57 protein-coding genes (2 of these 57 only partly in view) are annotated in these 57,095 nt (G+C 55.5%); 41 read left to right on the top strand and 16 right to left on the bottom strand.

Features of this window, described 5'->3' with window-relative positions; genetic code table 11:
• The 3 genes in view from FOY93_RS13900 to FOY93_RS13890 are tightly spaced (at most 13 nt apart) and all read left to right on the top strand, a layout consistent with a single transcriptional unit that may run on beyond the window.
• On the top strand, positions 1–505 hold the 3' portion of the coding sequence (locus tag FOY93_RS13900; RefSeq protein WP_133294706.1) for a YidX family protein. Its footprint begins 200 nt before the window's first position; 505 of the gene's 705 nt are visible here — the last part of the coding sequence; the start codon falls outside the window, past its left edge; it ends in the stop codon at positions 503–505.
• A 13-nt stretch (positions 506–518) separates the two neighbouring features.
• The gene (locus tag FOY93_RS13895) at positions 519–776 is read left to right on the top strand and encodes a PAAR domain-containing protein (protein ID WP_045356826.1); all 258 of its coding nucleotides are present in this window, start codon (positions 519–521) and stop codon (positions 774–776) included.
• Positions 773–2,149 (top strand): hypothetical protein, encoded by a 1,377-nt coding sequence (locus tag FOY93_RS13890; RefSeq protein ID WP_143345270.1) that lies wholly within the window; start codon positions 773–775, stop codon positions 2,147–2,149. The genes FOY93_RS13895 and FOY93_RS13890 overlap by 4 nt, the downstream gene beginning before the upstream one ends.
• A gap of 119 nt (positions 2,150–2,268) precedes the next feature.
• Here FOY93_RS13890 and tyrP read toward each other — a convergent pair whose 3' ends face one another.
• The 3 genes from tyrP to yecR form a co-directional block, all read right to left on the bottom strand.
• Positions 2,269–3,480, bottom strand: coding sequence for a tyrosine transporter TyrP (tyrP, locus tag FOY93_RS13885; protein WP_143345269.1), 1,212 nt, complete (start codon positions 3,478–3,480; stop codon positions 2,269–2,271).
• Positions 3,481–3,730: 250 nt separating this feature from the next.
• On the bottom strand, positions 3,731–4,228 hold the full coding sequence (gene ftnA / locus FOY93_RS13880) for a non-heme ferritin (protein WP_111964846.1): 498 nt from the start codon (positions 4,226–4,228) through the stop codon (positions 3,731–3,733).
• A gap of 204 nt (positions 4,229–4,432) precedes the next feature.
• Positions 4,433–4,771 carry a YecR family lipoprotein gene (gene yecR / locus FOY93_RS13875; RefSeq protein ID WP_023336145.1) on the bottom strand — a complete coding sequence of 113 codons (339 nt, stop codon included), beginning with the start codon at positions 4,769–4,771 and terminating at the stop codon, positions 4,433–4,435.
• 234 nt (positions 4,772–5,005) lie between these two features.
• Here yecR and azuC point away from each other — a divergent pair, with 234 nt between their 5' ends.
• Together azuC and FOY93_RS13865 are read left to right on the top strand one after the other, a co-directional pair.
• Positions 5,006–5,089, top strand: a complete 84-nt coding sequence (azuC, locus tag FOY93_RS13870) for a stress response protein AzuC (protein WP_014884364.1) — start codon at positions 5,006–5,008, stop codon at positions 5,087–5,089.
• A 107-nt stretch (positions 5,090–5,196) separates the two neighbouring features.
• Entirely contained in the window at positions 5,197–5,448 is a 252-nt protein-coding gene (locus FOY93_RS13865) for a DUF2766 family protein (RefSeq protein ID WP_008500405.1), read from the top strand.
• 41 nt (positions 5,449–5,489) lie between these two features.
• Here FOY93_RS13865 and FOY93_RS13860 read toward each other — a convergent pair whose 3' ends face one another.
• Together FOY93_RS13860 and FOY93_RS13855 are read right to left on the bottom strand one after the other, a co-directional pair.
• A complete protein-coding gene (locus FOY93_RS13860; RefSeq protein ID WP_111964843.1) occupies positions 5,490–6,833 on the bottom strand; it encodes an anaerobic C4-dicarboxylate transporter in 1,344 nt (447 codons plus the stop codon).
• Positions 6,834–6,990: 157 nt separating this feature from the next.
• The gene (locus tag FOY93_RS13855; RefSeq protein WP_111964842.1) at positions 6,991–7,494 is read right to left on the bottom strand and encodes a non-heme ferritin-like protein; all 504 of its coding nucleotides are present in this window, start codon (positions 7,492–7,494) and stop codon (positions 6,991–6,993) included.
• Between the two features lie 788 nt (positions 7,495–8,282).
• Here FOY93_RS13855 and araF point away from each other — a divergent pair.
• From araF to otsA, 5 genes are all read left to right on the top strand, one after another.
• Positions 8,283–9,272: an arabinose ABC transporter substrate-binding protein AraF gene (araF, locus tag FOY93_RS13850; RefSeq protein WP_003859687.1), complete on the top strand. Its 990-nt coding sequence runs from the start codon at positions 8,283–8,285 to the stop codon at positions 9,270–9,272.
• Positions 9,273–9,343: 71 nt separating this feature from the next.
• On the top strand, positions 9,344–10,858 hold the full coding sequence (gene araG / locus FOY93_RS13845; RefSeq protein WP_127731486.1) for an L-arabinose ABC transporter ATP-binding protein AraG: 1,515 nt from the start codon (positions 9,344–9,346) through the stop codon (positions 10,856–10,858).
• A gap of 14 nt (positions 10,859–10,872) precedes the next feature.
• On the top strand, positions 10,873–11,859 hold the full coding sequence (araH, locus tag FOY93_RS13840; RefSeq protein WP_133295440.1) for an L-arabinose ABC transporter permease AraH: 987 nt from the start codon (positions 10,873–10,875) through the stop codon (positions 11,857–11,859).
• 176 nt (positions 11,860–12,035) lie between these two features.
• On the top strand, positions 12,036–12,839 hold the full coding sequence (gene otsB, locus FOY93_RS13835) for a trehalose-phosphatase (protein ID WP_143345268.1): 804 nt from the start codon (positions 12,036–12,038) through the stop codon (positions 12,837–12,839).
• The gene (gene otsA, locus FOY93_RS13830) at positions 12,814–14,238 is read left to right on the top strand and encodes an alpha,alpha-trehalose-phosphate synthase (RefSeq protein WP_136195788.1); all 1,425 of its coding nucleotides are present in this window, start codon (positions 12,814–12,816) and stop codon (positions 14,236–14,238) included. Before otsB ends, otsA begins: the two co-directional genes overlap by 26 nt.
• A 15-nt stretch (positions 14,239–14,253) precedes the next feature.
• On the opposite strand, the gene uspC is transcribed toward otsA, so the two are convergent.
• Positions 14,254–14,682, bottom strand: coding sequence for a universal stress protein UspC (gene uspC / locus FOY93_RS13825; protein WP_133294702.1), 429 nt, complete (start codon positions 14,680–14,682; stop codon positions 14,254–14,256).
• Positions 14,683–15,476: 794 nt separating this feature from the next.
• On the opposite strand from uspC, the gene flhD reads away from it, so the two are divergent.
• From flhD to cheW, 6 genes are all read left to right on the top strand, one after another.
• On the top strand, positions 15,477–15,827 hold the full coding sequence (flhD, locus tag FOY93_RS13820) for a flagellar transcriptional regulator FlhD (protein WP_008500415.1): 351 nt from the start codon (positions 15,477–15,479) through the stop codon (positions 15,825–15,827).
• Between the two features lie 2 nt (positions 15,828–15,829).
• Positions 15,830–16,408, top strand: a complete 579-nt coding sequence (gene flhC / locus FOY93_RS13815) for a flagellar transcriptional regulator FlhC (protein ID WP_013096051.1) — start codon at positions 15,830–15,832, stop codon at positions 16,406–16,408.
• A gap of 123 nt (positions 16,409–16,531) precedes the next feature.
• Positions 16,532–17,419, top strand: a complete 888-nt coding sequence (gene motA, locus FOY93_RS13810; RefSeq protein ID WP_008500417.1) for a flagellar motor stator protein MotA — start codon at positions 16,532–16,534, stop codon at positions 17,417–17,419.
• The gene (gene motB / locus FOY93_RS13805) at positions 17,416–18,345 is read left to right on the top strand and encodes a flagellar motor protein MotB (protein ID WP_109845187.1); all 930 of its coding nucleotides are present in this window, start codon (positions 17,416–17,418) and stop codon (positions 18,343–18,345) included. The genes motA and motB overlap by 4 nt, the downstream gene beginning before the upstream one ends.
• A 4-nt stretch (positions 18,346–18,349) precedes the next feature.
• Positions 18,350–20,389, top strand: a complete 2,040-nt coding sequence (gene cheA / locus FOY93_RS13800) for a chemotaxis protein CheA (RefSeq protein WP_143345267.1) — start codon at positions 18,350–18,352, stop codon at positions 20,387–20,389.
• A 19-nt stretch (positions 20,390–20,408) separates the two neighbouring features.
• Positions 20,409–20,912, top strand: coding sequence for a chemotaxis protein CheW (gene cheW, locus FOY93_RS13795; RefSeq protein ID WP_023312262.1), 504 nt, complete (start codon positions 20,409–20,411; stop codon positions 20,910–20,912).
• A 104-nt stretch (positions 20,913–21,016) separates the two neighbouring features.
• Here the strand turns inward: cheW and FOY93_RS13790 are convergent, their stop codons facing one another.
• Entirely contained in the window at positions 21,017–22,282 is a 1,266-nt protein-coding gene (locus FOY93_RS13790; RefSeq protein ID WP_111964836.1) for a dicarboxylate/amino acid:cation symporter, read from the bottom strand.
• A 429-nt stretch (positions 22,283–22,711) separates the two neighbouring features.
• Here FOY93_RS13790 and FOY93_RS13785 point away from each other — a divergent pair, with 429 nt between their 5' ends.
• The 14 genes from FOY93_RS13785 to flhE all read left to right on the top strand — a co-directional run bounded on the left by FOY93_RS13785 (position 22,712) and on the right by flhE (position 38,087).
• On the top strand, positions 22,712–23,284 hold the full coding sequence (locus FOY93_RS13785) for a Csu type fimbrial protein (RefSeq protein ID WP_111964835.1): 573 nt from the start codon (positions 22,712–22,714) through the stop codon (positions 23,282–23,284).
• Positions 23,285–23,296: 12 nt separating this feature from the next.
• Positions 23,297–23,845 (top strand): Csu type fimbrial protein, encoded by a 549-nt coding sequence (locus tag FOY93_RS13780; RefSeq protein WP_133294700.1) that lies wholly within the window; start codon positions 23,297–23,299, stop codon positions 23,843–23,845.
• A 16-nt stretch (positions 23,846–23,861) separates the two neighbouring features.
• Positions 23,862–24,617: a fimbrial biogenesis chaperone gene (locus FOY93_RS13775; protein ID WP_133294699.1), complete on the top strand. Its 756-nt coding sequence runs from the start codon at positions 23,862–23,864 to the stop codon at positions 24,615–24,617.
• The gene (locus FOY93_RS13770) at positions 24,593–26,977 is read left to right on the top strand and encodes a fimbria/pilus outer membrane usher protein (RefSeq protein WP_143345266.1); all 2,385 of its coding nucleotides are present in this window, start codon (positions 24,593–24,595) and stop codon (positions 26,975–26,977) included. Before FOY93_RS13775 ends, FOY93_RS13770 begins: the two co-directional genes overlap by 25 nt.
• A complete protein-coding gene (locus FOY93_RS13765) occupies positions 26,974–27,936 on the top strand; it encodes a Csu type fimbrial protein (protein ID WP_143345265.1) in 963 nt (320 codons plus the stop codon). Before FOY93_RS13770 ends, FOY93_RS13765 begins: the two co-directional genes overlap by 4 nt.
• A gap of 84 nt (positions 27,937–28,020) precedes the next feature.
• Positions 28,021–29,688, top strand: a complete 1,668-nt coding sequence (gene tar / locus FOY93_RS13760; protein WP_133294696.1) for a methyl-accepting chemotaxis protein II — start codon at positions 28,021–28,023, stop codon at positions 29,686–29,688.
• Positions 29,689–29,732: 44 nt separating this feature from the next.
• On the top strand, positions 29,733–31,334 hold the full coding sequence (tap, locus tag FOY93_RS13755) for a methyl-accepting chemotaxis protein IV (protein ID WP_143345264.1): 1,602 nt from the start codon (positions 29,733–29,735) through the stop codon (positions 31,332–31,334).
• Positions 31,335–31,353: 19 nt separating this feature from the next.
• Complete coding sequence (gene cheR, locus FOY93_RS13750; RefSeq protein WP_111964829.1) at positions 31,354–32,220, top strand: protein-glutamate O-methyltransferase CheR; 867 nt, start codon at positions 31,354–31,356, stop codon at positions 32,218–32,220.
• The gene (locus tag FOY93_RS13745) at positions 32,217–33,266 is read left to right on the top strand and encodes a protein-glutamate methylesterase/protein-glutamine glutaminase (RefSeq protein WP_008500430.1); all 1,050 of its coding nucleotides are present in this window, start codon (positions 32,217–32,219) and stop codon (positions 33,264–33,266) included. The genes cheR and FOY93_RS13745 overlap by 4 nt, the downstream gene beginning before the upstream one ends.
• Positions 33,267–33,283: 17 nt before the next feature.
• A complete protein-coding gene (cheY, locus tag FOY93_RS13740) occupies positions 33,284–33,673 on the top strand; it encodes a chemotaxis response regulator CheY (protein ID WP_008500431.1) in 390 nt (129 codons plus the stop codon).
• A gap of 10 nt (positions 33,674–33,683) precedes the next feature.
• Positions 33,684–34,328 carry a protein phosphatase CheZ gene (gene cheZ / locus FOY93_RS13735; protein WP_111964828.1) on the top strand — a complete coding sequence of 215 codons (645 nt, stop codon included), beginning with the start codon at positions 33,684–33,686 and terminating at the stop codon, positions 34,326–34,328.
• A gap of 147 nt (positions 34,329–34,475) precedes the next feature.
• The gene (flhB, locus tag FOY93_RS13730; protein ID WP_048992249.1) at positions 34,476–35,624 is read left to right on the top strand and encodes a flagellar biosynthesis protein FlhB; all 1,149 of its coding nucleotides are present in this window, start codon (positions 34,476–34,478) and stop codon (positions 35,622–35,624) included.
• Positions 35,617–37,695, top strand: a complete 2,079-nt coding sequence (gene flhA, locus FOY93_RS13725; protein ID WP_111964827.1) for a flagellar biosynthesis protein FlhA — start codon at positions 35,617–35,619, stop codon at positions 37,693–37,695. The genes flhB and flhA overlap by 8 nt, the downstream gene beginning before the upstream one ends.
• Positions 37,695–38,087, top strand: coding sequence for a flagellar protein FlhE (gene flhE, locus FOY93_RS13720; RefSeq protein ID WP_143345263.1), 393 nt, complete (start codon positions 37,695–37,697; stop codon positions 38,085–38,087). Before flhA ends, flhE begins: the two co-directional genes overlap by 1 nt.
• Positions 38,088–38,143: 56 nt before the next feature.
• On the opposite strand, the gene argS is transcribed toward flhE, so the two are convergent.
• Positions 38,144–39,877, bottom strand: a complete 1,734-nt coding sequence (argS, locus tag FOY93_RS13715; protein ID WP_133294694.1) for an arginine--tRNA ligase — start codon at positions 39,875–39,877, stop codon at positions 38,144–38,146.
• 239 nt (positions 39,878–40,116) lie between these two features.
• Here argS and FOY93_RS13710 point away from each other — a divergent pair, with 239 nt between their 5' ends.
• Positions 40,117–40,677: a VOC family protein gene (locus FOY93_RS13710; RefSeq protein WP_115875694.1), complete on the top strand. Its 561-nt coding sequence runs from the start codon at positions 40,117–40,119 to the stop codon at positions 40,675–40,677.
• Positions 40,678–40,755: 78 nt separating this feature from the next.
• A complete protein-coding gene (gene cutC / locus FOY93_RS13705; protein ID WP_133294693.1) occupies positions 40,756–41,499 on the top strand; it encodes a copper homeostasis protein CutC in 744 nt (247 codons plus the stop codon).
• A gap of 205 nt (positions 41,500–41,704) precedes the next feature.
• On the opposite strand, the gene cmoB is transcribed toward cutC, so the two are convergent.
• The 5 genes from cmoB to FOY93_RS13680 are packed head-to-tail and all read right to left on the bottom strand — an operon-like array spanning position 41,705 to position 45,285.
• A complete protein-coding gene (gene cmoB / locus FOY93_RS13700; RefSeq protein WP_111964822.1) occupies positions 41,705–42,676 on the bottom strand; it encodes a tRNA 5-methoxyuridine(34)/uridine 5-oxyacetic acid(34) synthase CmoB in 972 nt (323 codons plus the stop codon).
• Positions 42,673–43,416: a carboxy-S-adenosyl-L-methionine synthase CmoA gene (cmoA, locus tag FOY93_RS13695; protein WP_111964821.1), complete on the bottom strand. Its 744-nt coding sequence runs from the start codon at positions 43,414–43,416 to the stop codon at positions 42,673–42,675. Before cmoA ends, cmoB begins: the two co-directional genes overlap by 4 nt.
• 40 nt (positions 43,417–43,456) lie before the next feature.
• The gene (locus tag FOY93_RS13690) at positions 43,457–43,852 is read right to left on the bottom strand and encodes an MAPEG family protein (protein WP_021240443.1); all 396 of its coding nucleotides are present in this window, start codon (positions 43,850–43,852) and stop codon (positions 43,457–43,459) included.
• Between the two features lie 51 nt (positions 43,853–43,903).
• A complete protein-coding gene (locus FOY93_RS13685; RefSeq protein WP_143345262.1) occupies positions 43,904–44,722 on the bottom strand; it encodes a DUF72 domain-containing protein in 819 nt (272 codons plus the stop codon).
• The gene (locus FOY93_RS13680; protein ID WP_121932053.1) at positions 44,719–45,285 is read right to left on the bottom strand and encodes a hydrolase; all 567 of its coding nucleotides are present in this window, start codon (positions 45,283–45,285) and stop codon (positions 44,719–44,721) included. Before FOY93_RS13680 ends, FOY93_RS13685 begins: the two co-directional genes overlap by 4 nt.
• 263 nt (positions 45,286–45,548) lie before the next feature.
• Here FOY93_RS13680 and aspS point away from each other — a divergent pair, with 263 nt between their 5' ends.
• From aspS to ruvB, 6 genes are all read left to right on the top strand, one after another.
• Positions 45,549–47,321, top strand: a complete 1,773-nt coding sequence (gene aspS, locus FOY93_RS13675; RefSeq protein WP_111964818.1) for an aspartate--tRNA ligase — start codon at positions 45,549–45,551, stop codon at positions 47,319–47,321.
• Between the two features lies 1 nt (position 47,322).
• On the top strand, positions 47,323–47,766 hold the full coding sequence (gene nudB, locus FOY93_RS13670; protein WP_008500446.1) for a dihydroneopterin triphosphate diphosphatase: 444 nt from the start codon (positions 47,323–47,325) through the stop codon (positions 47,764–47,766).
• A gap of 27 nt (positions 47,767–47,793) precedes the next feature.
• Positions 47,794–48,534 carry a YebC/PmpR family DNA-binding transcriptional regulator gene (locus FOY93_RS13665; RefSeq protein ID WP_008500447.1) on the top strand — a complete coding sequence of 247 codons (741 nt, stop codon included), beginning with the start codon at positions 47,794–47,796 and terminating at the stop codon, positions 48,532–48,534.
• A 34-nt stretch (positions 48,535–48,568) separates the two neighbouring features.
• Positions 48,569–49,090: a crossover junction endodeoxyribonuclease RuvC gene (gene ruvC, locus FOY93_RS13660; RefSeq protein WP_003859749.1), complete on the top strand. Its 522-nt coding sequence runs from the start codon at positions 48,569–48,571 to the stop codon at positions 49,088–49,090.
• An 80-nt stretch (positions 49,091–49,170) separates the two neighbouring features.
• On the top strand, positions 49,171–49,785 hold the full coding sequence (gene ruvA, locus FOY93_RS13655; protein ID WP_023617042.1) for a Holliday junction branch migration protein RuvA: 615 nt from the start codon (positions 49,171–49,173) through the stop codon (positions 49,783–49,785).
• Positions 49,786–49,793: 8 nt separating this feature from the next.
• Complete coding sequence (ruvB, locus tag FOY93_RS13650; RefSeq protein ID WP_045372540.1) at positions 49,794–50,804, top strand: Holliday junction branch migration DNA helicase RuvB; 1,011 nt, start codon at positions 49,794–49,796, stop codon at positions 50,802–50,804.
• Between the two features lie 52 nt (positions 50,805–50,856).
• Here ruvB and znuB read toward each other — a convergent pair whose 3' ends face one another.
• Positions 50,857–51,642 (bottom strand): zinc ABC transporter permease subunit ZnuB, encoded by a 786-nt coding sequence (znuB, locus tag FOY93_RS13645; protein WP_045326744.1) that lies wholly within the window; start codon positions 51,640–51,642, stop codon positions 50,857–50,859.
• Positions 51,639–52,394 carry a zinc ABC transporter ATP-binding protein ZnuC gene (znuC, locus tag FOY93_RS13640; RefSeq protein ID WP_023312233.1) on the bottom strand — a complete coding sequence of 252 codons (756 nt, stop codon included), beginning with the start codon at positions 52,392–52,394 and terminating at the stop codon, positions 51,639–51,641. The genes znuB and znuC overlap by 4 nt, the downstream gene beginning before the upstream one ends.
• Before the next feature lie 77 nt (positions 52,395–52,471).
• Between znuC and znuA the strand changes: the two genes are divergently transcribed.
• The 3 genes from znuA (at position 52,472) to lpxM (ending at position 55,844) form a co-directional block, all read left to right on the top strand.
• Positions 52,472–53,416 carry a zinc ABC transporter substrate-binding protein ZnuA gene (gene znuA / locus FOY93_RS13635; RefSeq protein ID WP_143345730.1) on the top strand — a complete coding sequence of 315 codons (945 nt, stop codon included), beginning with the start codon at positions 52,472–52,474 and terminating at the stop codon, positions 53,414–53,416.
• 15 nt (positions 53,417–53,431) lie between these two features.
• Positions 53,432–54,751 (top strand): murein DD-endopeptidase MepM, encoded by a 1,320-nt coding sequence (gene mepM / locus FOY93_RS13630; RefSeq protein ID WP_045326742.1) that lies wholly within the window; start codon positions 53,432–53,434, stop codon positions 54,749–54,751.
• A gap of 121 nt (positions 54,752–54,872) precedes the next feature.
• Entirely contained in the window at positions 54,873–55,844 is a 972-nt protein-coding gene (gene lpxM, locus FOY93_RS13625) for a lauroyl-Kdo(2)-lipid IV(A) myristoyltransferase (protein ID WP_029741765.1), read from the top strand.
• 45 nt (positions 55,845–55,889) lie between these two features.
• Here the strand turns inward: lpxM and pyk are convergent, their stop codons facing one another.
• On the bottom strand, positions 55,890–57,095 hold the 3' portion of the coding sequence (gene pyk, locus FOY93_RS13620) for a pyruvate kinase (protein ID WP_008500455.1). 237 nt of this gene lie beyond the right edge of the window; 1,206 of the gene's 1,443 nt are visible here — the last part of the coding sequence; its start codon lies beyond the right edge, outside the window — the gene reads right to left on this strand; the stop codon is at positions 55,890–55,892.

Genomic DNA, 57,095 nt, shown 5'->3' with positions numbered 1-57,095 from the left:
TTGGGTTTTTATTGGTAAAAATTTTGATTATTTACTATCTAGTGGGGGCGATTCAATTGTAAGTCTTCTAAATGATGACTCAATTGATAAAAAAAGCCTTACAGCGCGCGGCGAAGAACAGTTTGTGATTTCACAAAAGGGTAATGCGTTTTCTGGAAGTATCTATATTCTGTATAAAAATGCCCCGTTAATTGATGGCGTCCGTAATTCATTGAAACAGCATGGTTTTATTTGCCATAGCAATAACAATTGTGAGCTAACAGTACGTTTCCTTTCTGGTAGTATTCATAAGAAAAATACCCAACAAGATAATAGCAAAGTATTAATGTTCTATCAGCCAGTCAAAATTGCATTTTACAAGAAAAGTACGTCTACATCCCCAGCTGTCGCTGGTGCGCTCTTATACCCTGTTACTCTTGCTGTGGATATTGTTACATCGCCATTGCAATTAATTAGTTTGCCTCTTGTTGGTATTGCAAGTATGGCATCAATGAAAGCTCACTAAAAGGAATGAAGTGATGAACGGCGTAATTCGACTCAATGACCCGCTGGTAAGCGGCGGGAAAGTGATTAAGGCGTCAGGCGCGCAATTTATGGGCCTGCCCGTGGCTCTGAAAGGCGATGAAGTGACGTGTACGGAGCATAAAGGGACGTTCCCTATTAACGATTGTCACCCAACCTGGACGATGAACGGCCGCGGCGTGGTCGTGGACGGCTGTAAAGCGGCGTGTGGTTGTGCTATCCGGACCACGCTACCTGTTGCGGGGGCTGTGTGATGAACTGGTGGTTGTATCCTGAACAGGACGAATTTAAAGAAGACTACCCCTATCTGGCAGTTTTTATCCTATATGTGATCGTCGTGATTATCGGTATTGCTGTTCGGGCAGTCACCTGGCCGGGTAATAAACATGTTGATCTCGATTTTCTTGCCCAGTCCGTTGTTATTCCAGTTGTTTTTCTGACGGGGTTCGTTCAGATGTGGTCTGTCGTGTATCACGGCATGAGGCACTACATGGAAACGAGGCTGCTGATTGCCGCCCGGCAGGAATACAAGGTTGTCAGCTTTGCCCGGGGGAATATTACCCTTGCTGGCTGGTCCGTACTCACTCCACCAAAGGCAACAAAGGAACTGGCACTGAGAATGCTGAAACTTGAGGGAGAGTTTCCGCTGGCCGCTAAAATGCCGTTGAAAATCGAGCTGGAAGAATCGTTCGATTTCACGAGGGCCGGGCAGGCAGTATCCCGCGTTCTGGAGCCCATGGCAGGGAAACTTTCTCGGTACCAGCAGATTGAAGCGCTGGTGTGGGTTCGAGGCGGGGATGAATCCTTTAGCGATGAACTCCTGCGCGTGCTTGAACGTTCTGCGATCGCGACGAAGAAAATCACTTTTTTACCTGAATGCCCGGACTATACGCAAGTCACGGAATGGATAAATCTGTCGAAAAGCTACGTCGTTCAACGGCTGCTTATCTGCGTCGATCTGCATTCTGACGAAGAAGCATCTAAACAGATGGAAAATGTTACGGCACTTCTCTTCACGAACGACTACGTCAAAACTGAAGGAGAAAAACCTGTTTATCTTTACCAGCCGATGACAGGTGTCAATGACGTTGAAAGCAAGGTACCGGTTTATCTGAGGACGGAAACGGTCAGTAAACCTAAACTGCTCTGGTATACCGGGTTATCCCGCACAGAGAAGTATCCGCTGCTGGAAGTGCTGGACGAGAACAAAGTGGTGCCGGACAGGCTGGAGCTTGAGGCTTCGCTCGGTGAGCGCTCTGCCGGTTATCAGTGGCTGATGCTGGCGCTGGCCGCTGATGCGGTTATCTATGGGCAGGGCGATCAGCTTGTGGCCGCGTCCGCACAGAACCATTTTGCCATGGCCGCGCTATCCTCCCGGTTGACCTGCCAACCCGATTACCCCGAAGAAAAAAGATATACGTTGCCGTGGCAAGCTGGCGGGATTGGCGGTCTGATGTTGTTTTTTGGGCTGATGTTAATCATTGCCAGCGTTGGTGAAGCCGGTAAAACTCTGTCCGGCTGGTTTATAACGATAATGGCGGTTCTGTTAATAGGTTTATTCCTTGGGATGGGGACATTGTTTACCTTGTATTATGGTGACAAAGCTTATGAGCACATGGGGATGTGATGATGAATGAAGCATTAATTTTAACGACAGCATTCCGGATGATGATAATAGTAATATAAGGAATTGATTAAAGGGGAATCTCTCCCTATTAAAGCGGATAGTTTCCCCTTAAACCTTTGTTATCCCACTTCCGGCAGCATCCCGGCTGCAATCAACACCTGCACCAGAATAATCACCACCCCACAGCAAAACACCACGCACAGCAGCGGTTTTCCCCCCGCCACGCGGTAACCCTGCTGCGGATGCTGCTGGCGGCTCTTCCATGCCAGCAGGGAAGGGAGCAGCAGGGCCAGGATAGAGAGCGCCACCCCCGCATAGCCCAGCGCCATCACAAATCCGCGTGGGTAAAACAGCGCAAAAGCGAGCGGCGGCAGGAAGGTGATGGCCCCCGTCTGCAACCGTCCAGCCGCGGTATTGCGACGCTGGAACAGGTCGGCCAGGTAATCAAACAGGCCGAGCGCCACTCCCAGGAACGAGGTTGCCAGCGCCAGGTCGGCAAACAGGTGTACCGCCAGCTCCACGTGCGGGGAGGTAACAACCTCGCGCAGCGCCAGCAGAAAACCGTTCAGGCCAGCGTGTTGCGCCATCAGCCCAATAAAGGTCGAAGAGTCAATGCTGCCCAGCGTCACCAGCTGCCAGAAAATATAGGCGATCAGCGGGATCGCGCTGCCGATAACAAAGACGCGGCGCAGCTTGCGGATATCGCCGTTCATATAGCTGACGATGCTCGGCACGCTACCGTGGAAGCCAAACGAGGTGAAAATGACCGGGATCGCGGAAAGCGCCAGCCCTTTTTCCAGCGGCAGCGTCAGCAGGTTGACCTTGTGCACGTGCGGGGCCAGCAGCACCAGCATGATAATCAGGAAGAGAATTTTGGCGCTGAACAGAAAGCGGTTAAACAGATCGACCAGCGATGTCCCCACGCAGACCACGCCGCCGCCGATGAGCGCAAAGAAGATAGCCCCCGTCGCCGGGGTAATGTCAGAGCCAAACCAGTCGTTGACGCTGGAGGCGATGAGTTCCCCGGCGCCGCTGATATAGGCGGCGGTCAGGGCGTACATCAGGAACATCATGCTAAAGCCGGTTATCCACTGGCCGTAGCGTCCCAGATAGCGCACCGCAAGCGAACCCAGGCCGGTGTCGGCGGGGACGTGCTGGTAAACCTCAAGCAGCAGCAGGGCGGTGTAGCACATCAGCGCCCAGAGCGTACCCAGCAGCAGCAGGGTCATGCCAAATCCCACGCCCGCGGCCGCCAGGGGCATGGCCAGCATTCCTGCGCCAATTGTCGTTCCGGCGACGATAAAAATACTTCCCAGGGTTCTGTTTTTCACGCTTTCCTCTACAACGCTTCTTAACCGCGACAAATCTGCGGCGCAGAGTAAGGGAAAAGCCGTAACTCGTCAAATCACCGTTACAAGTACTGTAATTAAAAGTTTACGAATTGCGCTGCCGGCAATTCTATGACGTGGGGCGACGCTCAGGCGTAAGGTAAACAGGGCGTACAGGGAATAAAATGGGTATTTCGATGCGGGGGAGGGAAGGTAAATTAACGCGGTGCCGGAAACCGGCACCGCGCTGAAATTAATTCTGAGTATCGAGAGTGGAAAGTTCTTTATCAATAAAGTAAAGACCTTCACCGGATTTCCCCACCAGCGATAATTTATCCAGCACGGATTTAAACAGCTTCTCTTCTTCGTGTTGTTCAGCGACGTACCACTGCAGGAAATTAAAGGTTGGATAATCCTGGCTGGTCATCGCAGCATGAACCAATTCGTTAATTTTCTGGGTGATCAGCTGCTCGTGCTCGTAGGTGGCGCGGAACAGTTCATCGAGAGAATTATACTCAGCAAACGGTGAGGCCACGGTGTCAATGCGCGGCAGGCTGCCCGTATCTGTCAGATAATCAAACAGACGCTGCATGTGGGTCATCTCTTCCTGAGCGTGACGACGCAGAAACGCGGCCGCACCTTCGAAGCTGTGGTAGCTGCACCAGGCGCTCATCTGCTGGTAGAGCAGGGATGAAAAAAGCTCAAGATTCATTTGTGCGTTGAGCTTGTCGATCATTTCAGTTTTCAGCATGGTGACGCTCCGGATTATTATTTCTGGTCCACAATGAGCGACACTATAATTTGTTATTTAATTATTTGCAAAACGTAAAATTATTATTTTATTTATTCAAAATACGAATGGGAATAAAACGCATTGGCGATTTTTATAATGTATTAATGAGAATTATTTTTGTTCGTAATGAAATAAACTGCCAGCACACGCTGGCAGCTTCGATTAATACCACGGATTATTTGACTTAGGATTAACGGCGTAACCCATACATTTGTACTGGATAGTCACGCTCTCGTTCAGGCACAGAGAACCGCTTGTCAGGGTACAGGTTTTAATGGGCTGACCATAGGCTGAGGCGGTGGCATACCCCATGCTCTGACACGCTTTTGCCGCCGTGCCGTTATTCACATACTCATCGGAATATGCATTTTGCAGCGCTGCCTGGCCGTAGTCGAGGCGGACGATGCCGTTTGGGGCATCGAGACTACTGACTTCAGCCTGGCGGTTAATACTACACCCCGCGAGCAGCAGGATTGTGCCGGCTACAATGACTCTTTTCATGGTTCGCTCTGAGTGGATGGAAATACGTTATCGTACCCGCAGATGCCCGCTGCAATGCCTGGAATAGCCGGACAATCTGCCCTCACTCTTTGCAACGGGTCCGGGATTAACGCTGTCAGGCCACATGCGGATAAAATTGTGATGCATGTCACAAAAATATTGATTTTTGTGACAGTGGTCATATTATAGGTACATTGACAATAAAGTTGTATAACAAGTTAATGGAGCCTCATCGTGAAACTGCGCAAAATCCTCAAAAGCATGTGGGCCAATTACTGCCGCACGTTCAAAGACGTGCCGCCGGGCGCCATGTTCTGATAAAAAACCTGCTTCGGCAGGTTTTTTTATACCTGCAGGCGTTGAAGGGGAGATGTCAGGGGGCGTGTTTTGCTAATATGGCGGCCTTTAAATAAGGAGAAAGCCCCATGTCACAAAACCTGAGCGCCGATCAGGAACTGGTCTCTGACGTTGTCGCCTGTCAGCTGGTTATCAAACAAATCCTTGATGTTCTGGACGTGATTGCGCCGGTTGAAGTGCGCGAGAAGATGTCTACCCAGCTCAAAAACATCGATTTCGCCAGCCATCCTGCTGCCGCTGATCCGGTAACGCTTCGTGCGATCCAGAAAGCCATCGCGCTGATCGAGCTGCGATTCACGCCGCAGGGTGAATCCCACTAAGCAGGGAAATGGGCGACGGTACGTGTCGCCCTTTGATGCTGTCAGAAGAACGTCTGGACCAGCAGGTAGCTCGCCGCGCACGCGCAGCTCACCCCAATCAGCCCTGGCAAAATGAAGCTGTGGTTGATTATGAATTTCCCGATGCGGGTCGTGCCTGACCGGTCAAAGCCGATGCAGGCCAAATCACTTGGATAGGTTGGCAGCACAAAATAGCCGTATGATGCCGGGAAAAAGGCGATCAGCATTTTCGGGTCGATGCCCAGCATGAGGCCCATAGGCGCAACGGCCGTCAGCGCCGCCGCCTGGCTGTTCACCAGTTTTGACACCAGAAACAGTACAATGGCATACGTCCACGGGTGGCTTTTCACCACGCCTTCCAGCGCCAGCTTTAACTCCTCGAGATGTGCCTGAAAAAAGGTATCGCTCATCCACGCCACGCCGAACACCGAGAAGATCGCGACCATACCGGCTTTGAACACCGCGCCGTTGGAAATGGCCGACGCATTGACCTTGCAGGCCATCAGCATCACCGCGCCCGCAATTAACATCATCATCTGAATGACAAGGTTCATCGACAGCGCCGTCATTTTACCTTTCACTTCAAAGGCAGGGCGCAGTTCAGGGAATGCCCCCAGCAAAACGACCACGGCAATACCGGCAAAGAAAATCCACGTGGACCAGTAGGCCTGTTTAGGAAAACGTTGATTCATTAACGTCTCCGTTCCGCCGTAGATAAATTCTCGCTGCTTAGGATCTTTCAGCTTTTCCTGAAACTCCATGTCGTCTGCCAAATCTTTCCCGCGGCGTAAGCTCCACAGGGCCGCTATGGCCACGCCAAAAAGTGAAGCGGGAACCGAGACGGCAAGTATTTCCAGGATCCCCCACGCGTGGCCGAGCCCATGCTGGGCCGCCAGGATGGAGACCAGCGACACGACGGCAACGGAAACGGGGGAGGCCGTGATCGCCATCTGCGACGCGACCGATGCCACGGCCATAGGGCGCTCCGGGCGGATCCCTTTTTTCAGGGCGATATCCGCAATGATGGGGAACATGGTGTAGACCACATGCCCGGTGCCGCACAGAAAGGTTAGCATCCAGGTGGTGAAAGGGGCGAGCAGGGTGATGTGCTGCGGGTGTTTGCGCAGAAGACGTTCAGCAAACTGCATCATGACGTTGAGACCGCCCGCCGTTTGCAGGGTAGCGGCACAGCCAATCACCGCAAGGATGGTCAGCATAACGTCAACCGGCGGTTTACCCGGCTGCAGACCAAAGACAAAACATAAAATAAAAAGACCAATACCGCTGATTAACCCAAGCCCCATTCCGCCGAAACGCGTACCCGTCAGCAGGCAGAGGAGAATGACAACAAACTCAATGGTGATCATGATGCTCCCTCGTCAATGATTATGTAACTAAATAAATCATCACACGTTGTGTGGTTAATCATTGGGAGCCAGATCTGATTTGTTAAATTTCAGCAAAAGCAGAAGGTTGGAGACGTGAAGGGAGCCTGCTCCTCCGGATGGGAGCAGGCCAAAAAACTCAGTGGTGCTGCACCGCCACGATGTCGAGCAGATGACGGTCGGTTTGCTCAGGACATAAACCCGCCTGCTGCGCATTATGGATCTCATCCGCCAGCGTCTTCAGCAGAAGGCCATCCTGCTGCTGCTCTTTATCCATATCGCGTAAGAATCTGAGCGTCGTAATGTCCTGCTGCGCTTTGGCTTCATCGGCCAGTTTGCTGAGGGTGCTGCAGCGTTGTTCATACTCTTCAAGCGTTTTCTGAAACAGTTCTTCCAGGCAAGAGTAGTTCTCGTTGATCCCATCAAGAGCTTTAACGACAGGATTTGCCCCTGCGGCTTTCAGGAAGTTAAAGACACGCATCATATGAGTGACGTTACTTTGCGCCTGAGAGCGAAAGAATGTGGCAGATCCCGTGAGGCTATTCTCGGCACACCATGCACTTAAGTGAAGGTGCAGATTCGAGGCGTAGAACTCAAGGTTCATCTGCGCGTTAAGTTTTTGCATCATCGTTTGGGTAGCCATACTCATATCCTTATTGACCGTGGGACGTGATGTCCGTTGCTTAACCTGAGCGCCAGGCAAATATGAAGAAAAGAGCAGAAATACACATTCTGCCGTGACCGAAGTCGACCGAAATACACTTCCTGTGTTCGATATAAATAAGCATACCCTTGTCTGTGGTCTAAGAAAACTCTTAATTAGGCTGTGTTTACCATACATTACAAAGCTTAATATAGTACAGAAAAGCAATTAGCTCGCCATGAAGTGAGCGCTTCTTAAATGGCTAAATATTAAGGCTTTTTACTGATGTGACACACTGTTACTCTTTCGAAAATATTAAGTTGGAATAATGCTCCGTGAAAAAGAGAAATACGGCTTAATCGTTTCGAATATATGATGTGCCAATAAAATTGCGCTAAATCAAATTCTGCGGAATAACGTTTTTCCGGGTGCGTTATACATTCTTGATAAAACAGCATGTAAACCCATTTAACGCCAGGCGCCGTTTTGCCCGCTGAGGAGCATCAGGGATATCTTAGCTAATCTTATGGATAATTCTGCTTAACCACCTTCCATTTGTCTGACAAATCCTGCCTTTTTTATGTCATTTTTCGCTGAATTTATGTACGCAATTACTGTAATTCTGCGGTGTGATGGGGCTCTCTTATGGATGATTAATTTCCCGCTAAAACTATCACCAGCAATAACGCTTATGACGAGGTAAGCGCTAATGCCTTGTTTTAAGTCCGATTAAATTAGAAGCACGCACATATTCCCTACAGAAAAGAATGCTAAAGCTGGAGTTTACCATGCACAAATTTACTAAAGCGCTGGCGGCCATCGGTCTGGCTGCCGTTATGTCACAATCCGCTATCGCTGAGAATTTAAAACTCGGTTTTTTGGTAAAACAGCCCGAAGAGCCCTGGTTCCAGACTGAGTGGAAATTCGCAGATAAAGCCGGGAAAGATTTAGGTTTTGAAGTCATTAAAATCGCCGTGCCTGACGGCGAAAAAACCCTGAACGCCATCGACAGCCTTGCGGCCAGCGGTGCAAAAGGTTTCGTTATCTGTACCCCTGATCCAAAGCTGGGATCGGCGATTGCGGCGAAGGCGCGCGGTTACGACATGAAGGTCATCGCGGTTGACGATCAGTTCGTCAACGCTAAAGGCAAGCCGATGGATACCGTCCCGCTGGTCATGATGGCGGCGACAAAAATTGGCGAACGCCAGGGCCAGGAGCTCTATAAAGAGATGCAAAAGCGCGGCTGGGATGTCAAAGAGACCGCGGTGATGGCTATCACGGCTGACGAGCTGGACACCGCACGTCGTCGTACTACCGGTTCAATGGATGCGCTAAAAGCAGCCGGCTTCCCGGAAAAACAGATCTATAAGGTCCCAACCAAATCCAACGATATCCCAGGCGCTTTCGACGCCGCGAACTCTATGCTCGTCCAGCATCCGGAGGTCAAACACTGGCTGGTGGTCGGCATGAACGACAACACCGTGCTGGGCGGGGTTCGTGCGACGGAAGGCCAGGGCTTCAAAGCGCCTGACGTGATCGGGATTGGCATCAACGGCGTTGACGCCGTCAGCGAGCTGTCCAAAGCGCAGGCTACCGGTTTCTACGGTTCTCTGCTGCCAAGCCCGGACGTTCACGGCTACAAATCCAGTGAGATGCTCTACAACTGGGTCACCAAAGGGGCCGAACCGCCGAAATTTACCGAAGTGACCGACGTGGTGCTGATCACCCGCGACAACTTCAAAGAGGAGCTGGCGAAAAAAGGACTGGGCGGTAAGTAATACGCTGTGATTGCGCCCCTCATACATCGTGAGGGGCCAGACGTACACACTACAGGAATCACGGAGACGTTATGCAACAGTCTGATCCGTATCTCTCTTTTCGCGGCATCGGGAAAACCTTCCCCGGTGTGAACGCGCTGACCGATATCAGCTTCGACTGCTATGCCGGCCAGGTTCACGCCCTGATGGGGGAAAACGGCGCGGGTAAATCCACGCTGTTGAAGATCCTCAGCGGCAACTACGCGCCCACGACCGGCACGCTGGCCATTCGCGGCGAAGAGATGGCGTTTGCCGATACCACGGCGGCGCTCAATGCCGGGGTGGCGATCATCTACCAGGAGCTGCACCTCATTCCCGAGATGACCGTGGCGGAAAATATCTATCTAGGACAGCTCCCGCATAAAGGCGGCGTGGTGAATCGTTCGCTACTCAATTATGAAGCGGGGCTGCAGCTTAAACACCTGGGTCTGGACGTCGATCCCCAGACGCCGCTGAAATATCTCTCCATCGGCCAGTGGCAGATGGTTGAAATTGCCAAGGCGCTGGCGCGTAACGCCAGAATTATTGCCTTTGATGAACCCACCAGTTCGCTCTCTAAGCGTGAAATCGAAAATCTGTTCCGCGTGATCCGCGAATTGCGTCAGGAAGGCCGTACGATCCTGTACGTTTCGCACCGAATGGAAGAGATTTTTGCCCTGAGCGATGCCATCACCGTGTTTAAAGATGGACGCTATGTGCGCACCTTTACCGACATGGCGCAGGTGAACCATGACCAGCTGGTTCAGGCAATGGTCGGACGCGATCTGGGCGATATTTATCACTGGCAGCCGCGCCCGTACGGCCCGGAACGCCTGCGCCTGGATAACGTCAAAGCGCCGGGCGTCAGAACACCGATTTCGTTATCCGTTCGCAGCGGTGAAATCGTCGGCCTGTTTGGTCTGGTGGGGGCGGGGCGCAGCGAATTGATGAAAGGTCTGTTCGGCGGTACCCGTATTACCGATGGCCAGGTCTCCATTGACGGCGAACGGGTAGATATTCAGAAACCGGCCCACGCGATCGGGGCGGGCATGATGCTCTGCCCGGAAGACCGTAAAGCAGAGGGGATCATTCCGGTGCATTCGGTACGCGACAACATCAATATTTCCGCTCGCCGCAAGTTTATTCGCGCAGGCTGCCTGATAAACGATAGCTGGGAGTCGAGCAACGCCGACCACCATATTCGCTCGCTGAATATCAAAACGCCGGGTCCGGAACAGCTGATCATGAATCTTTCCGGCGGAAATCAGCAGAAAGCCATTTTAGGCCGCTGGCTGTCAGAGGATATGAAGGTGATTTTGCTGGACGAGCCGACGCGCGGTATCGATGTGGGGGCAAAACACGAGATCTATAACGTGATCTATGAACTGGCAAAACGCGGCGTGGCGGTGCTCTTCGCCTCCAGCGATCTGCCGGAGGTGCTTGGCGTGGCCGACCGCATTGTGGTGATGCGTGAAGGCGAAATTGCCGGTGAATTACTTCATGAACAGGCGAATGAACAACAGGCGTTGAATCTCGCCATGCCTAAAGTCAGCCAGGCTGTCGCCTGAGTAAGGAGTTAATGATGTCCTCTGTTACTACATCCGGGGCGCCGAAATCGAAATCGGCGCTGAGTTTTGGGCGTATCTGGGATCAGTACGGCATGCTGGTCGTCTTTGCCGCGCTGTTCCTCGCCTGTGCTATTTTCGTCCCTAATTTTGCCACCTTCATTAATATGAAGGGGCTGGGGCTGGCTATTTCCATGTCCGGGATGGTGGCCTGCGGTATGCTGTTCTGTCTGGCCTCCGGCGATTTTGACCTGTCGGTGGCGTCGGTGATTGCCTGTGCGGGCGTCACGACGGCCGTGGTAATCAACATGACGGAGAGCCTGTGGATTGGCGTCCTGGCCGGACTGCTGCTCGGCGTCATCAGCGGTCTGGTGAACGGTTTTGTTATCGCTCGCCTGAAGATTAACGCCCTGATAACCACGCTTGCGACAATGCAAATTGTCCGCGGGCTGGCCTACATCATCTCCGACGGTAAAGCCGTGGGGATTGAAGACGAGCGCTTCTTTACCCTGGGTTACGCCAACTGGCTGGGTCTGCCCGCGCCTATCTGGCTGACCGTGGCCTGCCTGATCCTGTTCGGCTTCCTGCTCAACCGAACCACCTTTGGCCGTAACACGCTGGCGATCGGCGGTAATGAAGAGGCGGCACGCCTGGCAGGGGTACCGGTGGCGCGAACCAAGATTATTATCTTTGTGCTCTCAGGGCTGGTTTCTGCCGCCGCGGGGATTATTCTTGCTTCGCGTATGACCAGCGGCCAGCCGATGACCTCTATCGGTTATGAGCTGATCGTCATTTCGGCCTGCGTTTTAGGGGGCGTTTCCCTCAAGGGAGGCATCGGAAAAATCTCATATGTTGTGGCCGGTATCCTGATTTTAGGCACGGTGGAGAACGCCATGAACCTGCTGAATATTTCGCCGTTCTCTCAGTACGTGGTACGTGGCCTGATCCTGCTGGCAGCGGTGATTTTCGACCGTTACAAGCAAAAAGCGAAGCGTACCGTGTAACCCTTTTTTCCGTCTTTTATTGCTCAACTTATAACCATAGTTGACCCCTGAACCGCCCCGCCAGTAAAACTGGCGGGGCGGTTGTCAAATGGCGAGCCACGTCACACTGTCTATACTTACATGGCTATGAAAGAGGTAAAGGCGTTTACCTCTCGTAAACCGTAAGGAGGAAAAGGGTGGCTGACATGTTAACCGCACCGCCTGTACTGCCCGGACATTATGCTTTCTTTTTTGATCTCGACGGCACGCTCGCCGGGATAAAACCGCACCCCGATCAGGTGTCTATTCCGGAGGCGGTGTTACAGGATTTGCATCAGCTCTCGCTCATGAACGAGGGAGCACTGGCATTGATATCAGGGCGCTCAATGGCCGAGCTGGATATGCTCGCCAGTCCTTACCACTTTCCGCTGGCCGGTGTACACGGAGCGGAGCGCCGCGACATCCATGATCACACGCATATCGTTTCACTCCCCGACGCACTCACGCAAACGCTGCATAAGCAGCTCTCTGCAGCGCTGGCCGTACTGCCCGGCACCGAGCTGGAAGCCAAAGGCATGGCCTTTGCCCTGCATTATCGTCAGGCGCCGCAGCACGAAAATGCCGTGCTCGCGCTTGCTCATACGGTTGCGGATGCGCATCCACTGCTGGCGCTGCAGCCGGGCAAATGCGTAGTCGAGTTAAAACCGAAGGGGATTAATAAAGGTTCAGCCATCGCCGCATTTATGGCGGAGGCACCATTTAAGGGCCGGACGCCTGTTTTCTTAGGGGATGACCTGACCGATGAGGCCGGGTTTCGCGTGGTGAATCAGGCCGGAGGTATCGCCGTCAAGGTGGGGCCTGGTGACACCGTTGCCGAATGGCGACTGGCGGATGTCGCCAGCGTCTGGCAGTGGATATCTGACATCGCTAACCAGCAACAACAACAAATAGCGCAAAGCAAAGGGGGAAACCATTATGGGTCGCTTAGTCGTCGTCTCTAACCGAATCGCACCGCCTGATGACAAAAAAGCCAGTGCAGGTGGCCTGGCGGTAGGGGTGTTAGGTGCCTTGAAAGCCGCTGGCGGGCTGTGGTTTGGCTGGAGTGGGGAAATCAGTGAAGAAGAGAAGCCGCTTAAAAAGGTGACGCGCGGAAACATTACGTGGGCTTCATTTGCATTAAAAGAGAAAGACTATGACGAGTATTACTCGCAGTTCTCGAATGCCGTCCTGTGGCCCGCGTTTCACTATCGTCTTGACCTGGTCAAATTTCAGCGTGAATCCTTCGAAGGCTACTCGCGCGTGAATGCACTGCTGGCGGATAAACTGCTGCCATTAATAGAAGAAGACGATATTTTATGGATCCACGATTATCACCTGCTACCCTTCGCGAGAGAGCTGCGAAAGAGGGGGGTGAATAACCGGATTGGCTTCTTCCTGCACATTCCTTTTCCGACGCCGGAAATTTTTACCGCGCTGCCGCCGCATGAAGAGCTGCTGGAGGCGCTGTGTGACTACGATTTGCTTGGCTTCCAGACGGAAAATGACCGCCTGGCATTCCTTGACTCCATCTCAGGGAAAGCCCGTCTGGTGACAAAAGGCGGAAAAACTCACACGGCCTGGGGCAAAACCTTCCACACCGAGGTGTATCCAATAGGAATTGAACCAGACGAGATCGCGGAGCAGGCCTCAGGTCCGCTGCCGCCGAAGCTTGCGCAGCTTAAGAATGAACTTAAGCACGTGAAAAATATCTTCTCGGTTGAGCGCCTTGATTATTCCAAAGGGCTGCCGGAACGCTTCCTGGCGTATGAAACGCTGCTGGATAAATATCCGCAGCACCACGGTAAAATCCGCTATACCCAGATCGCGCCGACGTCGCGCGGTGAGGTTCAGGCCTATCAGGATATTCGCCACCAGCTGGAAACAGAGGCAGGGCGCATAAATGGCCGCTACGGCCAGCTGGGCTGGACGCCGCTCTTTTACCTGAATCAGCACTTTGACCGTAAGATCCTGATGAAGGTTTTCCGCTATGCGGACGTTGGGCTGGTCACGCCGCTGCGCGACGGGATGAACCTGGTGGCGAAAGAGTATGTGGCGGCCCAGGATCCTGCCGACCCGGGGGTTCTGGTGCTTTCCCAGTTTGCCGGGGCTGCAAATGAGCTCACGTCTGCGCTTATTGTTAACCCTTACGACAGGGATGACGTGGCTAACGCGCTGAATCGTGCCCTGACAATGCCGCTCACGGAACGTATTTCCCGCCATGCCGACATGATGGAGACGATCCGGAAGAACGACATTAACCACTGGCAGGCGCGTTTTATTCAGGATCTCCGGGACATCGCTCCGCAAAGCCATGAAGGCGATCTGCAAAAAAAGATCGCGACCTTCCCTAAACTTGCCTGATTTTCCGCTGGGGGGTTAATTCCCCCCAAGCGGCACTAACAGAACATCGACCTGGCTTGATGCGACAATAGATTTCGCCGCGCAGGCTGCGCGCGAAAAAAAGCTGTGGTTATGATTCCCGCAAATCACTAAATCAATATTTTGTTTGTGACACATGTCGAGAATATGGGCGTTAAGCTCCCCGGTCGCAATAATTGTCTCATAAACCGGATATTGTGCCTTTTCCACTAATTCACGCAGAAATTGCTGCGTTTCTTCCTGCAGAACCTCACGAATATCCTCCAGCATGGGGGCAGCCAGCTGATTATACATCTCAGGCTCTGCGGCCAGTGTAATAAGGCTGATGCGGGCATTGTGGGGCCTGGCAATGGAAACGGCTCTGGCGACGAGCTGATGGCTTTCGGGAGAAACTGCTACAGAAACAAGAAGATGGGAGTAACTCATGGCGCACTCCTTAGATGTCTGAAAGACAGCGTTTAACCACCTTTACCGCGAAATCTCCACTTCTGCAAGAGCTGAATGCGACATTAGTGTGAAGCTTATCATAATTATTCATTAATTATTCTTATAAGAAGAATAACTGAAAAATGCGCCTAAATGAAAAAAATTAACAACTTAACGAACATCACACAAATGCATGTTTTCAATGTTTAATCCTTCTTAAGCGTTACAAAGTCATTTCTAATAATTTCAGTGTGAAACAGTGTTTTGAGACTGCCCTCATAACTCTCTGTTTTTTCACGGTAAGAAAAATGTTTTACGCAGAGTCAACTGGCGTGAATGTTTCAGACAGAGGTTCATGACAGAGCAAGCATGTAACGTGCCAGTTCTTTTAAGCCATCTGCATGAGTATTCGTCATTTAAGAATACAAAATAGTTCCAATTGGCTAATAAGCGAGCAAATTACAAGTCATACTGATGGATTTATGGGTCATATTCACTTAAATTGTGTGACGCAGATCACATTTTTTTTAAATTTGAGGGTAGCTGGATTGTATGTGGCAAAACTGACGAGTAGAGTTTGCGTCGAATTAGGAAAAATCTTAGTTATTTGTAAGAAATGATAAATCATGTAAGAGACGCATTCGCGGTTTCTCTCTTACGGTTTCAGTGAATACAAACCTAAATTCAACTATGCATTTAGCCTTTTCTTTTTTATACCGGGTGATTTCCCGGCGACATCACGGGGTGCGGTCTTTCCGCATAAAAATAATAGTTGGTTATTCGGGATGGGAACAATGCATACATCCGAGTTGCTAAAACATATCTATGACATCAATTTGTCGTATTTACTGCTCGCGCAGCGTTTGATTAGTCAGGACAAGGCGTCCGCGATGTTTCGTCTGGGTATTAACGAAGAAATGGCAACCATGCTGGGCGGCTTAACCCTCCCGCAGATGGTTAAACTGGCTGAAACGAATCAACTGGTTTGCCAGTTCCGTTTCGATGATTCACAGACAATAACGCGTCTGACGCAGGAGTCCCGTGTGGACGATCTTCAACAGATCCATACCGGTATTCTTCTCTCCACTCGCTTGCTTAACGAAATCAGCCAGCCTGATGACGTAGCCCGTAAGAAAAGGGCCTAGCAATGAGCGAGAAAAGCATTGTTCAGGAAGCGCGTGACATACAGTTGGCCATGGAGCTGATTACACTGGGTGCTCGTTTACAAATGCTGGAAAGCGAGACTCAGCTGAGCCGTGGTCGTCTCATCAAACTGTACAAAGAGTTACGTGGTAGTCCCCCGCCGAAAGGCATGCTGCCGTTTTCTACCGACTGGTTTATGACGTGGGAGCAGAATATTCACGCTTCCATGTTCTGTAATGCCTGGCAGTATCTTCTCAAAACCGGTTTGTGTAGCGGCGTTGACGCCGTGATCAAAGCATACAAACTTTACCTTGAACAATGCCCACAGCAGGAAGAAGGCCCTCTGCTGGCGCTGACCCGCGCATGGACGCTGGTGCGTTTTGTTGAGAGCGGAATGCTTGAACTGTCGCGCTGCAACTGCTGCGATGGCAATTTTATTACCCATGCTCATCAACCTGCAGGCAGCTTCGCCTGTAGTTTATGTCAGCCTCCATCCCGCGCAGTAAAAAGACGTAAACTTTCCCGGGATGCTGCCGATATTATTCCACAACTGCTGGATGAACAGATCGAACAGGCTGTTTAACCCGAACGTGTGGGAAAGATTCCAGCAGCGGTAAGCAATTACCGCTGCTTTTTTTTACCCCGCAATCGGTCAACGCTGCGAGCTGGACATCCTTGCCATAGTCACTAGCGGAAGGATGATGTCGTGCTTATCTTATTAGGTTACCTGGTAGTTCTCGGTACAGTTTTCGGCGGTTACATGATGACCGGCGGGCACCTTGGAGCACTCTATCAACCGGCTGAACTTATTATCATCGGCGGCGCAGGGGTAGGGGCTTTTATCGTTGGTAACAACGGTAAATCGATTAAGGGCACGCTGAAAGCAATTCCGTTGCTGTTCCGTCGCTCGAAATACACGAAAAGCATGTATATGGATCTGCTGGCACTGCTCTATCGCCTGATGGCGAAGTCGCGTCAGCAGGGCATGTTCTCGCTTGAACGGGATATCGAAAACCCGAAAGAGAGCGAAATTTTTGCCAGCTATCCGCGCATTCTTGCTGACGCCATGATGCTGGATTTCATCGTCGACTATCTGCGACTGATCATCAGCGGCAACATGAATACCTTCGAAATCGAAGCGCTGATGGACGAAGAGATCGAAACCCACGAAAGCGAATCAGAAGTGCCAGCCAATAGCCTGGCGCTGGTCGGCGACTCGCTTCCGGCATTCGGTATCGTTGCAGCGGTGATGGGGGTGGTTCACGCCCTGGCCTCGGCAGACCGTCCGGCAGCCGAGCTCGGTGCGCTGATTGCCCACGCGATGGTGGGAACCTTCCTCGGTATTTTGCTGGCGTACGGCTTCATCTCTCCGCTGGCAAGCGTTCTGCGCCAGAAGAGCGCCGAAACCACCAAAATGATGCAGTGCGTGAAGATTACGCTGCTCTCTAACCTCAACGGTTACGCGCCACCGATCGCGGTTGAGTTTGGCCGTAAAACGCTTTACTCCAGCGAGCGTCCGTCGTTTATCGAGCTTGAAGAACACGTGCGTGCGGTGAAAAACCCAAACCAACAGACGACAACTGAGGACGCATGAAAAACCAGTCCCATCCGATCGTCATCGTAAAAAAACGCAAGCACAAGGGCGGCGGGCATGGCGCACACGGCTCGTGGAAAATTGCGTACGCCGACTTTATGACGGCAATGATGGCGTTCTTTCTGGTGATGTGGCTGATCTCCATCTCCAGCCCAAAAGAACTGATCCAGATTGCCGAATATTTCCGCACGCCGCTGGCAACGGCGGTAGCCGGCGGGCCGCGTATCTCTAACAGCGACAGCCCGATCCCGGGCGGCGGCGATGATTACACCCAGCAGAAGGGTGAGGTGAAAAAAGAGCCGAACATCGACGAGCTGAAAAGAAAGATGGAGCAGGCGCGCCTGAAGAAACTGCGTGGCGATCTCGATCAGCTGATTGAAGCAGATCCGAAACTGCGCGCGCTGCGCCCGCATCTGAAGATCGACCTGGTGCAGGAAGGGCTGCGTATTCAGATTATCGACAGCCAGAACCGCCCCATGTTTAAAACCGGGAGTGCGGAAGTCGAACCGTATATGCGCGACATTCTGCGTGCCATTGCACCGGTGTTGAACGGCATTCCTAACCGAATCAGCCTGTCAGGACACACGGATGATTTCCCGTACGCCAGTGGGGAGAAGGGATACAGCAACTGGGAGCTTTCTGCCGATCGTGCCAACGCCTCGCGTCGCGAGCTGGTGGTAGGTGGGCTTGATGATGGCAAGGTACTGCGCGTAGTCGGCATGGCCGCAACCATGCGCGTTTCCGACCGCGGGCCGGATGATGCCATCAACCGTCGTATCAGTCTTTTAGTGCTGAACCAGCAGGCGGAGCAGGCCATCCTGCATGAAAACGCCGAAAGTCAGAATGAGTCACTGGACGATTTAAAACAGCCTGGGGCCGTTCCTTCGGCTGCCGTTCCAACATCGCCACCAGCCAATCCGAGGTGATAGCGTGAGCATGGATATTAGCGATTTTTACCAGACATTCTTTGATGAAGCCGACGAATTGTTGGCCGATATGGAGCAACACTTGCTCGATTTGGTGCCTGAAGCACCGGACTCCGAGCAGCTCAATGCCATCTTCCGTGCGGCGCACTCTATTAAAGGCGGAGCCGGAACGTTTGGATTTACCATCCTGCAGGAAACGACCCATTTAATGGAAAACCTGCTTGATGAAGCACGACGCGGTGAGATGCAGCTCAATACCGACATTATCAACCTGTTTTTGGAAACCAAAGATATTATGCAGGAACAGCTCGACGCCTATAAAAGTTCGGCAGAGCCTGATGCCGCCAGCTTTGAATACATCTGCAATGCGCTGCGCCAGCTCGCCCTGGAAGCAAAAGCTGAGGTCGCTGCAGCCGTTGTCCCTGCGGCGAAACTGAGCGTTGTCGATGCGGTTGCTGTCGATGAGGCCGCGCCAGCCGCTGCACAGGCGGGAAAACTGCGCGTTGTGCTGTCACGCCTCAAAGAGAATGAAGTTAACCTGCTGGAAGAAGAGCTGGGCAACCTGGCGAAGTTAAGCAACGTGGTAAAAGGCAAAGACAGCCTGGCCGCGACGCTTGATGACGGTATTGGCCAGGACGATATCGTAGCGGTGTTGTGCTTCGTGATTGAAGCTGACCAGATTGCCTTCGAAACCGAAACTGCTGCGGTTGACGCCCCTGCCGCTGCCGAAGAGGTGGCTGTTGTGGCTCAGGCCGCCGCACCGGCTGTGGCACCTGCGGCCCCGGCGCTGAAGGCCGTACCAAAAGAGGCTGCGGCACCCGGTGGACGTGGTGAGAAACCTGCCGCTCGCTCCAGCGAGTCAACCAGTATCCGCGTTGCCGTTGAGAAGGTTGACCAGCTGATTAACCTGGTTGGCGAACTGGTGATCACCCAGTCGATGCTGGCGCAACGTTCTAACGAACTGGATCCGGTCACGCACGGCGACCTGATTACCAGCATGGGTCAGCTGCAGCGTAACGCCCGCGACCTGCAGGAATCGGTCATGTCCATCCGTATGATGCCGATGGAATATGTCTTCAGCCGCTTCCCGCGTCTGGTCCGCGACCTTGCCAGCAAGCTGAACAAACAAATTGAACTGACCCTGATGGGCAGCTCAACCGAACTGGATAAGAGCCTGATCGAGCGCATTATTGACCCGTTAACGCACCTGGTGCGTAACAGCCTCGACCACGGGATCGAACTGCCGGAAAACCGCATTGCCGCCGGTAAATCCCCGGTCGGAAACCTGATCCTCTCTGCGGAACACCAGGGCGGAAACATCTGCATCGAAGTGACCGACGACGGCGCGGGTCTTAACCGCGAGCGCATCCTGGCAAAAGCGATTTCGCAGGGGATGGCGGTCAATGAAAACATGACCGACGAAGAAGTGGGCATGCTGATCTTCGCGCCGGGCTTCTCTACCGCGGAGCAGGTGACCGACGTCTCCGGACGCGGCGTTGGCATGGACGTGGTGAAACGTAACATCCAGGAGATGGGCGGCCACGTTGAGATCCAGTCTAAACAGGGTTCCGGCACCACCATTCGCATCCTGCTGCCGCTGACGCTGGCGATCCTCGACGGGATGTCGGTCAAAGTGGCGGACGAAGTCTTTATCCTGCCGCTGAACGCCGTGATGGAATCCCTGCAGCCGCGTGAAGAAGATCTGCATCCGCTGGCGGGCGGCGAGCGCGTCCTCGAAGTGCGCGGTGAGTACCTGCCGCTGGTGGAACTGTGGAAAGTGTTCGAAGTGGACGGGGCGAAGACCGAGGCCACGCAGGGCATCGTTGTGATCCTGCAAAGCGCGGGCCGCCGCTACGCGCTGCTGGTCGATCAGCTGATTGGTCAGCACCAGGTGGTGGTGAAGAACCTCGAAAGCAACTACCGCAAAGTGCCGGGTATTTCTGCCGCCACCATTCTGGGTGATGGTAGCGTGGCGCTGATCGTCGACGTGTCGGCGCTTCAGGGATTAAATCGTGAACAACGTGTGGCGTACACAGCCGCCTGATTAAGTAGAAGGTAATAACATGACCGGTATGAGTAATGTAACGAAACTGGCGGGCGAGCCATCAGGGCAGGAATTCCTGGTATTCACTTTAGGCGATGAGGAGTACGGCATCGATATCCTGAAAGTGCAGGAAATCCGTGGTTACGACCAGGTTACCCGCATCGCTAACACGCCTGCGTTTATTAAAGGTGTCACTAACCTGCGTGGCGTCATTGTGCCAATCGTGGACCTGCGCGTGAAGTTCAGCCAGGGCGACGTTGACTACGACGACAACACCGTGGTGATCGTTCTGAATCTGGGGCAGCGCGTGGTAGGTATCGTGGTGGATGGCGTATCTGATGTGCTTTCTCTGACCTCTGACCAAATTCGTCCTGCACCGGAGTTTGCGGTCACGCTGTCGACCGAATATCTGACCGGACTGGGCGCGCTCGGCGAGCGTATGCTGATTCTGGTGAACATTGAGAAGCTGCTGAACAGCGATGAGATGGCGCTGCTGGACATCGCCGCGAGTCACGTCGCGTAAGTAAATGCAAAACGGCAACCGAGGTTGCCGTTTTTTGTATTTGCTCCCTCACCCACAGGGTGAGGGCTGGGGTGAAGCCATCAGGCTTCACCCTTTTTTTCACCTTACGCTTCCTGCTTTACCAGCTCAGCTTCAGCGTCCGCTTCCCGCGCACCTTCATTCTGCGACAGCATCGCGGTCGCAATACCATTCCCCAGAACGTTAATTGCGGAACGGCCCATATCCAGGAAGTGGTCGATCCCCATGAGGAGCAGAATACCCGCCACCGGAATATTAAAGCTCGGAATGGTTGCTGCCAGCACCACCAGGGAAGAACGCGGTACGCCTGCAATCCCTTTCGACGCCAGCATCAGAGTCAGCATCAGCACCGTCACTTCAGAGAAGCTGAGGTGAATGTTGTATGCCTGCGCGATAAACATCGAGGCGAATGAGCAGTACACCATCGAACCCACCAGGTTGAAGGAGTAGCCAATCGGCAGAACGAAAGAGGCGATGTTGCGCGAGCAGCCAAAGCGCTCCAGCTGTTCCAGCGTTTTAGGATAGGCGGCTTCAGAGCTGCTGGTGGTAAACGCCACCAGAACAGGGTCTTTCAGCATGCTGACCAGGCGAAACACCTCTTTTTTCAGCACCATGTAACCCACGGCCAGCAGCACCATGCAGGTAAGAAGAATGGCAACATAGTAGCCACCAATAAACGAGGCGTAGTTCAGCAGAATGCCCAGACCCTGCGTGGCAATGACGGAGGAAATCGCCGCGAAAATAGCCAGCGGCGCAACGTACATCACGTAACCTGTTACCTTCAGCATGATATGGGAAACCACATCCAGCGCGGCCACCAGCGGGGCGTTGAATTTCTGTCCCAGCGACGCGCCGCCAATGCCGAAGAACATCGAGAACACCACAATCTGCAGGATCTCATTGTTTGACATCGCCCCTGCGATACTGGTTGGAATGGTGTGCGACAGGAACGCTTTCAGCGTCATGCCTCCAACGGCCAGACCGGTATCTACCGCCTCGGTAGGGATCGTCAGGTTCAGACCGCTTCCCGGATGCTCCAGCGTGACGATAAACAGTCCGACCAGAATTGAGAGCACGGATGAGCTGATAAACCACACCATCGCTTTACCGCCGACGCGGCCAATGGTGGAAGTTTCGCCCAGCTTCATAATGCCAACGGTGAGCGTACTAAAGACCAACGGTGCAATGACCATTTTGATCAGACGGAGGAAAATATCGGTCAGAAGGGTAATATTATCCGACCAGGCTTTGATGGCATCCGCAGATGCATACTCATGAATTGCTGCCCCTGAAAGAATACCCGCCAGCATGAATATCACGATGAAGAGTGTGAGTTTGTTTGCACTTGCCACGAAAAAAGACCCTCTATGCGCTTCAGATGTAGCCCGCGTCGATACATATAAATTTTTTATTACGACGCAGGAAATTATTCGGCACATAAATTGACGCAAAGTGTAGGGGGATACAACTCCTTTTTAAGTTTTATTAATTTTGTTGTTAATGTGCAGACGATATATTGTGATCGTCGTCACACTTTAATGGATATATTCTCTTCAGATATAATAAAATTGCTGCCTGATTTAATTTAACTCTCTGTTATTTATGTGAAAATTTAGTCAATAAGACATATGGCTTATGCGTTGTGGGGCAGGTGGTCGAAGCGATATCCGTAAACTAAATTCTCAATAACCCCCTCAGAGGAACATTAAGCGGGGCTAACATCTTGAACGACAAAAATAAAACGTGGCAAGGGAACGGAGACGTCTTCTGGAGGGTGGTAAATGAAAAGAAAACTCCTTTTGATCTGCGCAGGCACTTTACTGACTGCGACAACGGTCCATCAGGCGCTGGCCGTTACCAGCAGCGGCACCATCGGGGCGACGCTGACGCTCACGAATGGTTGTCTGATAAACGGATCGCCCACGCAAAACGGCATTAACTTCGGGACACTGGATTTCGGCACCCATCCCGCAACGTTTTCCACTCTGACCACGCAGCTAACCGGCGCCAGCGGCGGAAACACCTTCACCATTCAATGTACAACCGCCAGCTATACGGTGGCGATCACCGGCAACACCAACTCTACCGCCCCCGGCACCGTTGTCGGCACCCCGGGAACACCTGCGCGCTATCTGGTTAACACCGCCAACGCGGCTCAGGGTGTGGCATACAGCCTGTACAGCGACAGCGGGTTTAACAGCGTGATTGCCAATAATGCCGCGCTGCCGATCGCCTCAACGGCCGGAGGGGTGGACAGTTACACCCTCTACGGACGGATTACCGGCGGCGGTAACAGCGTGACGGTCGTCCCGGGCACCTACACCGACACGATAAACGTCAGCGTCACTTATTAGTCCTGCACCGCCATGAAGGCAACTCTTACTGGTCTGCGCAATCGCGCAGAGGGAATCGTGCAGCCTTTTTTCGCGCTGATCGCCGGATTGTTCATGATGCCCGCAGCGGATGCGGTGACATCCCAGTCCTTTAAGGTCAGCGCGACGATTGTTCCAGGATGCGCGGTGGCCACCGGTAGCGGAGGGCTTCTCGGTACGCTGGATTTTGGCAGCCATAACGGCGTTGAGAGCGCGCCGGTCAGCACCAGCTTTGTGCCAAACGGGGCGTTGTCTATCGCCTGTACGCCGGGCGTGTCGCTGAGCATGAGCATTAATGGCGGGCAGAATTACTCATCCGTTCGCCGCATGAAGCGGTCCGGTGGAACAGAGCTGGTGCCATACCGGCTCTACAGCAGCAGCTCGCTGGCCGCAAACAGTGAAATTGGCGTCAACCAGGCGATACCGGTGACCTATACCAACAGCAATAACATCGCGCTACCGCTTTTTGGCGTGGCGCTACTGACCGGGTTTAGCCCGGCGGGAACCTATTCCGATCAGCTCACCGTGACCTTGTCATGGTAATAAAGGGAGAGTGTTGATGAAGCCATTTTTCAGACCCGTTTGTCTGGCGGGCGCGTTGGGAATGGCGGTTGCCGGCCAGGCGCAGGCGGCAGCCACCATTCTGCTCTGGCCTATCGACCCGTGGCTTGCTGCGGACGCCAACGCCACTGAACTGTGGATCCAGAACCAGGGAAACAGCGCCACGACGATGCAGGTCCGCATCGTGCGCTGGAAGCAGGAGGACGGACACGAGCGATATACCTCTCAGCAGGACGTGGTCGCCAGCCCGCCCATCGTCACGATTGGCACAGGCAGCAAGCAGCTTATTCGCCTTATCAAACAGGCTGCGGTTCCCGCGGGCGTCGAACAGGCTTACCGCATTATCGTAGATGAAATCCCCCAGCCTGATGCAAAAGCCGAACCCGCCATCGGCCTCAAATTGCAGATGCGTTACTCCATCCCTCTGTTCGTGTATGGACAGGGGATCCGAACCATCAAAGAGGGCGCGCATCACGCGCTGGCGGAAACCCAAAACCTGAGCTGGCGTGTGACGCGCGCGGAGGGGCAGCCTGTGCTGGAGGTCAGAAATCGGGGGGATGTCCATGTCAGGCTGAGCCAGGTGACGCTGGAGCAGGGAGGGCAGAAACGCACGGTAGCGGAAGGATTACTGGGTTACGTCCTCCCGGGCAGCACCCGCAGCTGGCCCATACCCGCTGGCGTTCGTCAGCCAGAGCGGATGAGCGCACAGATTAATGCCAGGGACGCACAATGGCAGTCGACGCCCGTCAACTGAAGCCGGCGATGATAATACTGCTTTGCGTCAGTTCCGCGACCCTGGCCGAGCCCGGCGACGACAGTTTGCCGCCACCTCCCCAGGCGCAGACGATAAATGATGAAGCGGTTTTCCAGCTTGCCCTCGTGCTGAACCACTACGATACCGGTCTGGTCGTGCCCGTGACGCAGCGTAAAGGCGCTTTCTTTATCTCAAGCGCCGATTTGCTGCGCGCGGGGCTGCCCCCGGCGCATGTTCCCACCGGAGAGGTGAATCTCTCCTCGCTTGCTCAGGTTCGGGTCGAGTATGACAGCGCCGCGCAGCGCCTGCTGCTGACCGTGCCCCGTGACTGGGTGACGGCCCGCGTGACGTCTTTTAGTGGGCAAACGGCGCAGGCCAAACCGCACTTTGGCCGCGGGGCGCTGCTGAATTACGATCTCTACACTAACCACACGGAACATATCGGCGGTCAGGCGTCGCTCTGGCATGAGTTCCGCTACTTCAACGAGAACGGCTCGTTTTCCTCCACCGGTTACGCGCGGGAAAATTTCACCGGTAATGACGGCCAGCAGGAAGGGTATGTCCGCTATGATACGACCCTGCTGTTCACTCACGAAGATGACGCGATGAGCTGGAGCGTCGGGGACGTGATCAGCGATGCCCTGAGCTGGAGCTCCAGCGTGCGGATGGGGGGCGTAAGCGTAGGGCGGGATTTCTCCCTGCGACCTGACCTGGTGACATGGCCGCTGCCCGAGTTCGCAGGGGAAGCCGCGGTACCCACCTCGGTCGATCTTTTTATCAACGGCTATCGCTCCGGTTCGACCCAGCTTCAGCCCGGCCCCTTCACCCTGACTAATTTACCCTATATCAACGGCGCCGGGGATGCGGTTCTGGTCACAACGGATGCGCTGGGACGCCAGGTAAGCACCACGCTCCCGTTTTACGTCACCAGTGACTTACTTAAACAAGGGCTGAGCGACGGCGCCGTGACGCTCGGCAGCCTGCGGCGTAATTACGGTATCAAGAATTTTGACTACGGCTCGGCGGCAGGCAGCGGCTCGTATCGCTACGGGGTGACGGACTGGCTAACGCTGGAAGGGCATGCAGAAGGGGCGCAGGAGCTGGCGCTGGGTGGTGCGGGAACGGTAATAAAACTCGGCCAGTTTGGCGTGGTAAATACCTCTTACTCGCAGAGCCGCATGCGCGGGGATGCGGGCGGGCAAATCAACTGGGGTTACCAGTACAGTACCAGCGAATTTAGCGTCGCCACTCAACACACGCGTCGCGACCGCGGCTTTGGCAATCTGGCCCTCTACGACCAGCCGACGGTGTATGACGAAAACGATAAGCCCATCGCCAGCTTTAGCCGTAATACGGACCAGTATTCGCTGACCTTCAATCTGGGGCAGTACGGCAACGTTGGTGCGGCCTGGATCGGCGTGGAGAGTTTTGACAGTCAAAAAACCGAGCTGCTCAATCTCTCCTGGAGCCGCAACCTGTGGGGGGCGAGCAGCATTTACCTGGCCGGCAGCCGGGACCAGCAGCGGGGAGACTGGACGGTCGCGCTGTCGCTGCAGGTGCCGCTGGGGGCACGCGACAGCGCTGCCGTCACCGTTGAAAATACCCCGGATGCCGGCAGTACCCAGCGCATTAACTACAACCACTCTATGCCTTCTGACGGCGGTTTCAGCTGGAACATGGCCTGGGCCAACCAGTCAAGATCCAGCGATTATCAACAGGCTACGCTGGGCTGGCGCAATAACAACATAGAGCTGCAGGGCGGCGGCTATGGCGAAAGGGACACCATGACCTGGTGGGGCGAGGCGATGGGCGCAATTGTGCTGATGGACGGCGAGCTGTTTGCGGCGAATAAGATCAACGATGCATTTGTGGTTATCAGTACCGACGGCCATCCGGATGTGCCCGTCAGCTATGAGAACCAGCCCGTCGGTAAAACCAATAATAACGGCTACCTGCTGATCAGCGGGGTGTCGGCGTATTATCCGGCAAGCTACCGGATTGATACCCTGAATTTGCCGGCGGATACCCGTCTGAAAGAGACCGAACGGCGGATAGCGATCCGCCGCCACAGCGGCTATCTGGTCGATTTCCCGATGGAGCAGGAGCGGGTGGCAAGCGTCATTTTGCATGATGCGCGCGGCCAGGCGCTGCCGGTGGGAAGCCAGGTGCGACGGGTCTCGCGCAGCAATGCGGTGGTGGGGTATGACGGCATCGCATGGCTGGAAAATCTCAGCGATGTGAACCCGCTCGAGGTGATTGCACCTGACGGTAAACGTTGCAAGGCCACTCTGACCGTGGGGGCCAATCCGGAGCACAAGCTAAAAACCTACGGGCCGCTGATTTGTCGGGAGGAGCCATGACGCGCCTGCTGCTGTTGATCCTGCTGCTTTTTTCCGGCGGCGGCTGGGCGGCGTGTACCGTCAGTACGGTTAATGCGTCGTTTGGCAGCGTCACTTCGTTCGCGCTCAGCGGAACCGGGGAAGTTCAAACCACCGGCACGCTGGTGGTGGCCTGTGATGCCGTGTTGAATCTGCTGACCAGCGACTCGGTAACGCTGACCTACACCGCGGCATCGGTTTCGGGCAACAGTCGGGCCACCATGAAACGCACGGATAATGCGGCCATCACGGACGTGATCCCCACCCGGCTGTGCGGGCTATCGGGGTGCGCGAGCAGCAGCGAGGTACAGATAAGTAAATCGTATACCTGGAGCGGGAATACCTTGCTGGGGTTACTGGGGTCAAAGCAGTACAACATTCCACTTTATTTCCGCACCGTCGCCGGGCAAAACGTGACTGCCGGGCCATATCAGGTGCAGTTAACCTTCAGCGTTAACTACAGCGTCTGCTCCGTGGGCGCACTCGGCCTTTGCTCAATCAATCAGACGGGTACCGCGACAACCACCATCCTGTTAGATATGACCGTCACCAACGACTGCAGCGCCATGACCACGCCGGACGTCAACTTCAACAGCGCGCCGCTGGTGCAAAGTTTCCCTACCGTCTCGCAGGCGATTGCCGTCACCTGTACCAAAGGCAGTACGTATACCATCGGCATTAATAACGGTGCCAACGCGCTGAACAACGTGCGGCGCATGGTGAGCGGCAGTAACGCCATGAGCTACGACATCTATAAGGAAGCCACCGGTAACCGCTGGGGCGGCAGCGGCAGCGAGCGCTGGTCCAGCGCGACGTCGTCGCAGGTAAGTGCCGACGGTTTACTGCGCACCTACAACTACACCGCGAAAGTCCTGACCAGTCAGGCCACGCCTCCTGCCGGAACCTACACCGACACGCTTATTGTCGACGTGGCGTTTTAACCCCGCGCTTTTCCCTTTCGCAAATGTAAAGTTCCTGTGGGCTGTGCCGATAACACCGTTAATAAATCTATGAGAAGGTGTTGTATGTTGAACCGTATCCGCGTTGTCACAATGCTCATGATGGTGCTGGTCATTTTCGCACTTCTTCAGCTCATCTCCGGCGGGCTTTTTTTCTCGTCATTAAAACAGAACCAGGACAGTTTCGCGGCCTCGAACGATCTCCGCCTGCAGCAGAGTGAACTCACGTCGACGTGGGATCTGATGCTGCAAACGCGTATCAACCTGAGCCGCTCGTCCGCGCGCATGATGATGGACCCTAACAATCAGCAGAGCAGCGCGAAAACCGATCTGTTGAAAAATGCCCGTGCCACCCTCGCTGACGCCGCGAAACATTACGACGCCTTCAAAAAGATCGCCCCGCAGCCTGCTATGGAGCAGGTGAGCCAGAACATCGATGAAAAATACAATGCCTACCATACCGGTCTGACAGAGCTCATTCAGTTCCTGGAGAGCGGAAATATGGACGCCTATTTCGCGCAGCCGACGCAGGGGATGCAAAACGCACTCGGCGCGGCGCTGGGGGAATACGCGAAGGCCAGTGGCGATCTCTATCACTCGGCCTTTACGGCAAGTCAGAATGACTACCGCTTTGCGAAATGGCAGATGGCCGTAATGGCGCTGGCGTTGGTCATCGTGCTGGTCGCGGTCTGGTACGGCATTCGCCATATCCTGCTGAATCCTCTTGGGCGCGTCATTGACCACATTCGTGAAATTGCCGGCGGCGATCTGACTAAAACGCTGACCGTTTCGGGGCGCAATGAGATCACCGAGCTGGCAAACAGCGTTGACCATATGCAGCGTTCGTTAATCGAAACCGTCGCCAACGTGCGTAACGGGTCGGAGGCTATCTACACCGGCACCAGCGAAATTGCGATGGGGAATAACGATCTCTCATCCCGTACCGAACAGCAGGCTTCCGCCCTGGAAGAGACGGCCGCCAGCATGGAGCAGCTCACCGCGACCGTGAAGCAGAACGCCGATAACGCCCGCCAGGCGTCTCAGCTGGCAGAAAGCGCCTCCGAGACGGCGCAGCGCGGCGGACGCGTGGTAGATGGCGTAGTGAAAACCATGCACGAAATCGCCGACAGCTCGAAGAAAATCGCCGACATCATCAGCGTCATCGACGGCATTGCTTTCCAGACCAACATTCTGGCGCTGAACGCCGCCGTGGAAGCGGCGCGAGCGGGCGAACAGGGACGCGGTTTTGCCGTGGTGGCCGGGGAAGTGCGCAATCTGGCCAGCCGCAGCGCCAACGCGGCAAAAGAGATCAAGTCGCTGATTGAAGACTCTGTCTCCCGCGTGGATACCGGCTCCGTGCTGGTGGAAAGTGCCGGGGAGACCATGAATGACATCGTGAATGCCGTTACCCGCGTGACGGACATCATGGGGGAAATCGCCTCTGCGTCTGATGAGCAGAGTCGTGGTATCGACCAGGTTGCCCTGGCGGTATCGGAAATGGATCGCGTGACACAGCAAAACGCCGCGCTGGTGCAGGAGTCCGCTGCGGCGGCCGCTGCCCTGGAAGACCAGGCGAGCCGTCTGAAGATGGCCGTCTCGGCGTTTCGTCTCGCTTCACTCGCTGGAAACACGGTCACTCCGCAGGCGACGTACCGCGCGCCAGCCGCTGAACAGGCTGCACTCCGTACGCGTACCGCGACGACCGGACAAGATGAAAACTGGGAAACATTTTGACTGACAATTAAACCGCGGCTGCTTGCCGCTTGATGGGAGCGTGGATGTTAAATCGTATTCGTATCTCGACCACACTGTTTTTGATTCTGATCCTTTGCGGTGTGTTGCAGGTTGGCAGTAACGGGTTGTCTTTTTGGGCGTTTCGCGATGGCTATCAGAATTTGCAGGAAGTTGAGGCGAGTAATCAGCAGCGCTCCGCACTGGCACAAACGCGTGCCGTGCTGTTGCAGGCAAGCACTGCGCTGAACAAGGCGGGAACCTTAACCGCGCTGAGCTATCCGCCGGATGACATTAAAGCGCTGATGGCAACCGCGCGCGACAGCCTGAAACAGGCTGACGCACAGTTTAAAGCCTTTACGGCGCAGGCCGCCGACAGCGAGAAAGAGAAAGCGCTGAAGGCCGCCATGAAGACGAACTTTGAGCAGTGGTACAGCGATCTGGACCACCAGGCGACGTGGCTTGAGAACAACCAGCTGTCGGACTTTATGACCGCACCGGTCCAGGCGTCTCAGGCAGCGTTTGACGGCAGCTTTAACGCCTGGCAGCAGGATATTAACCAGTCTGTACAGCGTGCCGGTGACCAGAGCCGTCAAAGCTATCACATGTCGGGCGTCATCTTCGCCGTGGTGGTGATTCTGGCAGGGTTGCTGACCGGCGGGGCGCTGCTCTGGTCGCGCAGAATGATTGTGCAGCCGCTGGCGATCGTCAGCAGCCATTTCGACAGTATTGCAAAAGGCGACCTGGCGCGTCCGGTGGCGGTGTTCGGCAAGAACGAAATTTCGGCGATCTTTGCCAGCCTGAAGGCGATGCAGGGTTCGCTGCGGGAAACGGTGAGCGACGTGCGGCAGGGCAGTTATGCCATGCACTCCGGGATCTCTGAGATTGCGGCGGGTAACAACGATCTGTCGTCCCGCACCGAGCAGCAGGCGGCCTCGCTGGCGCAGACGGCGGCCAGCATGGAGCAGCTGACGGCAACGGTAAGCCAGAACGCCGATAACGCGCGTCAGGCGTCTGACCTGTCAAAACAGGCGGCGATGACGGCGAAGAAAGGCGGTGACCAGGCGTCCCATGTCGCCAGCACCATGCAGGAGATTGCCACCAGCTCGCAGAAAATTGGCGACATCATCAGCGTGATTGACGGTATCGCGTTCCAGACCAACATTCTGGCGCTGAATGCCGCCGTGGAAGCGGCGCGCGCCGGTGAGCAAGGGCGCGGGTTTGCGGTGGTGGCGGGGGAAGTACGTAACCTGGCGAGCCGCAGCGCCAACGCGGCGAAAGAAATCAAGGTCCTGATCGAAGAGTCGGTCTCGCGCGTTCAGCAGGGCTCAACGCTTGTGGATACGGCGGCGAAAACCATGCACGAGATCGTCACCTCCGTGACGCGGGTTAACGACATTATGGGCGAAATTGCCTCGGCGTCGGATGAACAGCGTCGCGGCATTGAGCAGGTTGCCCAGGCGGTCAGCCAGATGGATCAGGTGACGCAACAGAACGCCTCGTTAGTTGAGGAAGCGGCAGCGGCAACCGATCAGCTGGCCAGCCAGGCGGATCGTCTTACCGGACTGGTCGCGGTATTTAATGTGAAAGAGCACGTTGAAGCAGTAACAGAAGTCGGGCGGTCGCAGGCCGTGCCAGTTGTATCCTGAATGTAATTAAGAAGGCGCTATGACATCACCAATGCCCCCTGGGCAAACGTCATTATTGTTGCAGATGACACAGCGCCTCGCGCTGTCCGACGCGCATTTTCGTCGGATATGTCAGTTAATCTACCAGCGTGCGGGGATCGTGCTTGCGGATCATAAGCGGGACATGGTCTACAACCGTCTGGTGCGGCGCTTGCGTACGCTGGGGCTGGATGATTTTGGCCGCTATCTGAGCATGCTCGAGGCGAACCAGAACAGCGCCGAGTGGCAGGCTTTTATTAACTCGTTAACCACCAACCTGACGGCGTTTTTCCGTGAAGCTCACCATTTCCCGGTTCTGGCCGAGCATGCGCGCCGTCGCACCGGGGAGTATCGCGTCTGGAGTGCGGCCGCCTCGACGGGTGAAGAGCCGTACTCGCTGGCGATCACCCTTGCCGATACGCTGGGAATGACGCCGGGACGCTGGAAGGTCTACGCCAGCGATATCGATACTGAAGTGCTGGAGAAGGCGCGTAACGGTGTTTATCGCCAGGATGAACTGAAAACGCTGTCGCCGCAGCAGCTGCAGCGTTATTTCATGCGCGGGACGGGCCCGCATGAAGGCCTGGTGCGCGTACGCCAGGAGCTGGCGAACTGCGTCGAATTCGCGCCCGTTAACCTGCTGGATAAGCAGTACAACGTGCCGGGGCCGTTCGACGCCATTTTTTGCCGTAACGTCATGATCTATTTTGATAAAACGACGCAACAGGACATTCTGCGTCGGTTTGTTCCGTTGCTCAAGCCTGACGGTTTACTGTTTGCCGGGCACTCGGAAAACTTCAGCAACCTCGTGCGTGAGTTTAGCCTGCGTGGGCAAACGGTATATGCGCTGAGTAAGGAAAAAGCATGAGTAAAATCAGGGTGTTGTCTGTCGATGATTCAGCGCTGATGCGTCAGATCATGACTGAAATTATCAATAGCCACAGCGACATGGAGATGGTGGCAACCGCGCCCGATCCGCTGGTAGCGCGGGATTTAATTAAAAAATATAACCCCGATGTGCTAACGCTGGATGTCGAGATGCCGCGCATGGATGGCATCGATTTCCTCGAAAAATTAATGCGGCTGCGGCCTATGCCGGTGGTGATGGTCTCCTCCCTGACCGGGAAAGGATCGGAAATCACCCTGCGCGCGCTGGAGCTGGGGGCGGTGGATTTTGTCACCAAGCCGCAGCTCGGCATTCGTGAAGGGATGCTGGCCTACAGCGAAATGATCGCCGAGAAGATCCGCACCGCGTCGCGTGCGAAGCTTGCCGCCCACACGCCGATGGCCGCGCCGGCGACCCTGAAGGCCGGTCCATTACTCAGCTCGGAAAAACTGCTGGTCATTGGGGCGTCAACCGGAGGAACAGAGGCAATTCGTCATGTACTCCAGCCATTGCCGCTTTCAAGTCCGGGTATTCTGATCACTCAGCATATGCCGCCTGGCTTTACCCGTTCGTTCGCCGAACGCCTGAACAAGCTGTGCCAGATCAGCGTGAAAGAGGCGGAAGACGGCGAGCGCGTGCTCCCGGGGCATGCCTATATCGCGCCGGGCGACAAGCATATGGAGCTGGCGCGCAGCGGCGCTAACTATCAAATCAAAATTCATGACGGACCGCCGGTCAACCGGCACCGTCCGTCGGTGGATGTGCTGTTTCATTCGGTGGCGAAACATGCGGGGCGCAACGCCGTAGGGGTGATCCTGACGGGGATGGGCAACGACGGTGCCGCCGGAATGCTTGCAATGCACCAGGCTGGCGCCTGGACGATTGCGCAGAATGAAGCAAGTTGTGTGGTGTTCGGCATGCCGCGCGAGGCCATCAATATGGGTGGCGTGAGCGAAGTGGTCGATCTTAGCCAGGTAAGCCAGCAGATGCTGGCGAAAATCAGTGCCGGACAGGCAATACGTATTTGACTCAGGAGTATTATTTTATGGCGGATAAAGAGCTTAAGTTTTTGGTTGTGGATGACTTTTCCACCATGCGTCGCATCGTACGCAACCTGCTGAAAGAGCTGGGCTTCAACAACGTTGAAGAAGCAGAAGATGGCGTTGATGCGCTGAACAAACTGCAGGCTGGCGGGTTTGGTTTTGTTATCTCCGACTGGAACATGCCAAACATGGACGGTCTGGAACTGCTGAAAACTATTCGTGCCGATGCGGGAATGGCCTCTATGCCGGTTCTGATGGTCACTGCAGAAGCGAAAAAAGAGAACATCATTGCCGCTGCACAGGCGGGCGCAAGCGGCTATGTGGTGAAGCCATTCACCGCGGCAACCCTGGAAGAGAAGCTCGGTAAGATCTTCGAGAAACTCGGCATGTGAGGTGATGGAAATGTTGCAACCTGCTATGAAACCCGTTGAAGAACACTCGCCGAGCGATATCATCGTCCGCATCGGCAGCCTGACGCGCATGCTGCGTGACAGCCTGCGCGAGCTGGGTCTGGATCAGGCGATTGCCGAAGCGGCGGAAGCTATTCCTGATGCCCGCGATCGTCTGGACTATGTCGTGCAAATGACCGCTCAGGCTGCGGAACGTGCGCTGAACAGCGTTGAAGCATCACAGCCGCACCAGGATGCGATGGAAAAGGGGGCGAAAGCCCTGAGCAAACGCTGGGACGAGTGGTTTGAAAACCCTATCGAGCTGGCTGATGCCCGCGAGCTGGTAACGGATACTCGTCAGTATCTTGGCGATGTGCCGGGCCACACCAGCTTCACCAACGCCCAGCTACTGGACATTATGATGGCGCAGGATTTCCAGGACCTGACCGGTCAGGTCATCAAGCGCATGATGGATGTTATCCAGGAGATTGAGCGCCAGCTGCTGATGGTTCTGCTGGAGAACATTCCGGAACCGGCAGCCCGTCCAAAACGCGAGAACGAAAGCCTGCTCAATGGTCCACAGCTCGACGCCACCAAGGCAGGCGTTGTGGCAAGCCAGGATCAGGTAGACGACCTGCTGGACAGCCTCGGCTTCTGATAGTCCTTTCCGCCTCAGGAGGTTACGCCGCCTGAGGCGGTTTGCGACAAAATCACCGAAAAGAGCCCGAATAAACGGGCTTTTCCCGCCATTGGATTTCCGCTGCGCTGGCATGATACCCGTGACGTAATGGGCTGAGCATGCACTGTGGCAGAAGAGAACGACGACAAAACGGAAGCCCCCACACCCCACCGACTAGAAAAGGCGCGTGAGGAAGGGCAAATCCCCCGATCCCGAGAATTGACCTCCCTGCTGATCCTTATCGTAGGCGTGTGCATTATCTGGTGGGGCGGGGAGTCGCTCGCCCGCAAGCTGGCGGGAATGCTGTCAACCGGCTTGCGTTTTGACCACAGCATGGTCAACGATCCGAATCTGATCCTCAGCCAGATTATTCAACTGATTAAAGGGGCCATGGTCGCGCTGTTGCCCCTGATTACCGGGGTCGTGCTGGTCGCGCTGGTCTCGCCGGTGATGCTCGGCGGTCTGGTTTTTAGTGCCAAATCGCTGCAGCCGAAATTTTCCAAACTGAACCCGCTGCCGGGCATTGCGAAAATGTTCTCTGCTCAGACCGGGGCCGAGCTGCTCAAAGCCATTCTCAAATCGGTGCTGATGGGCAGTTCCGCGGGGTTTTACCTCTGGTACCACTGGCCGGAAATGATGCGTCTCATCAGCGAATCGCCCCTCACCGCGATGAGCAACGCGCTGAATCTTGTCGGGCTTTGCGCACTGCTTGTGGTGCTCAGCATTATCCCGATGGTGGGTTTTGACGTGATCTTCCAGCTTTATACCCACTTCAAAAAGCTGCGCATGTCACGTCAGGACATCCGTGACGAATATAAGCAGATGGAAGGTGACCCGCACGTGAAGGGGCGTATCCGCCAGATGCAGCGTGCTGCCGCTCGTCGCCGCATGATGGAAGATGTGCCGAAGGCCGACGTCATCGTCACCAACCCGACGCACTATTCCGTTGCCCTGCGCTATGACGAAAACAAAATGAGCGCGCCGAAAGTGGTGGCGAAAGGGGCAGGGCTGATCGCGCTGCGCATCCGGGAAATCGGCACGGAACACCGCGTGCCGATCCTGGAAGCCCCTCCGCTGGCGCGTGCCCTTTACCGCCATGCGGATATTGGACAACAGATCCCGGGACAACTCTACGCCGCCGTGGCGGAAGTGCTGGCCTGGGTATGGCAGTTGAAGCGCTGGCGTCTGGCCGGCGGTCAACGGCCTGTGAAACCTGAGAACCTTCCGGTGCCTGCCGCGCTGGATTTTATGAACGAGAAGGACACTGATGGCTAATCTGGTGGCAATGTTGCGCCTGCCCGGCAACCTGAAATCGACCCAATGGCAGATCCTGGCCGGGCCGATTCTGATCCTGCTAATTCTGTCGATGATGGTACTGCCGCTTCCGGCGTTCATCCTCGATCTGCTTTTCACTTTCAATATTGCGCTCTCCATTATGGTGCTGCTGGTGGCGATGTTCACCCAGCGTACTCTGGAGTTCGCCGCGTTCCCGACCATTCTGCTGTTTACCACCCTGCTGCGACTGGCGCTGAACGTGGCGTCCACGCGTATCATCCTGATGGAAGGTCACACCGGGGCGGCAGCTGCAGGTAAAGTGGTGGAGGCGTTCGGCCACTTTCTGGTGGGCGGTAATTTCGCTATCGGTATCGTGGTGTTCGTCATCCTCGTGATCATCAACTTTATGGTCATCACCAAAGGTGCAGGGCGTATTGCGGAAGTGGGTGCGCGCTTTGTGCTCGACGGAATGCCGGGCAAGCAGATGGCGATCGACGCCGACCTGAATGCCGGTCTTATCGCCGAAGATGAAGCCAAAAAACGCCGTGCGGAGGTGACGCAGGAGGCGGACTTCTACGGCTCCATGGACGGTGCGAGTAAGTTTGTGCGCGGTGACGCCATCGCGGGCATTCTGATCATGGTGATTAACGTGGTCGGCGGCCTGCTGGTGGGCGTGCTGCAGCATGGGATGGACATGGGCCACGCGGCGGAAAGCTATACGCTGCTGACTATCGGTGACGGTCTGGTCGCGCAGATCCCGGCGCTGGTTATCTCCACTGCGGCGGGTGTGATTGTGACCCGCGTGAGCACCGATCAGGACGTTGGCGAGCAGATGGTGGGCCAGCTGTTCAGCAACCCGCGCGTGATGCTGCTGGCCGCTGCGGTTCTCGGGTTGCTCGGCCTGGTGCCGGGGATGCCAAACCTCGTCTTCCTGCTGTTTACGGCGGGGCTGCTGGGGCTTGCGTGGTGGATGCGTGGCCGTGAAACCAAACCGGCAGCTGAACCTGTTCAGGTCAAAATGCCGGAGAATACCCAGGCCGTCGAAGCGACCTGGAACGACGTTCAGCTGGAAGATTCCCTGGGAATGGAAGTCGGGTATCGCCTGATCCCGATGGTCGATTTCCAGCAGGACGGCGAGCTGCTCGGCCGTATCCGCAGTATCCGTAAAAAATTCGCGCAGGATATGGGCTTCCTGCCGCCGGTGGTACACATCCGCGACAATATGGACCTGCCGCCCGCGCGCTATCGTATCCTGATGAAAGGTGTCGAAATTGGCAGCGGTGATGCCTATCCGGGCCGCTGGCTGGCGATTAACCCCGGCACCGCCGCAGGCACGCTGCCGGGCGAGCAAACTATCGATCCGGCCTTTGGCCTGGCCGCTATCTGGATTGAAAGCGCCCTGAAAGAGCAGGCGCAGATCCAGGGGTATACGGTTGTTGAAGCCAGTACCGTGGTGGCGACCCATCTTAATCACCTGATTGGGCAATTCTCGGCGGAGCTGTTTGGCCGTCAGGAAGCGCAGCAGCTGCTGGACCGCGTCACGCAGGAGATGCCGAAGCTGACGGAAGATCTGGTCCCGGGCGTGCTGACCTTAACCACGCTGCACAAGGTGCTGCAAAACCTGCTCGACGAGAAGGTGCCGATCCGCGATATGCGCACCATTCTGGAAACCCTTGCCGAACACGCGCCGATACAAAGCGATCCGCACGAGCTGACGGCGGTGGTGCGCGTGGCGCTGGGACGCGCCATTACCCAGCAGTGGTTCCCGGGAACCGGGGAAGTGCAGGTGATCGGCCTCGATACGCCGCTTGAGCGTCTGCTGCTGCAGGCTCTGCAGGGCGGAGGCGGTCTGGAGCCGGGCCTGGCGGACCGTCTGCTGGCGCAAACGCAGGAGGCGCTGGCGCGTCAGGAGATGCTCGGCGCGCCGCCGGTGCTGCTGGTGAACCACGCGCTGCGTCCGCTGCTGTCCCGCTTCCTGCGTCGTAGCCTGAACCAGCTGGTCGTGCTGTCGAATCTGGAGCTGTCGGATAACCGTCATATCCGCATGACCGCGACGATTGGAGGAAAATAATGCGTAAATGGCTTTGGATGTTGCTCTTCCCGCTGGCGGCGCAGGCTGCCGGGGGGGGCACCTGGCAGGCGAGCAGCATGGGGGTGACCCTCAGCAATCGCGGTGTTGCTATGTCGTCTAACCCGCTGGCGCCTTCAGAAGAGGTCTCCGGTCAGATGGGCCTTGTGGTCTGGAACTATCGGCTGATTGGCCCTACGCCAGCGGGCTTGCGGGTGCGCCTCTGCTCTCAGACGCGCTGTACCGAAATCGACGGCGAAAATGGGACAACGGAGGCATTCAACGGCGTACCGGCTATTGAACCTTTGCGTTTCATCTGGGAAGTACCGGGGGGGGGACGTTTGATTCCGGCTCTGAAGGTGCAGAGCAATTCCGTCATCGTGAACTATCGCTGACGGTTGGATTACCAGGACTGCAAAAACAAAACCCGGCGATTGCCGGGTTTTTTGTATTACATGCGTTCTACGGTTTCGATACCCAGGGTATCCAGACCCAGCTTCAGGGTCTTCGCCGTTAGCTGCGCCAGCTTCAGGCGGCTGTTGCGAACCGATTCGTTTTCCGCAGACAGAATAGGGCAGTGCTCATAGAAGCCGGAGAACAGACCCGCCAGGTCATACAGGTAAGCACACATTACGTGCGGCGTGCCGTCACGCGCGACAATCGTCAGCGTCTCTTCGAACTGCAGCAGACGCGCCGCCAGCTGTGCTTCACGATCTTCCGTGATGGTCACGGTGGTATTCGCCAGCGCGCTTTCGTCGATACTGGCTTTACGGAATACCGAGAGCACGCGGGTGTAGGCGTACTGCATGTATGGCGCCGTGTTACCTTCAAACGCCAGCATGTTATCCCAGTCGAAGATATAGTCGGTGGTACGGTTCTTGGAGAGATCCGCGTATTTCACCGCACCGATACCCACGGCGTTGGCCAGTTTTTCCAGCTCGTCGGCCGGCATGTCCGGGTTCTTCTCGGCCACCAGACGACGGGCGCGTTCCAGCGCTTCGTCCAGCAGGTCAGACAGTTTCACGGTTCCGCCCGCGCGGGTTTTGAACGGCTTGCCGTCTTTACCCAGCATCATGCCGAACATGTGGTGTTCCAGCGGAACGCTGTCCGGCACGTAACCGGCTTTACGCACGATGGTCCACGCCTGCATCAGGTGCTGGTGCTGACGGGAGTCTATGTAGTACAGCACGCGGTCGGCATGCAGCGTTTCGTAACGGTATTTCGCGCAGGCAATGTCGGTCGTAGTGTAGAGATAGCCGCCATCCTTTTTCTGGATGATCACGCCCATCGGTTCACCTTCCTTGTTTTTGTACTCATCAAGGAACACAACCGTTGCGCCTTCGCTCTCCACCGCCAGGTTTTTCGCTTTCAGGTCAGCCACAATGCCGGGCAGCATTGGGTTGTACAGGCTTTCACCCATTACGTCATCGCGGGTCAGGGTGACGTTCAGACGGTTATAGGTCAGCTGGTTCTGGGACATGGTGATGTCAACCAGCTTGCGCCACATTTCGAGGAAGTATTGATCGCCTCCCTGCAGTTTAACCACGTAACTACGCGCACGTTCGGCAAAAGCTTCGTCTTCGTCGTAGTGTTTTTTGGCTTCGCGATAGAATCCTTCCAGGTCCGCCAGCGCCATTTCACCCGCGTTTTCCTGCTGCTGTTTTTCCAGGTAAGCGATCAGCATGCCGAACTGGGTGCCCCAGTCGCCCACGTGGTTCGCGCGGATCACCTTGTGACCGAGGAACTCGAGCGTGCGCACTGCGGCATCACCGATGATGGTGGAGCGCAGGTGGCCAACGTGCATCTCTTTCGCCACGTTCGGCGCAGAATAGTCGATCACGACGGTCTGCGCTTCCGGCTGGGACACTCCCAGACGATCGGATTTCAGCGCCGCGTCAACGTGGCTTGCCAGGAATGCAGGCTCAAGGAAGATGTTGATAAAGCCCGGACCGGCGATTTCGGTTTTGCTGGCAATGCCGGAAAGATCCAGATGCGTCAGTACCTGCTCAGCGAGCTGTCGCGGCGGCATGCCCAGTTTTTTAGCCACTGCCATCACGCCATTAGCCTGATAGTCGCCAAACTGTACTTTTGCTGACTGACGAACCTGCGGTTCGCAATCCGCAGGGGCACCTGCGGCAATCAGTGCCTGACTGACTTTTTCGGAGAGAAGAGCCTGAATATTCACCTGGATACCTTACGTTTTTGATGCGGGCTTACAACCGCCCGCGCCAGTTAAAGAATTTAGGGCGGGAGTATACTGCAAATGCCTTCTGACGTCAGCAGTGCGGGGCCTGAAGATTGCTCAGAATCCAGGCAGTGAAGGTGTGCATAATCATGCAGTCGCAAAAAGCCGGTTTCTGAGGTTGGTCAAAACAGGGCAACAGAGTAAATTAGCGGCTTTGCGACATGAAAAGAGAATGACTTATGGCGAACTGGCAATCCATTGACGAACTGCATGATATTTCCGCAGATTTACCGCGCTTCACCCAGGCGTTCACAGAACTTGCCACCCGTCTGGGTCTGGATATTGCGCCGCTTGAGGCCGATCATATCTCTTTGCGCTGTCATCAGAATGCCACCGCCGAGCGCTGGCGTCGCGGGTTCGAACAGTGCGGCGAGTTACTGTCCGAGAATATCATTAATGGCCGCCCCATTTGCCTGTTCAAACTGCATGAGCCGGTGAACGTGGCGCACTGGCAGTTCAGAGTGGTTGAACTGCCGTGGCCGGGCGAGAAACGCTATCCGCACGAAGGCTGGGAACATATCGAGATTGTCCTGCCGGGTGAGCCGGAGACGTTAAACGCGCGCGCGCTGGCCCTGTTAGCGGACGAAGGCTTAAGCCAGCCGGGAATTTTTGTGAAGACCAGTTCTCCCAAAGGCGAGCGCGAGCGGTTACCTAACCCGACGCTGGCCGTTACTGACGGACAGGTTACGGTGAAGTTTCATCCGTGGACCATTGAGCAGATCGTTGCCAGTGAAGCATAAGAGATGTGAGTTCACGCCGGGACCGAAAACGAACGGTGTGTCATGATGTTTCGCTTAGTGGAATTTCAGGAGGATTAAATGGCGCTGCTGGAGATTTGTTGTTACAGCGTGGAGTGTGCCGTGACCGCGCAAAAGCACGGGGCTGACCGCATTGAACTGTGCGCGGCGCCCAAGGAGGGTGGGTTGACGCCGTCTTACGGCGTGTTGAAGTCAGCCCGTCAGGCCGTCACTATTCCCGTTCACCCAATTATTCGTCCGCGCGGCGGTGATTTTTGTTACACGGCGGGCGAGTTCAGTGCCATGCTTGATGATATCGCCCTCGTTCGGGACCTGGGGTTTTCAGGGCTGGTGACCGGGCTGCTGGATGAAGACGGCAATATCGATATACCGCGTATGCGTCAGATTATGAGCGCCGCGCAGGGGATGTCCGTCACTTTTCATCGCGCATTTGATATGTGTAAAGATCCGCTTCAGGCCTTTGAAATGCTTGGAGAACTTGGCGTGGCGCGCATCCTGACATCGGGTCAGCAGGCGTCAGCTGAAAAAGGACTGCAATTAATTACGGAACTAAAAGCACATTCTGGTGTTCCAATAATAATGGCGGGTGCGGGAGTCCGCGCCAGCAATCTGGAACGGTTTTTAAACGCCGGGGTAGAAGAGCTGCACAGCTCCGCGGGGAAATGGATACCTTCGCCCATGCGTTATCGCAATACAGGATTGTCAATGTCGACGGATGCTGAAGCGGATGAGTATTCACGCTATGGCGTAGAGGGAGAGTCGGTTGCGGAAATGAAGTCGCTGATTGAGCGCCATCACGTGTAGCAACGTACCGATTTTTACCGCGCATCATGTCGCCCAATATGATGCTTGCTTGTACCAGGCCCCTGCCAATTACACAGGGGCCTTTTTTTCTCCTTCATATTTCAAGCCGCAGCTGCGTTGGCTGCCTCGCTGCAACTTGAACTATTTCGGAGAAAACGTGCTACGAGTAGGCCGGGTAAGGCGCAGCCGCCACCCGACTAAAAGACTACGGCTTAGTCGCTATTAACACCGCACGCATCGGGGCCGGATAGCCTTCGATGGTTTTGCTGTGATCGGTTGGGTCGAGGAATTGCTCCAGCGATTCGGTGATCATCCAGTCGGTGCGGCGCTGCTCTTCGATTGAGGTCACGCTGACATCGGCAATCCGCACATCCACAAACCCGCATTTCTCCAGCCAGTTCTTTAGCGCCAGCGCGGAAGGGATGAAGTAAACGTTGCGCATCTGCGCGTAGCGATCGCCCGGCACCAGAACGGCGTGTTCATCGCCTTCAATAACCAGCGTTTCGAGCACCAGCTCGCCGCCGCTGACCAGCTGATCTTTCAATTGCCACAGATGTTCAAGCGGGGAACGACGGTGATAAAGCACGCCCATGGAGAACACGGTATCAAACGCTTTCAGAGCTGGCAGCTGCTCAATGCCCAGCGGCAGCAGGTGCGCGCGCTGATCGTTACCCAGCAGCTTACGTACCGCTTCAAACTGGCACAGGAACAGCTGCATCGGGTCAATACCTACCGCCAGATGCGCGCCCGCGCCAATCATGCGCCACATGTGGTAACCGCTGCCGCAGCCCACGTCCAGAATGGTGCGCCCGGTCAGGTCGGAAAGGTGGGGCAGAACGCGATCCCATTTCCAGTCAGAGCGCCATTCGGTATTGATGTTCACGCCGTAAAGTGAAAACGGCCCTTTGCGCCACGGCATCAGGTTACGCATCAGCGTTTCGATGCGGTTGATCTGCCCAGGCGGAAGCGGTTCTTCACTCTCTGCGGTGACGCTGTGCAGAAGGTCCAGACGATGCGGGGTCAGTTCGGGCAGAAACTCCACTGCATTTGACCACTGCTTTAACAGGCCGTGCTGCTGGTCCCGCTGCCAGGCGGCAATCTGCGCGGGCAAGGTTTCCAGCCAGTGGGAGAGCTGGTTTTTGGCAATCAGCTGATAGAAGTTACTGAACTCGATCATGCCGGTTTCCCCGCTTTCAGCGCTACCAGCGAACCAAAGTTAAAGCACTGGAACCACAGTTCGCTGTGCTCAAAACCGGCTTTGCTCAGACGCGCTTTATGGGTTTCTACGGAATCCGTCAGCATCACGTTTTCGAGCATGCTGCGCTTCTGGCTGATCTCCAGCTCGCTGTAGCCGTTCGCCCGTTTGAAATCGTGGTGCATATTGAACAGCAGCTCGCCAACCTCGGCATCTTCGAAGCTGAATTTCTCAGAGAGCACCAGCGCGCCGCCAGGATTCAGCCCCTGATAAATTTTGTCCAGCAGCAGCTGGCGGTCTTCCGGTACCAGGAACTGAAGCGTGAAATTCAGCACCACCATAGACGCGTTATTGATCTCAATCTCGCGGATATCACCTTCCACCACGTCTACCGGAACAGGAGCTTTGTACGCGTCAATATGGCGACGGCAGCGCTCAACCATGGCCGGGGAGTTATCGACGGCAATAATGCGGCAGCCTTCGTGGTGAACGTTACGACGAACCGACAGCGTTGCCGCGCCGAGCGAGCAGCCCAGGTCATAGACCTGCGTGCCGGGTTGAACGAAGCGCTCAGCCAGCATGCCGATCATAGAGATAATATTGGAATAACCGGGAACAGAGCGCTGGATCATATCCGGGAAGACTTCGGCTACCCGTTCATCGAAGGTCCAGTCGCCCAGGCTGGCGATAGGCGCGGAAAAAAGCGTGTCGCGATCTGACATAACGTAAAAATCCGGGAAAAATAAAGTGGCGTATTGTGCGCTAATGGAGGGAGAAAACCAACTCCCACGGCATATACCACAGGTTAGCCAGCACCATCAGCAAAAGTGAACACCAGGTTGCACTCATGCCGGAACGACGCCAGCGGATTAAGCGATGGTGAAAGCCGTAATAGTGCATCAGGCGGCCAGCAATAAGCAGCAGGCCACAGATGTGCACCATCCAGGTTTCTGCGCCATTCATCTCCATAAACAGCAGCAGGATTAAGGCTGCAGGGATGTATTCGACCGCGTTGCCATGAATGCGGATAGCGCTTTGTAGCTCTGAAAACCCGCCGTCACCGTAGGAGACGCGGTAGAGCGTTCTGAGGCGCACAACATCAAATGAAAACTTAATCAGCAGTAATGCACCTAACACCGCATACAGCGCGCTGACCATACAAACTCCCTGTTTTTGGCAGATGGCACTTCACTATGATAGGGGGTGATATCAGAAAAGAGAAGATTGTTGTGGGATGGAAGGGGCGCTTCCCACGGACGGCACCGCAGCCTGCAAGGCCTGCCATAGAGCATCGACCAGTTCGGGGGCCTGGGCAATATCCGGCGTGTGCAAAAAGAGATACGGCGTAGTGGTGTGTTCCCACGCTGCCAGTTTTTCCAGCCAGACGGTGAACAGCGCCTGGTTTTGCGGCATGTTATCGCTGCCGATAAACCTGACCATTGGGTTCTGTGCGGTCACGATGGCGTGGACCGGCACTTTCGGTTTTTTACGCTGAGCTTCAACGATGGCTTCGCTATGCGGGATAGCGCTGTGCACCGGACGGCTGTCGAGGATCACCCGGTTAACGGAACGCTCAAGCAGGCCGCGATTGAGCGCTTTTTCCGCTTCGCCCTTAGCAAAAAACTCAGGATGCCTGACTTCAACGCCGTAGGTAAACTCCCGGGGCAGGGCGTCCAGAAACGTCCACAGCGCGGGCAGGTCGCGCGGGCCAAAGACGGCCGGAAGCTGCAGCCAGTACTGGCCGATGCGGTTTGCCAGCGGTGACATGCGCGCGAAAAATTCTTCGGTCAAATCGCCGCAGTTGCGCAGCGCGGCCTGGTGAGAAATGGTCGCCGGAAACTTGAAGCAGAAGCGGAAGTCGTCGGTCGTTTGTTCCCGCCAGCGTGCAACAATCTCGGCTTTCGGAAGCGCATACAGGGTGGTGTTACCCTCGACACAGTTGAAGTGCCGGGCATATTCCTCAAGGCCGGTGATGCCAAGGCGCACCCATTTCGGGTGCGACCACTGGGGTAAACCGACATACATCATAGCGCGCTGACAATCTCATCCGTGCTGCGCACGCGGCCGATGCGCGGGAAGATGTGGGTCATGCTGCCCTGATGCTGTTCCGCGGAGGCCGCGCTGCAGGCATCTTCGGCAATCACCAGATTAAACCCCAGCTCCCACGCGTTGCGGGCAGTCGACTCCACGCCGATGTTGGTGGAAATACCGCACAGGATAATGGTGTCAATGCCGCGACGGCGGAGCTGCAGTTCAAGATCGGTGCCGTAGAATGCACCCCACTGACGTTTGGTCACTTCAATATCGCTGTCGCGTTTACCCAGTGAGGCCGGGTACGTCCACCAGTTTTCCGGCAGGGCGCGTGCAGGAGCCTGGGCATCAACGGGCTGTTTTAACGCTTCGGCGTAATCAGCAGACCAGCCGACGCGCACCATGACAACCGGGGCACCGCTGGCACGACAGGTTTCCGCCAGGCGAGCGGCGCGGCTGACTACATCGTCCGCGGTATGCGGGCCGCCGGCGAAGGGCAAAATGCCTTCCTGTAAATCAATCACGACAAGCGCGGTTTTACTGGCATCAAGTGTTAACATCGTTACTCCCGTTAAATGAATCACTTCCGGACACCATACGACGTGATGGCCTGTTCCTGGGCGGATAATTTTGTTAATTTTTGTGAGAATGCGCAATAAGAGTGCAGCAAACGACCGCCAGGCCGTGGTTCGCTCTTATCGTCCGGCGGAATTTCCAGTATAATAGCCGCCTTTTTTCATCCAGTTGTGACATACAGAAAGCTGCGACATAGTAGCCTGCATACCAGGCGACATTTAGCCTGCGGCTAATTAAGGGATATCTCATGCGTACAGAATATTGCGGGCAGCTGCGTCAGTCCCACGTCGGACAGCAGGTCACCCTGTGTGGTTGGGTCAATCGTCGTCGTGATCTTGGTAGCCTTATCTTCATCGATATGCGCGACCGCGAAGGTATCGTTCAGGTGTTCTTCGATCCGGATCGCGCTGATGCGTTGAAGCTGGCCTCTGAGCTGCGTAATGAGTTCTGCATTCAGGTCACCGGCACCGTGCGTGCGCGTGACGAGAAAAACGTTAACGCCGACATGGCGACGGGTGCCATTGAAGTGCTGGCGTCCGATCTGACGATCATTAACCGTGCTGAAGCGCTGCCGCTGGACTCCAACCACGTCAACACTGAAGAAGCGCGTCTGAAATACCGCTACCTGGATCTGCGTCGCCCGGAAATGGCTCAGCGCCTGAAAACCCGTGCGAAAATCACCAGCCTGGTGCGTCGCTTTATGGATGACCACGGTTTCCTTGATATCGAAACCCCGATGCTGACCAAAGCCACGCCGGAAGGCGCGCGCGATTACCTGGTCCCATCCCGCGTTCATAAAGGCAAATTCTACGCGCTGCCGCAGTCTCCACAGCTGTTCAAACAGCTGCTGATGATGTCCGGCTTCGATCGCTACTATCAGATCGTGAAATGCTTCCGCGACGAAGACCTGCGTGCTGACCGCCAGCCTGAATTTACCCAGATCGATGTGGAAACCTCCTTCATGACCGCTGAGCAGGTGCGTGAAGTGATGGAAGCCCTGGTGCGTAGCTTGTGGAACGACGTTAAAGGCGTTGAGCTGGGCGATTTCCCAATCATGACCTTCGCGGAAGCCGAGCGTCGTTATGGCTCTGACAAACCAGACCTGCGTAACCCGATGGAGCTGGTGGACGTTGCAGACCTGGTGAAAGCCGTTGAGTTTGCCGTCTTCTCCGGCCCGGCTAACGATCCGAAAGGTCGCGTGGCGGCCCTGCGCGTACCGGGTGGTGCAGCACTGAGCCGTAAGCAGATCGACGATTACGGCAACTTCATCAAGATCTACGGCGCTAAAGGTCTGGCCTATATTAAAGTGACCGAGCGTGCGAAAGGTCTGGAAGGTATCACCAGCCCGGTCGCGAAATTCCTGAACGCGGACATCGTGGAAGCGATCCTTGAGCGCACCGGCGCGCAGGACGGCGACATGATCTTCTTCGGCGCAGATAACAAGAAAGTTGTTGCGGATGCGATGGGCGCGCTGCGTCTGAAGCTCGGCAAAGACCTGAACCTGACCGACGAGAGCAAATGGGCGCCGCTGTGGGTTATCGACTTCCCAATGTTTGAAGACGACGGTGAAGGCGGCCTGACCGCGATGCACCACCCGTTCACCTCGCCAAAAGAGATGACGGCGGCAGAGCTGAAAGCGGCACCGGAAGAGGCCGTCGCCAACGCCTACGATATGGTCATTAACGGCTACGAAGTGGGCGGCGGTTCCGTGCGTATTCACAGCGGTGAAATGCAGCAGACCGTGTTCGGCATCCTGGGCATCAACGAGCAGGAGCAGCGCGAGAAATTCGGCTTCCTGCTGGACGCGCTGAAATACGGTACGCCTCCGCACGCGGGTCTGGCCTTTGGTCTTGACCGTCTGACCATGCTGCTGACCGGCACCGATAACATCCGTGATGTTATCGCCTTCCCGAAAACCACTGCCGCAGCGTGTCTGATGACCGAAGCGCCAAGCTTTGCCAACCCGGCCGCACTGGCTGAGCTGGGCATTGAGGTGGTGAAGAAGGAAGAGAAAAACTGATATGACATATAAGCTCCCCGTTTCGGTCCTGGTGGTCATTTATGCAGAAGACACGAAGCGGGTGCTGATGTTGCAGCGGCGTGATGATCCTGAATTCTGGCAGTCGGTTACCGGCAGTCTGGAAGAGGGGGAGACCGCGCCGCAGGCCGCCGCGCGTGAAGTAAAGGAAGAGGTCGCCATTGACGTTGCCCGCGAGCAACTGACCCTGAAGGACTGTCAGCGCACGGTGGAGTTCGAAATTTTTAGCCATTTACGTCATCGCTACGCGCCGGGTACCGAGCGCAATACGGAATCGTGGTTCTGTCTCGCGCTCCCCCATGAACGGGAGATCGTGTTTACCGAACACCTGACCTACCGCTGGGTGAATGCGGCGGATGCTGCCGCGCTGACCAAGTCGTGGAGCAACCGGCAGGCGATTGAAGAATTTGTAATTAACGCTGCCTGAAAAGGCGCGCTCTTTGAGGATATTTTTATGGCAGGTCATAGTAAGTGGGCCAACACCAAACACCGCAAAGCGGCACAGGATGCCAAGCGCGGTAAGATCTTTACCAAAATCATTCGCGAGCTGGTGACGGCAGCGCGTCTGGGCGGCGGCGACCCGGCGTCTAACCCGCGTCTGCGCGCGGCGGTTGATAAAGCGCTGTCCAACAACATGACGCGTGACACCCTGAACCGTGCAATCGCACGTGGCGTGGGCGGTGACGAAGACGCGAACATGGAAACCATCATTTATGAAGGTTACGGTCCTGGCGGTACGGCGGTGATGGTTGAGTGCCTGTCCGACAACCGTAACCGTACCGTTGCGGAAGTGCGCCACGCGTTCACCAAAACCGGTGGCAACCTGGGCACTGACGGTTCCGTTGCGTACCTGTTCAGCAAAAAAGGCGTCATCTCTTTCGAGAAAGGCGACGAAGATGCGATCATGGAAGCGGCGCTGGAAGCCGGTGCGGAAGACGTAGTGACCTTCGACGACGGTGCTATCGACGTTTATACCGCATGGGAAGAGATGGGTGCCGTGCGCGACGCGCTGGAAGCGGCAGGCCTGAAAGCGGACAACGCTGAAGTCTCCATGATCCCGTCCACCAAAGCGGACATGGATGCGGAAACCGCACCAAAACTGCTGCGTCTGATCGACATGCTCGAAGACTGTGACGACGTGCAGGAAGTGTACCACAACGGTGAAATCTCTGATGAGGTTGCAGCGACTCTCTGATGAGAGCGTATAAATCCGTTACAGGAGACGCGTGATGTCGATTATTCTCGGGATTGACCCAGGCTCACGCGTCACCGGTTATGGCGTTATCCGTCAGGTGGGACGCCAGTTAACCTACCTGGGCAGCGGCTGTATCCGCACCAAAGTTGACGATCTGCCGTCGCGCCTGAAGCTCATTTATGCGGGCGTATCGGAGATCATCACCCAGTTTCAGCCGGACTATTTCGCCATCGAGCAGGTCTTCATGGCGAAAAACGCCGATTCGGCGCTGAAGCTCGGCCAGGCTCGTGGCGTTGCCATTGTCGCTGCCGTGAACCAGGATTTGCCGGTATTTGAATACGCGGCGCGTCAGGTTAAGCAGACGGTGGTGGGTATTGGTAGCGCGGAGAAAAGTCAGGTGCAGCACATGGTGCGTACCCTGCTGAAGCTCCCTGCGAACCCGCAGGCCGATGCCGCGGATGCGCTGGCGATTGCGATTACCCACTGTCACGTGAGCCAGAACGCGATGCAAATGAGCGAGTCGCGGCTCAATCTGGCGCGAGGCAGGTTACGATAATGACAAATCAGGCTGGATGTTTATCCAGCCTTTTTTTATTATGTCGGCAGTTAATTTCTTCCAGAACGCAGGAGCGTCACGTGATAGGCAGACTCAGAGGCATCATCATTGAAAAACAACCCCCGTTAGTGCTGCTGGAAGTGGGTGGCGTGGGCTATGAAGTCCATATGCCGATGACCTGCTTCTACGAGCTGCCGGACGCGGGCAAAGAGGCGATTGTCTTTACTCAGTTTGTGGTGCGTGAAGATGCTCAGCTGCTGTACGGCTTCAACAACAAGCAGGAACGCACGCTGTTCCGCGAGCTGATTAAAACCAACGGCGTCGGGCCGAAACTGGCGCTGGCGATCTTATCCGGCATGTCTGCACCACAGTTTGTGAATGCTGTTGAGCGCGAAGATCCTGCGGCGCTGATTAAGCTTCCGGGCATCGGTAAGAAAACGGCAGAGCGTCTGATTGTCGAGATGAAAGACCGCTTTAAAGGCCTGCATGGCGATCTCTTCACGCCGGCGGCCGATCTGGTACTGACCTCTCCAGGTGCGCCTGCGACGGATGATGATGCCGAGCAGGAAGCGGTTGCCGCGCTGGTGGCGCTGGGCTATAAACCTCAGGAGGCCAGCCGTATGGTGAGCAAAATTGCCAAACCGGACGCCAGCAGTGAAACCCTGATTCGTGAAGCGCTGCGCGCTGCATTGTGAGGTAAAGGATGATTGAAGCAGACCGCCTGGTTTCGGCAGGCACTATTCAGGCTGAGGATGTGGTGGATCGCGCGATTCGCCCAAAACTGCTTGATGAGTACATTGGCCAGCCGCAGGTTCGTTCCCAGATGGAGATTTTCATCCAGGCGGCAAAACTGCGCGGCGATGCGCTCGATCACCTGCTGATTTTTGGCCCTCCCGGTTTAGGCAAAACCACGCTGGCGAATATCGTCGCCAATGAGATGGGCGTTAACCTGCGCACCACCTCCGGCCCGGTGCTGGAGAAGGCGGGCGATTTGGCGGCCATGCTGACCAACCTCGAACCGCATGACGTGCTGTTTATCGATGAGATCCACCGTCTCTCACCGGTGGTAGAAGAGGTGCTCTATCCGGCGATGGAAGATTACCAGCTGGATATCATGATTGGCGAAGGTCCGGCCGCGCGCTCCATCAAAATCGATCTGCCGCCGTTTACCCTGATTGGCGCAACGACGCGAGCCGGGTCGTTGACCTCTCCCCTGCGCGACCGTTTCGGGATCGTGCAGCGTCTGGAATTTTATCAGGTTGCCGATCTCCAGCACATCGTTGGCCGCAGCGCCCGCTATATGGGGCTGGAAATGAGCGAAGAGGGCGCGTTTGAAGTGGCGAAGCGTTCCCGCGGTACGCCGCGTATCGCCAACCGCCTGCTGCGCCGCGTGCGTGACTTTGCAGAGGTAAAGCACAACGGTTCGATTTCCGCCGAGATTGCCGCCCAGGCGCTGGACATGCTGAACGTCGATGCCGAAGGTTTTGATTACATGGACCGCAAGCTGCTGCTGGCGGTGCTGGACAAGTTCTTTGGTGGCCCGGTCGGGCTGGATAACCTGGCGGCGGCTATTGGTGAAGAGCGTGAGACGATTGAAGATGTGCTGGAGCCGTATCTGATTCAGCAGGGCTTCCTGCAGCGCACCCCGCGTGGACGTATGGCAACGGTGCGGGCGTGGAATCATTTCGGCATTACGCCACCGGCAATGCCGTAAGCAGCGATAATTTGTAGCCCCGGTAAGCGAAGCGCCACCGGGGACATACCCACTACTGTGCGGTCTTCTTCATCATACTGAAGATAAACAGCACCGCAGCACTCAGCACCACGGACGGCCCAGCAGGCGTGTCATAGAACGCCGAGAAGGTGAGTCCACCCGTTACCGCAATCATCCCGACGATCACGGCTACGCCGGCCATCTGCTCAGGCGTACGGGCAAAACGACGCGCCGTAGCGGCAGGGATGATCAGCAGGGACGTAATAATCAGCGCGCCGACAAACTTCATCGCTACGCCAATGGTTAACGCCGTCACCAGCATCAGCAGCAGCTTAACGCGCTGCAGCTTCACGCCGTCGACAAATGCCAGATCCGGGCTGACGGTCATGGCCAGTAAATTCCGCCACTGCCAGAGCAGAATAGCGAGCACCACCAGCACGCCAATGGCTATAGCGATGAGATCCTCCGGCGTCACGGCCAGCAGGTCACCGAAGAGGTAGGCCATCAGATCTACGCGGATGTTCGACATCAGGCTGACCACCACCAGGCCCAGAGACAGGGCGCTGTGCGCCATGATGCCAAGCAGGGTATCGATGGCGAGGTGAGGGCGTTTTTCCAGCCAGACCAGACCGGCCGCCAGCAGCAGCGTGACTACAATCACCGCATAGAACGGGTTGACGTTCAGCAGCAGGCCAAAAGCCACGCCCAGCAGGGATGCATGCGCCAGGGTATCACCGAAGTAAGACATTCTGCGCCATACCACAAACGAGCCGAGCGGGCCCGCGGCGCAGGCAAGCATAATCCCGGCCAGCCAGCCGGGCAGTAACAGTTCAATCATGAGTGTCCATTTCCCCGACGCAGTACGATTCGTCCCTGTAAATCATGGCGATGATTATGATGATGACGATAAATGCCAAGCTGCTCGGCGCCGCGAGGGCCGAACATGGAGATAAACTCCGGATGCATGGAGACGACTTCAGGTGTACCTGAACAGCAGATATGATGGTTGAGGCACAGCACTTCGTCGGTTTTTGCCATCACCAGATGGAGATCGTGAGACACCATCAGCACTGCGCAATCGAGCTCGCGACGTAGCTGGTCGATCAAATCATAAAGCGCAACCTGACCATTAACATCCACACCCTGAGTCGGCTCATCCAGAACCAGAAGCTGCGGGCTGCTCAGCAGCGCGCGGGCAAGTAAAACACGCTGAGTTTCACCGCCGGAGAGTTTTTGCAGGGGCGCATCGACAAGATGGCCCGCCTGCACGCGTTTCAGTGCCGGGAGAATATCGGCTTTACGCGTGCCGGGGCGCAGACGCAAGAAACGGCTGACCGTCAGCGGCAGCGTGGCGTCGAGATGAAGTTTTTGCGGTACATAGCCAATACGCAATTTTTCCTCGCGCTTAATCACGCCTTCATCGGGTGCGACCAGACCCAGCACCACGCGTACCAGGGTGGATTTACCTGCGCCATTGGGGCCGAGAAGCGTCAGAATTTTGCCGGGCTTCAGATCGAGCGACACGTCAGAGAGGACGCGGCGCTGGCCAAATGAGACCGAAATATTTTCAAGAGAAACCAATGTCGTCATGTCATTTTAAGCTTGAAGAAGTCAACGAATGTTATAATATCACATTCCACGCATTCACTACGATGATTAGTCGCATTATGTTACATAAAAATACGCTTCTTTTCGCAGCATTATCTGCTGCCCTTTGGGGGACAACCGCACAAGATGTTAACGCTGCGGTTGTCGCTTCGCTTAAGCCACTTGGATTCATCGCGTCCGCCATTGCAGACGGCGTAACGGAGACCCAGGTTCTGCTCCCTGATGGTGCATCTGAGCATGACTATTCCCTGCGCCCGTCAGATGTAAAACGCTTGCAAAACGCGGACTTAGTCGTCTGGATTGGTCCTGAAATGGAAGCGTTCATGCAGAAGTCAGCAAAACAGGTGGCGGGTGAAAAACAGGTCGCGATTGCCGACCTCCCCGGCGTGAAACCGTTGCTCATGAAAGGGGCGGATGACGACGGCGACGAACATGACCACCATGCTGCAGACGGTGAAAAAAGTGATGGAGATCACGATCACGGCGAGTACAACATGCATCTTTGGTTATCCCCAGAGATAGCGCGGCTTTCAGCGGTTGCAATCCATGACAAATTAGTGGAACTTATGCCGCAAAGTCGAGCCAAACTAGACGCCAACCTGAAGGATTTTGAGGCACAATTAGCCGCAACCGATAAGCAGGTGGGTAATGAGCTCGCACCGTTGAAAGGAAAAGGGTATTTCGTTTTTCATGACGCCTACGGCTATTACGAAAAACACTACGGTTTGACCCCGCTGGGCCACTTCACCGTCAACCCTGAAATTCAGCCTGGTGCGCAGCGTTTACATGAAATCAGAACACAGCTGGTTGAGCAGAAAGCGACATGCGTTTTTGCTGAGCCACAGTTCAGGCCAGCGGTCGTAGAAGCCGTGGCCAGGGGAACATCCGTGCGCATGGGAACCCTTGACCCGCTAGGTACGAATATCCAGTTGAGCAAAGCGAGCTATTCGCAGTTCCTCAGCCAACTGGCGAACCAGTATGCGAGCTGCCTGAAAGGAGAATAACGAGGAAGTGAATACGTGCAACAGATAGCCCGCTCTGTCGCCCTGGCATTTAACAATCTGCCTCGACCCCACCGCGTTATGCTGGGGTCGCTTACAGTACTCACCTTAGCGGTCGCCGTCTGGCGGCCCTATGTGTACCACCCGAGTTCTGCCCCTATCATCAAAACCATTGAGCTTGAAAAGAGCGAAATCCGTTCTTTGCTGCCTGAAGCCAGTGAGCCTATCGACCAGGCGGCTCAGGAAGATGAAGCTATCCCGCAGGATGAACTGGACGATAAAACCGAGAACGAAGCGGGTATCCACGAATATGTAGTGTCTACCGGTGACACGCTGAGCAGCGTGCTGAACCAGTACGGCATCGACATGGGCAATATCAGCCAGCTGGCGGCTGCGGATAAAGATCTTCGTAATCTGAAAATCGGACAGCAGCTCTCCTGGACATTAACGGCGGATGGCGATCTCCAGCGTCTGACCTGGGAAATGTCCCGCCGCGAAACCCGCACCTACGATCGCACTGCAAACGGTTTCAAGATGACCAGCGAAATGCAGAAGGGTGACTGGGTTAACAGCGTTCTGAAAGGCACCGTGGGCGCGAGCTTTGTCTCAAGCGCGCGCGATGCAGGCTTGACCAGCGCTGAAATCAGTTCGGTGATCAAAGCCATGCAGTGGCAGATGGATTTCCGCAAGCTGAAGAAGGGCGATGAGTTCTCCGTCCTGATGTCACGCGAGATGCTGGACGGCAAGCGCGAGCAAAGCCAGCTGCTGGGCGTCCGACTGCGCTCTGAGGGTAAAGATTATTACGCGATTCGTGCCGAAGACGGTAAGTTCTACGATCGCAGCGGTACGGGCCTTGCGAAAGGCTTCCTGCGCTTCCCGACGGCAAAACAGTTCCGCGTCTCTTCTAACTTTAACCCGCGTCGTCTGAACCCGGTAACCGGGCGCGTCGCGCCGCACCGTGGCGTTGATTTTGCCATGCCGCAGGGTACGCCGGTACTGGCGGTAGGGGATGGCGAAGTGGTGGTGGCCAAGCGTAGCGGTGCCGCCGGATATTATGTCGCGGTACGGCATGGTCGTACTTATACGACCCGCTACATGCACCTGCGCAAGCTGCTGGTCAAACCGGGCCAGAAGGTGAAGCGTGGTGACCGTATCGCGATTTCCGGCAATACCGGACGCTCTACCGGCCCGCATCTGCACTATGAAGTGTGGATCAACCAACAGGCAGTGAACCCGCTGACGGCGAAACTGCCGCGCACCGAAGGCCTGACAGGTAAAGATCGTACTGATTATCTGGCGCAGGTGAAAGAGGTGATACCGCAGCTGAGCTTAAACTAAGCCCTCTGTTTTTGTTAAAAAAGCCGGCGCACACTGACGCCGGCTTTTTCTTTTGTGCGGGGACGACTGCCTCGCTACACTATCTGAATAAAATTTTGCTTCATCAGACCCTGGATCCAGCATGGAAACCAAAAAAAACAATATTGAATACATTCCTGAGTTTGAAAAATCCTTTCGCCATCCGCGCAACTGGGGCGCCTGGCTTGGTGTTTACGCCTTTGCGGGGATGGCGTTGCTGCCGGCTTCCGTCCGAGACCCAGTTCTGGGGAAAATTGGCCGTCTGGCCGGGCGTTTAGGCAAGAGCGCTCGCCGCCGCGCGCAGATTAATCTCTACTACTGTTTTCCTGAGAAAAGCGACGCCGAACGTGAGGCAATTATTGATGAGATGTATACCACTGCCCCGCAGGCAATGGCGATGATGGCGGAACTGGCGCTGAAAGGGCCGGATAAAATCGTCGATCGCGTTGACTGGAAAGGGCTGGACATCATCGAGGAGATGCGCCGCAATGACGAGAAAGTCATTTTCCTTGTCCCCCACGGCTGGGGCGTTGATATTCCGGCGATGCTCATGGCGTCTCAGGGCCAGAAAATGGCGGCGATGTTCCATAACCAGGGAAATAAAATCTACGATTTTGTCTGGAACACGGTGCGTCGTCGTTTTGGCGGACGTTTGCATGCGCGTAACGATGGCATTAAGCCCTTCATTCAGTCGGTACGTCAGGGGTACTGGGGCTACTATCTGCCGGATCAGGACCACGGCCCCGAGCACAGCGAGTTTGTCGATTTCTTTGCGACCTATAAAGCGACGCTCCCCGCGATTGGTCGACTGATGAAAGTCTGTCGTGCCCGCGTGATCCCGCTATTCCCGGTCTATGACGGCAAAACGCATCGCCTGAGTATTGAGGTCCGTCCGCCGATGGACGATCTGCTCACCGCGGACGACCACACCATCGCGCGTCGAATGAACGAAGAGGTGGAGATCCTGGTGGGGCCGCATGCCGAACAGTACACGTGGATTTTGAAGCTGCTTAAAACGCGTAAACCGGGTGAAACAGAGCCCTACAAACGCAAAGAGCTTTATCCGAGGAAATAAAAAAAGCCCTCTCCAGACGGAGAGGGCTTTTTAACACAAACGTTATTACTCGACGGTCATAACGCGCGTGGTGTTGGTTGAGCCGATGGTGCTCATCACATCGCCCTGGGTCACGATAACGATATCACCGGACACCAGATAGCCTTTGTCGCGCAGCAGGTTTACGGCATCGTGCGCTGCAGCTACGCCATCATTAGTGCTGTCGAAGTGAACCGGCGTCACGCCGCGGTACAACGCCGTCAGGTTCAGGGTACGTTCGTGACGGGACATGGCGAAAATTGGCAGGCCAGAGCTGATACGAGAGGTCATCAGCGCGGTGCGGCCAGATTCGGTCATGGTGATGATCGCGGTAACGCCCTTCAGGTGGTTTGCCGCGTACATCGCAGACATCGCAATCGCTTCTTCCACGTTGTCGAACTGCACGTCCAGACGATGTTTAGAGACGTTGATGCTTGGGATCTTTTCAGCGCCCAGGCAGACTCGCGCCATGGCGGCCACGGTTTCTGCCGGATACTGGCCCGCAGCGGTTTCCGCAGAGAGCATCACCGCATCCGTACCGTCCAGCACGGCGTTGGCCACGTCCATAACTTCCGCACGGGTTGGCATTGGGTTGGTGATCATCGATTCCATCATCTGAGTGGCGGTGATCACCGCGCGGTTCAGCTGACGTGCGCGACGAATCAGCGCTTTCTGGATACCGACCAGCTCAGGGTCGCCGATTTCCACGCCCAGGTCACCACGCGCAACCATGACAACGTCAGAGGCGAGGATCACATCGTCCATGGCATCCTGATCGCAAACGGCCTCCGCGCGTTCAACTTTAGCGACGATTTTAGCATCGCAGCCTGCATCACGTGCCAGGCGACGCGCATAGTTAAGATCTTCGCCACAGCGCGGGAAGGAGACGGCCAGGTAGTCAACGCCGATCAGCGCGGCAGTTACGATGTCCGCTTTGTCTTTATCGGTAAGCGCTTCTGCTGAGAGGCCGCCACCCAGTTTGTTGATGCCTTTATTGTTGGAGAGCGGGCCGCCAACGGTGACTTCGGTGAACACTTTCATGCCCTGAACTTCCAGCACTTTCAGCTGTACGCGACCGTCGTCGAGCAGCAGGATATCGCCAGGCACCACGTCAGCCGGCAGGCCTTTATAGTCGATACCAACTTTCTCTTTATCGCCTTCGCCTTTGCCCAGGTTGGCATCAAGCAGGAATTTGTCGCCGATATTGAGGAAAACTTTACCCTCTTTAAAGGT

The sequence above is a fragment of the Enterobacter sp. 18A13 genome (genome assembly GCF_007035975.1).
Lineage (GTDB): Bacteria > Pseudomonadota > Gammaproteobacteria > Enterobacterales > Enterobacteriaceae > Enterobacter > Enterobacter vonholyi.
Note: the sequence above shows the minus strand (reverse complement) of the source record. Positions and strands in the feature narration are given on the sequence as shown.

What these genes read in the sequence shown, in the direction of transcription:
- FOY93_RS13895 (WP_045356826.1), top strand. Translation starts at nt 519, where the DNA reads ATGAACGGCGTAATTCGACTCAATGACCCGCTGGTAAGCGGCGGGAAA.
- ftnA (WP_111964846.1), bottom strand. Translation starts at nt 4,228, where the DNA reads ATGCTGAAAACTGAAATGATCGACAAGCTCAACGCACAAATGAATCTT.
- yecR (WP_023336145.1), bottom strand. Translation starts at nt 4,771, where the DNA reads ATGAAAAGAGTCATTGTAGCCGGCACAATCCTGCTGCTCGCGGGGTGT.
- FOY93_RS13865 (WP_008500405.1), top strand. Translation starts at nt 5,197, where the DNA reads ATGTCACAAAACCTGAGCGCCGATCAGGAACTGGTCTCTGACGTTGTC.
- FOY93_RS13860 (WP_111964843.1), bottom strand. Translation starts at nt 6,833, where the DNA reads ATGATCACCATTGAGTTTGTTGTCATTCTCCTCTGCCTGCTGACGGGT.
- FOY93_RS13855 (WP_111964842.1), bottom strand. Translation starts at nt 7,494, where the DNA reads ATGGCTACCCAAACGATGATGCAAAAACTTAACGCGCAGATGAACCTT.
- araF (WP_003859687.1), top strand. Translation starts at nt 8,283, where the DNA reads ATGCACAAATTTACTAAAGCGCTGGCGGCCATCGGTCTGGCTGCCGTT.
- araG (WP_127731486.1), top strand. Translation starts at nt 9,344, where the DNA reads ATGCAACAGTCTGATCCGTATCTCTCTTTTCGCGGCATCGGGAAAACC.
- araH (WP_133295440.1), top strand. Translation starts at nt 10,873, where the DNA reads ATGTCCTCTGTTACTACATCCGGGGCGCCGAAATCGAAATCGGCGCTG.
- otsA (WP_136195788.1), top strand. Translation starts at nt 12,814, where the DNA reads ATGGGTCGCTTAGTCGTCGTCTCTAACCGAATCGCACCGCCTGATGAC.
- uspC (WP_133294702.1), bottom strand. Translation starts at nt 14,682, where the DNA reads ATGAGTTACTCCCATCTTCTTGTTTCTGTAGCAGTTTCTCCCGAAAGC.
- flhD (WP_008500415.1), top strand. Translation starts at nt 15,477, where the DNA reads ATGCATACATCCGAGTTGCTAAAACATATCTATGACATCAATTTGTCG.
- flhC (WP_013096051.1), top strand. Translation starts at nt 15,830, where the DNA reads ATGAGCGAGAAAAGCATTGTTCAGGAAGCGCGTGACATACAGTTGGCC.
- motB (WP_109845187.1), top strand. Translation starts at nt 17,416, where the DNA reads ATGAAAAACCAGTCCCATCCGATCGTCATCGTAAAAAAACGCAAGCAC.
- cheW (WP_023312262.1), top strand. Translation starts at nt 20,409, where the DNA reads ATGACCGGTATGAGTAATGTAACGAAACTGGCGGGCGAGCCATCAGGG.
- FOY93_RS13785 (WP_111964835.1), top strand. Translation starts at nt 22,712, where the DNA reads ATGAAAAGAAAACTCCTTTTGATCTGCGCAGGCACTTTACTGACTGCG.
- FOY93_RS13780 (WP_133294700.1), top strand. Translation starts at nt 23,297, where the DNA reads ATGAAGGCAACTCTTACTGGTCTGCGCAATCGCGCAGAGGGAATCGTG.
- FOY93_RS13775 (WP_133294699.1), top strand. Translation starts at nt 23,862, where the DNA reads ATGAAGCCATTTTTCAGACCCGTTTGTCTGGCGGGCGCGTTGGGAATG.
- FOY93_RS13770 (WP_143345266.1), top strand. Translation starts at nt 24,593, where the DNA reads ATGGCAGTCGACGCCCGTCAACTGAAGCCGGCGATGATAATACTGCTT.
- FOY93_RS13765 (WP_143345265.1), top strand. Translation starts at nt 26,974, where the DNA reads ATGACGCGCCTGCTGCTGTTGATCCTGCTGCTTTTTTCCGGCGGCGGC.
- tar (WP_133294696.1), top strand. Translation starts at nt 28,021, where the DNA reads ATGTTGAACCGTATCCGCGTTGTCACAATGCTCATGATGGTGCTGGTC.
- tap (WP_143345264.1), top strand. Translation starts at nt 29,733, where the DNA reads ATGTTAAATCGTATTCGTATCTCGACCACACTGTTTTTGATTCTGATC.
- cheR (WP_111964829.1), top strand. Translation starts at nt 31,354, where the DNA reads ATGACATCACCAATGCCCCCTGGGCAAACGTCATTATTGTTGCAGATG.
- FOY93_RS13745 (WP_008500430.1), top strand. Translation starts at nt 32,217, where the DNA reads ATGAGTAAAATCAGGGTGTTGTCTGTCGATGATTCAGCGCTGATGCGT.
- cheY (WP_008500431.1), top strand. Translation starts at nt 33,284, where the DNA reads ATGGCGGATAAAGAGCTTAAGTTTTTGGTTGTGGATGACTTTTCCACC.
- cheZ (WP_111964828.1), top strand. Translation starts at nt 33,684, where the DNA reads ATGTTGCAACCTGCTATGAAACCCGTTGAAGAACACTCGCCGAGCGAT.
- flhA (WP_111964827.1), top strand. Translation starts at nt 35,617, where the DNA reads ATGGCTAATCTGGTGGCAATGTTGCGCCTGCCCGGCAACCTGAAATCG.
- flhE (WP_143345263.1), top strand. Translation starts at nt 37,695, where the DNA reads ATGCGTAAATGGCTTTGGATGTTGCTCTTCCCGCTGGCGGCGCAGGCT.
- FOY93_RS13710 (WP_115875694.1), top strand. Translation starts at nt 40,117, where the DNA reads ATGGCGAACTGGCAATCCATTGACGAACTGCATGATATTTCCGCAGAT.
- cutC (WP_133294693.1), top strand. Translation starts at nt 40,756, where the DNA reads ATGGCGCTGCTGGAGATTTGTTGTTACAGCGTGGAGTGTGCCGTGACC.
- cmoB (WP_111964822.1), bottom strand. Translation starts at nt 42,676, where the DNA reads ATGATCGAGTTCAGTAACTTCTATCAGCTGATTGCCAAAAACCAGCTC.
- cmoA (WP_111964821.1), bottom strand. Translation starts at nt 43,416, where the DNA reads ATGTCAGATCGCGACACGCTTTTTTCCGCGCCTATCGCCAGCCTGGGC.
- FOY93_RS13690 (WP_021240443.1), bottom strand. Translation starts at nt 43,852, where the DNA reads ATGGTCAGCGCGCTGTATGCGGTGTTAGGTGCATTACTGCTGATTAAG.
- FOY93_RS13685 (WP_143345262.1), bottom strand. Translation starts at nt 44,722, where the DNA reads ATGATGTATGTCGGTTTACCCCAGTGGTCGCACCCGAAATGGGTGCGC.
- FOY93_RS13680 (WP_121932053.1), bottom strand. Translation starts at nt 45,285, where the DNA reads ATGTTAACACTTGATGCCAGTAAAACCGCGCTTGTCGTGATTGATTTA.
- aspS (WP_111964818.1), top strand. Translation starts at nt 45,549, where the DNA reads ATGCGTACAGAATATTGCGGGCAGCTGCGTCAGTCCCACGTCGGACAG.
- nudB (WP_008500446.1), top strand. Translation starts at nt 47,323, where the DNA reads ATGACATATAAGCTCCCCGTTTCGGTCCTGGTGGTCATTTATGCAGAA.
- FOY93_RS13665 (WP_008500447.1), top strand. Translation starts at nt 47,794, where the DNA reads ATGGCAGGTCATAGTAAGTGGGCCAACACCAAACACCGCAAAGCGGCA.
- ruvC (WP_003859749.1), top strand. Translation starts at nt 48,569, where the DNA reads ATGTCGATTATTCTCGGGATTGACCCAGGCTCACGCGTCACCGGTTAT.
- ruvB (WP_045372540.1), top strand. Translation starts at nt 49,794, where the DNA reads ATGATTGAAGCAGACCGCCTGGTTTCGGCAGGCACTATTCAGGCTGAG.
- znuB (WP_045326744.1), bottom strand. Translation starts at nt 51,642, where the DNA reads ATGATTGAACTGTTACTGCCCGGCTGGCTGGCCGGGATTATGCTTGCC.
- znuC (WP_023312233.1), bottom strand. Translation starts at nt 52,394, where the DNA reads ATGACGACATTGGTTTCTCTTGAAAATATTTCGGTCTCATTTGGCCAG.
- znuA (WP_143345730.1), top strand. Translation starts at nt 52,472, where the DNA reads ATGTTACATAAAAATACGCTTCTTTTCGCAGCATTATCTGCTGCCCTT.
- lpxM (WP_029741765.1), top strand. Translation starts at nt 54,873, where the DNA reads ATGGAAACCAAAAAAAACAATATTGAATACATTCCTGAGTTTGAAAAA.